Here is a 54,819-nt window from a genome sequence, read left to right on the forward strand (position 1 = left end):
CTGGCAGACGAGGCAGCGGAGCTGCGCGCCAATCGCTTCGGCGCGTTTCTCCTGCACCGGGTCAGACAGCTTTTCGCCGGGGTCGTCCAGGGCAAAAGAGGGCGGCGCCAAAGCAGGAAGAGCGCAGGCAGTAAGGACGATCATCAGGGTGACAAGCGAGCGGGCGCGTATCATCATCGGCCCCCTGCCAAAGGACGGATCTCGCGCTCGAATACCCCTTCATCGAGGGCAGCGGCGCCATGCCAGGCAATATGACCGCCGGGCAGGATAAGAAAGCTCTCGGGCACACCGCTCACGCCCCAGTCAATGGCCGTCATGCCGCTCTGATCGCGCGCCAGACGGCTGTAGGGGGAGCCATCACGCGTCACGAAGCGCTCAGTGTCTTCAGGCCGATCTTTATAGGCAATGCCCCAGATCGGGATCTGGCGCCCGATGACTCTCAGGGCTGCCATTTCGGTCACGCAGGGAATGCACCACGACGCAAAGAAATTGATCAGCACCGGTACGGGACTGGCTTTGAGCGCAGCGGCGTCAAAGCCGGGCTCTCTGTCCGATAGACCCGCGAGCGCGAAATCGGGCACGAGGCGCGCCTGGGAATCAAGCCTGATGGCGCGCGGATCGAACTGGCCCGTCTGCATGGAAGCGAGCATTTTCCAGCATCCTGCGCCCACCAGTCCGGCTCCCGCCACCGGCAGGGCCATCAGGAGGCGACGCCGTGTCGGAACGCTCATGACCCTCTTCCTTCACGCATAGGGGGGGCGCGGCGCGGCTTCATGGGCGCACCGAAACGATGGCGTCGGTCGGAGAGGGAAAGACCGCCCCCGAGAGCCATGATGACGCCGCCGAGCCAGATCCAGGGTGCGAGCGGGTTGTCATGGAGACGCAGCACGTAGCGGGCATCTTGCCCGCTCCCATGGGCCTCGCCCAGAGCGGCGTAGAGGTCGCGCATCAGATTGGTCCGTATGGCGACATCGGTTGTGACCTGATGCTGGCTCACAAAGTCGCGGCGCGAGGGATGAAGCGTGGCGAGCACCTGCCCATGGCGCGAGACCATCAGGTCTGCGACCAGAGCCTTGTAGTTCGGTCCACGCTCCTGCCGAACCGCCAGGAGGGACCAGTCCAGATTTCCCTGATGCAGCGTCTGACCGATGCCGATCTCCACCACGTCATGCCTGGCCTGTGACATGCCGGTCAGGCCGAGAACCGTCACACCGACCCCGATATGGGCGATGGCGCTTCCCCACACGGCGCGGGGCAGGTGTCGGCCGCGCCGGCTCAGGCCGATCAGAGACGCACGCCATCCCGCGTGACGATCGACGCGGGCACCGAGCCGCGTGGCCAGATCGGTCAGACTGGCGAGAATGACCCACAGAGCGGCGGCGGCGCAGAGCGCGGGCAGGATGCCATCGAGCAGCATCAGACCGCCTAGCAGGGCCAGCCCTGCCACGAGGGCGGCCAGCCAAAGTCGGTGCAGCAGGGGCGAAAGACTGCCACGCTTCCAGGGGAGCATGGTGCCGACTGCCATGACGATCAGAAGTGGCAGGGCAAGCGGGATGGTTGTTGCGTCGAAAAACGGCTTGCCGACCGAGAGCGTACGGCCTGTGAGGATCTGCATGAAAGGCGGATACATGGTGCCCGTCACCACTACTGCGCAGAGCGCGCAGAGCAGGATGTTGTTGAGTACCAGGCCGCCCTCGCGCGAGAGGGGCGCGAACATTCCTCCTGCGCTCAGGGAAGGGGCACGCCAGGCGAAAAGCAGGAGCGAACCGCCAATGACAATGCCCAGCAGCGCGAGAATGAACACGCCACGCGCCGGGTCGTTCGCGAAGGCATGGACCGAATTCAGAATGCCTGACCGCACCAGAAAAGTCCCTGAGAGCGAGAAGGAAAAAGAGGCGATGGCGAGCAGAACCGTCCAGATTCGCAGGGCGTCGCGTTTTTCCACCACGATCGCGGAATGAACGAGCGCCGTGCCGGTCAGCCAGGGGATCAGGGACGCATTTTCGACCGGATCCCAGAACCAGTAGCCACCCCAGCCGAGTACGTAATACGACCACCACGATCCCATGGCGATGCCGAGCGTGAGAAAGCACCAGGCGGCTACGGCCCAGGGACGTACCCAGCGCCCCCAGGCGGCATCGACACGCCCCTCGATCAGGGCGGCAACCGCAAAGGCAAACGGGACGGCGAAGCCGACATAGCCGGTGTAAAGAACGGGGGGATGAAAGGCGAGGCCGGGATCCTGCAGGAGCGGGTTCATGCCCTGCCCGTCGGGCGGCGCGGGCCAGACCCTGTCGAAAGGGTCGGAGGTCAGAAGGCAGAAGAGCTGGAATCCGGTTGAAACGCCGCCAAGAACGGCCAGAACGCGCGCCTTGAGCACAAGGGGCAGGCCTCGTCCAAGCAAGGCGACAGCCCCGCCACACAGAGCGAGAATCAGTGCCCAGAGAAGCACCGATCCCTCGTGGTTTCCCCAGACGCCGGTGATCTTGTACCGCAGCGGCTTGCTCAAGGCTGAGTTGGCCGCGACATTCTGCACCGAAAAATCATCCTCGATGGCGCAGACAATCAGGCACAAAAAGGCATAGAGCAGTGCCAGAAACTGGGCGCAGGCCAGGCTGGGGGCCAGATCCAGCAGAAAACGCCGTGCGCGCGCTGCCCCCCAAAGGGGCAGGACAAACTGCGCGAGTGCGAGAACACAGGCGAGAGCGAGCGCATAATGCCCTGACTCGGCACTGAAGAGTTCGATCATGGTGTGGTCGAAGCTCTGGTTGAAGCTCTGGCCGGAGCTCTGGCGGAGGCCGCTCCCGGGATGGGCTGGGGATTTACCGCCTCACTGCGTGTCATGCTGTTCAGGCTCTCGCTAGACGGAGGCTTGCCGAAACGCGGGTCCCATTTGCCGCTGCGCTGCAATGCCTCGGCGACCTCCTTTGGCATATAGGTCTCGTCATGTTTGGCGAGTACTTCGGATGCGGCAAAATCCTTGCCGGGAGCATAGGTGCCAAGGGCCACCACGCTCTGCCCTTCCCGAAAGAGATCCGGCAATATGCCTTCGAAACGTACCTCCAGGGCCGCCTGACCGTCTGTCACCTGAAACAGATTGACCGGGCGCTGGCCATCGAGTGTGCGGCGCAATGACCCGGCCACGACCATGCCGCCCAGCCGGACCATACGATCGCCCGGTGGGGGAGATTTCAGAATCTGCGAAGGCGCCATGAAAAACACGATGCTTGAAGAAAATGCATTCAGCACGAGCGCCGTCGCGACGGCGAAGCAGGCGAGGCAACTCATGACGAGCCAGAGGCGTCTCGTCTTGCGGGTCATGCGGCGTCTGGGCCGGGCAGGGAGTGCGTTCATCAGGGGCGCAATTCCGAGGCCGACCGGGCTTCCAGCAGCGTCAGAACGCGCCGTGCGCGACGCAGGCGCCAGATGAGAGAGAGGCTGAGCGCGGACAGCGCCGTCAGCGTGATGCTGTAGGAGGCCGCGATATAGGGCAGATGGGTCATGCGCCGCGTTCCCTGCGCTGCGTGCGTGTCATCATCTGCTGGGCGCGGGTCTCGAGTACGGAGGCGGTCACGCGTCCCACGACGAGGGCCGCGAAACCCAATGTGAATCCCGTCATGCACAGGGCCAGAGGCAGCAGCATCGAGAGCGCCATGGAAGGGGCGTGAGTCAGGGTAATGCTGTCCGGCTGATGCAGCGTATTCCACCAGCTCACACTGAACTTGATGATCGGCAGGTCGATCACACCGGCCAGGGCAAGCACGGATGCTGCGCGATAGCCGCGTTGCGGGTCGTCAAAGGCCTGAATGAGCGCGATATGGCCCAGATACAGGAAAAACAGCACCAGAACCGAGGTCAGTCTGGCGTCCCATACCCACCATGTACCCCACATGGGCTTGCCCCAGAGCGAGCCGGTGATCAGGCAGAGCGCTGTGACCACGGCACCGATCGGGCCAATCTCGACCGCAGCCAGATCGGCCAGAGGATGCTTCCAGACCAGAGAAAGCACGCCACAGACAGCCAGAGCCGCGTAACCGGAAGAGGCAAGGATGGCCATGGGGACGTGCAGATACATGATCCGCACGGCGTCGCCCTGCTGCCAGTCAGCCGGTGCAACGAACAGCGACCAGGCCAGTCCGATGGCCAGAAACACGACGGCGCCGATAGAGAGAAGGGGCAAGAGCCAGCGTGAGAGGCGCAGAAACCGACCGGGATTGGCAAAGCGATGCAGGAGCGACCCATTCATGTCTCGTCCCGCCATGATCTGTCGCGTGGCTTTCGTCACTCTTGGCCTCTCTCCCCTGGCATCCGGGCATGGTATAGCCCGTGAATGGCTCCATCCGATGAAGGTTTTTTGATCGAAAGCCGTCCTGATACGGCATACCGCTCGGAGAGGGGAAGCGTGAAGGGGCAGTTTGTTCCGATAAGCGCAACAGGCTTGACCGATAACAGAGGGTCGTCGATGCAGTACTGGTTGATTAAATCCGAACCTGAGACCTTTTCGTGGCAGCAGCAGGTTACGAACAAGGTCGAGCCCTGGACCGGTGTGCGTAACTATCAGGCGCGCAATAACCTGTCTGCCATGCGCTGCGGCGATCTTGCGTTCTTCTATCACTCGGTCTCTGAAAAGCAGATCGTCGGTGTGGTTGAGATCGTGCGGGAGGCTTATCCCGACCCGACAGCCGAAGGCGGTAAATGGGTCTGCGTGGACGTGGCGGCGCGGGGTGCTTTCGCCGCGCCGGTTTCGCTTGCAACGATCAAGGCGGATCCCGCTCTGTCTGAAATGGCGCTCCTGCGTCAGTCGCGTCTGTCCGTCGCGCCTGTCACCGCGGCGGAATGGGCACATCTCTGCCATATCGGCCACTGGGATAAGCCCTGAGCATCATTTCAATTATCCATCCGGGCCTGAGGCTGGGCCTGGGCCTGAGTCTGTGCCTGGGTCTGAGCCTATGGCCTGCCTGTCATAACCACCTGAGCGAGGGTGGAGGCAATGCGGGCCGGGTCATCCGGCCGCAGCGTGGCAAAGCCTATGACCAGCCCCTCTGTCGCCGCGTCCAAGCAAAGTGCCGAGAGGCGTCCGACGCGATAGCCCGTCTGGGCGAGCGCGGTCATGCACGCCTCTTCACGCCCTGCTACCAGCAGGCGTAGCCCCAGTTGAACGCCTCCGCGCGGGGGGAGAACCTGCAGGAAAGGAAGTGAAGAAAGCGCCTCATGGAGCGCGAGGCCGCGTTGCTGATACAGCCGCGAGATACGGCGCAGATGCAGGCGGTAATGCCCGGAATTCATAAGCTCCGCCAAGGCCAGCTGCCCATGGAGATTGGCCGCATATCCCAGATTGCGGTGCGCTGCCCGCAGGGGGGCGATGAGCGCCGGTGGCACGACCATCCAGCCGAGCCTGAGTCCCGGCAAGAGCGTCTTGGAGGCAGAGCCCAGATAGACGCATTCCTCCCCCGATCCATGCGCTGCGAGAGACGCGATCTCGCGCCCATGCCACAGGAATTCGCTGTCATAGTCGTCCTCAAGAATGAGGGAGCCTTGCGCGCGGGCCCGCTCCAGCAGGGCGAGCCGCCGCGTCAGATCCATACGTCCCCCAAGCGGATACTGGTTGGACGGCGTGATGTAGATGAGCTTTGCCTCAGGGGGGAGTTGCGCCGGATCGAGCCCCCCGGCATCGACCGGCACGGGGTGGATCATGGCACCGGCCGCCTGGAAGGCCGCCCGTGCCCCGAGATAACCGGGATTTTCCAGCGCCACGCTCATGCCCGGATCAAGCATCGTCTGAGCGATCAGGTTGAGGGAGGCCTGCGTGCCCGGCGTTATCAGGATCTGCTCGGACGAGACCTGAAGCCCCCTGTCGCTGGCCAGTCGCGCACATAGCGCAGCGCGCAGCGCGCGCGCGCCATGATAACCGCCATAACAGGCCTCCTCCCCGTGAGACTGACGGGCATGACGGCGCAAAATCTGGCCCCAGAGATCGGCGGGGAAGCGCCCCTCATCGGGGAGGCCGGGTGACAGCCGTCCTTGCGGGATTGTGTAGCTGCTTGTCCGAGGATCACGCGCGAGAACATGTCCGCGCGTCGAGAGTGCAGGCACAGTGTCGGCGGCCTGTTTCACCTTTCGGGGGGTGGGAAGGCATACGACCGGGCGGCTGCCCGCGCGCATGGTAATGAGCCCTTCCGCACGCAGAAGATCATAGGCCGTCGAGATCGTGCTGCGTGAGAGCCCAAGCCCATCAGCGGCCTGACGTGTGGAGGGCATCATGTCGCCCTCGGCCAGCCGGCCCGCGCGTATTGCGGCGCTGATCGCGGCGAAAACCTGGGCAGGGAGAGAGAGGTCGGCGCCTGGCTCCGGTTGTACGATGGCGGGCAGATAAACTGGCATGAACAAACATCCTGAAACCGGCTCTCGATTCATTCCAGTTCGGAGCGTAGCAGGGGGAACGTCAAGCGAAAACCGTCTGGCTGAGAGGACACGCGACATGGTTCCCGATTTTGCCAAAGCCCGTCAGGGCAAGCGCGCGCATTATGACGAGGAGACGGTTCACGCCATCCTCGATACCGGCCTTGTGGGGCATGTCGGCTTTGTGGCGCAGGAGCGCCCCATGGTCATGCCCATGGCGTATGCACGTGCGGGGAGCATCCTCTACCTTCACGGGGCATCCAAGACACGACTCATGGGTCTGGATGGGCAGAAGATGTGTGTGACCGTTACCCAGTTGACGGGAATCGTGGTCGCCCGTTCGTCTCTCCACCATTCGGTGAATTATCGATGCGCTGTGGTCCATGGCACAGCCCGCAAGGTGACGGATGCAGAGCATCTGCAGGCACTGAACGCGATCACCGATCATTTGCTGCCGGGGCGGAGCACGGAGCTGCGGGCCATGACCGCCAATGAGCTCAAGGCCACGGGGGTGATCGCGCTCGATATTGAGGCGGCCAGCGCGAAGATTCGCACCGGCCCACCGGTCGAGGATGATGCCGATCTGCCGTCTGCGCTTTGGGGCGGCGTCGTGCCGGTGGTTACAGCGCTTGGGACCGGTATTCAGGACGCGCACACGCCAGAGGGTGCCTTGCCCCCGCTCTCGATACGCAAGGCACAGGCACGATTCATTGCCTAATTGCGGAGCCTGATCTCCCAAAGCCCGCCCCGGAGTGGCGACGATGGCTGCCTCCGCTCAGGAGGGTTCTCGCCGGGAACATACCAGGCGCTCAACTTTCTGGCTCGGACGGGCGCGGTTATGTGCCTTTCCGGAGGTTGGGCGGCATGTTCACGGGCGTGATGATCTGTACGGGGCTTGGGCGTGTCAGGAGGCTGGGTGGTCGCAGGCGATTGGCCTCGATCAGGATCTGGCAGGCCTGCAGCATATCTGCTCCCAGATCGTGATGGAGTACGGCGGTGATGGTCCCCTCCGTCAGGAGTGCCTGATTGTCGCGATCCAGGTCATGCGCGATAAAAACCGCTGGCTGTCGGCCGCATCGTTCGAGCGCTTTTGCGATGGCGCGGTTTCCGCCGCCGATGGAATAGATACCTTCGATCTCTGGATGGGTTTTCAGGCAGTGCTCCACCAGATCATAGGTCTGCCAGTCGAGGCCTCGTCCTTCACCCAGGGACAGAACAGAAAGATGGGGCGCACGCTCAGCCAAGGCCCGACGAAATCCCACCTCCCGCTCTTCCTCGCCCAGGAAACGATAGCTTGAAATCACCACGAGAACCGCCTTGCCCGTATGGATCGGGGCATGCATCCATCCCGAGATGAGCCAGGCTGCGGTGGCACCGGCAGCCTGATTATCCATGCCGACATAAGCATGGCGCGGCGTGTCCGGGAGGTCGGTCACAAGCGTCAGGACCGGGATCCTTGCATCGGCGCAGGCCCGTATCTCGGCCCGGATGGCGGGATGGTCGGGCGCTTTGAGGAGGACCCCGTTCGAGCCGCGCCTGCGCAGTCGCGCCAGAATTGAGGCTATTTCCTCTCCTGTAGCCGTTTCGCCCAGATGGGCGCGCACGCGCATGGCGACGGGCATGAGCGCGGCGAGCTGGGATTCGAGCGCGGCATGCACCGCACTGGAAAAACGGTTCGGGGCTTCCATGACGAGATCGATGACCAGGCGGCTGCCGTGAAGCGAAGCTTCGAGCGTCTGGCGGGAGAGCTCTTCGATTGCCTGATGCACTCGGCGTCGCGTGGCTGTTCGCACCCCGGCCCTGTCATGCAGAACCCTATCGACCGTTGCCAGCCCGACGCCGGCTTGCCGGGCGATGTCCTTGAGAGGATGCGCGTAGGACATGAGCCGCTCCTTGAGGTGTTTCTGAGGTATTTTAGCTCTGTTGGATACATGACGAAACGGTAATCTGCGGCTGTCGATCGCGTTAGAGAGTTCGGGCGAGGCGCTGCGAGCCGAAAGCGACGAACAAACCGGAGATGCGAAGGTGAAAGCTGATAATCTCTCAGTATTGCGAGTGAGCCGGAACTGGTATTCACCCGAATGCGCGACACTCGAAGAGTTGAAGATCCTGACCGAGCAGCGTGTGACGTTGCGTGATTACCCGCTGGCGGCCGATATCGGCGGCGGCCAGGTGCCTATCTACGATTGCACGGCCCTGAGGCGTCTCGCCGCGCTGGAGGATGGGCGCCGCATGATCATGGCCGAATGGCTCGAGGTGCTGAAGGATGGGCCGGGGATCGTGGTGCTCAAACAGGCCTTCGATGACAGCGAGGCACTGGATCATGTCTCGGTCCAGTTCGACAAGCTGATTGCCAACCAGAAGCGCAACGGCCAGGAATCCGGCGATCATTTCGCCAAGGCGGGCGCGAATGACCGCATCTGGAATGCGCTCGAAAAACTCTGCCTTTTCGACCCTGAAGGTTTCGCGCGCTATTATGCCAATGACATGATTGCGCTTGTCAGCGAGGCCTGGCTGGGCCCTGCTTATCAGATCACCTCGCAGGTGAACGTGGTCAATCCCGGCGGCGAGGCCCAGATCGTGCATCGTGATTATCATCTGGGGTTTCAATCGGCCGAGCAGGTGAGCCGTTATCCGGCTCATGTACACGGCCTATCCCCTTTTCTGACCCTGCAGGGTGCTGTCGCGCATTGCGATATGCCGGTTGAGAGCGGGCCCACGCTCTACAGGCCTTTCACCCAGAAATACGGCCCCGGTTATCTCGCTACCCAAAGTCCGGAAATCAGGGAGTGGTTTGCGTCCAACCATTTGCAATTGCCGCTGCAGAAAGGGGATGCGGTATTCTTCAGTCCCGCCTTGTTTCACGCAGCGGGGTCGAACCAGTCACGGTCGATCCGGCGCATGGCCAATCTGTTGCAGATTTCCTCGGCTTTTGGGCGCGCCATGGAGGCGATGGATCGGGCACGCATGGCGCGTACCCTTTTCCCGGTGCTCAGCAAAATGAAGGCCATGCACGCCCTGTCCGCCTGCGCCATCGACCGGGTCATTGCGGCGAGCGCTGAGGGCTATGCCTTCCCGACCAACCTGGATCGTGACCCACCGATCGGCGGGCTCGCTCCCCAGAGCCAGCAGGCCCTGTTTCGCGTCGCTCTGGAGGAGGGATGGGACCCGGCGCGCTTCGATGCCGCCCTGAGCGAAAGGGTGCGATGCACTCAGACCTGAATCTGTCGGGATACAGGCTGCGGAAGCGGGCTACTCCTCCACGCGTCCACCGCCTGCCTCACTGCCACGGCGCCAATATCCGGCGGCGCGTATCTGGCTGCGGGGCACGGCCTCCTCATGGATCAGATAGTCGCGAAGCGTACGCACGGTGTCGATCTCCGCAGCAATCCAGACATGAAGATCGCGCACCGGGGGAAGGACAACAAGACGCAGCAGATCCTGCAAGGTTGTGATGGTATCGGGCTGGCAGCGATGGATTTCGGTCCAGGCATGGCTCACCAGCGGATAGCTGCGCTCTGTTTCACGTGTATCGAGCAGGACGACAGCACGCTTGCCCGGGGGGAGTCCTTCTAGCGCACGGGCGATGGCGGGTAGGGCAGTATCGTCACCGATCAGCAGATGATGGGTGCAGCTATCCGGTGCGATGTGCGAGGCCTTCGGGCCCCCCATGCCGAGTTGCTGCCCCGGTTTGGCCGCCGCGGCCCAGCGCGTGGCGGGCCCTTCCTCATGCAGCACGAAATCGATGATCAGCGTGCCGTCTTCGGGGTCGAAGCGCCGGGGCGTGTAGTCGCGTGCGATGATCCTGGTGTCGCGCAGAGCTTCGCGTCCGGCCTCGGGGCGGAAATCCGGCAGGATGGGATAGGTCTCACCGGGTTGGGGAAAGAAGAGTTTGACGTGATCATCGGGGCCAGCCGTGATGAAGTCCTTCAGATCTTCGCCGGTGAAGACGATGCGCTGCATCGAGCTGCTGAGAGGAATGACCTGCGCTACGGTGATGAGGCGCAGGCGCAGGGCATGGCGGATTTTGGTCGGGATATGGCGGGGCTGAGTCATGATTCGGCCTTGCCCATGATTTCCGAGGCAGCGCGCATGAGGATGGCGGCCACGCGGCGGGCTTCGGCAGGGCTGCTGCCGCGCTTCTGGTAGAGCGCCGATTTCAGCATGTGGCGGGCCTTGTGCAGCCCGTCGGCAGCCTCGGGATCGATGTCGTGCAGCCCTGCAAATGCTTCGCGCACCTCGCTCATGCGTGCCCCGATGCGCGCGAGAATCTCGAGGATACGCTCGGCTTCAGCGCGATTAGTGTCCAGCTGCGCCTTGCCGGAGGCGGTGAGCGCATAGAGCTTGCGCGTACCCTCCTGGGTGACATCCGCTTGGCCGATCTCCTCAAGATAGGTCAGGGCCGGATAGACCATGCCGGGGCTCGGTTTGTAGAAGCCATTCGAGCGCTCTTCGAGGCGGCGGATGATTTCGTACCCGTGGGCCGGGCTTTCCTCCAGCAGCGCCATGATGACCAGTTGCAGCTCTTCAGCGCTGAGTTTGCGCCCTCCCGGAATATCCCCACCACGATGGCGACCGAACCGACCACCAAAACGGGAAGAATGCCCTGCACCAAAGCCGTCATGGCGGCTGAAGGCATGGCGAAGCGAATGACGAAAGAACATGATGTATCTCCTGCTATATCTTAAGACTGTACTATCGTAAGATATAACACAAGATTTTTATGCCGTGATCTGATGCATCGTCCGAAGGGAGGTCGAATGATATCGCGCTCGAACTCCGGTCAAGCTACGGGACCCTATGGCCGAAAAGGCGACCCTCCCTCGGGGTGAGGGAGGGGGAGAAGGTCTCAGGCGGCCCAGACGGTCTTGATATTCATGAACTCGTGCAGCCCGAGCTCGGTCAGCTCCCGGCCATAGCCGCTCGCCTTGACGCCACCAATGGGCAGGGCTGGGTCCGAGGCGGTAATGCGATTGATGAACACCCCGCCCGACTCGATACGACGTGCCAGGCTTTGGGCCCGAGTCGCATCCTGCGTCCAGAGGCTCGCACCAAGCCCATAGGCGCTGTCATTGGCCAGAGCGACCGCGTGATCGGCGTCCCTCGCGGTGATGAGACAGGCAACCGGACCGAAGAGCTCTTCGCGGAAGGCGGTCATCTGGGGCGTTACGCCTGTCAGCACCGTCGGGGCATACCAGGCGCCGGGTCGGCTGATCGGTTCGCCGCCCAAGGCGAGCTTCGCCCCCTCTGCCAGGCTGCGCCGGACCTGTTCATGCAGTCCGTCGCGTAGATCGCTGCGGGCCATGGGCCCAATGAAGGCATGTTCCTCCATAGGATCTTCGAGAGCCAGCGCACGTGCCCTGGCCATGAATCTCTCGGTGAAGGCCTCGGCAATCGGGGCTTCGAGAATGATACGCTTCGCCGCGATGCAAACCTGACCGCAATTCGCAAAGCGTGCCGTGATGGCCGAGTCGACTGCCTTGTCGAGATCGGCATCGGCCAGCACGATGAACGGATCGGAGCCGCCGAGTTCGAGCAAGGATTTCTTGCCGTTATGCCCGGCAATCCCGGCGATGATGCGCCCGGCTCGCACGCTTCCGGTGACCGTCACCCCAGTGATGCGCGGATCGGCAATGATCTGTGCTGTCTGCTCACGGGACAGATTGGCGCTCATGAAGACGTCATCGAGGTCGCAGTCACGCGCGATCTCGTTCAGGATCAGCCCGCAGCCCAGCGTACATTCCGCTGGTTTCACGAGAAAGGCGTTGCCACCCACCAAAATCGGCACCGCGGCGCGCATAATCTGCCAGTAGGGGAAATTCCACGGCATAACGGCCAGAACAATGCCGGTCGGATCGTAACTCAGATGAGCCTCCCCAGTCGGCACGGCCATCGGCTTGTCACGCAGCAGAGCGGGGGCGTGTTTGCCGTACCAGTCGATGACTGCGGCGCATTTCTCGATTTCTGCCCTGGCCGAGGTGAGTGTCTTGCCCATTTCCTGCGTGGCAAGACGTGCCAGTTCCTCCTTGCGCTCACGCAACTGCGTGGCGAACCGGTGCAGCAGGTCAAGCCGCGCGCCGAGGGTCTTGCCGCGCCAAGCCGCGAAGCCTTTATCGAGGCGTGCCAGTGCGTCCTCGGCTGCGGCTTCGCTCAGGAAAGGATAATGGGCCAGTGTCTCGCCATTGGCCGGGTTGACAGTCGTAATGCCACCATAAGGATGAGGGCTGGTCATGATCACTACCTCTGGTTGTTATTCCATGAAGCGGTATTGGCCGCATCGGATTGGGCAACGACATCGGTCTGGCCGTTCCCGGGGGACCCGGCATAATTCCTGTAGGCCGAGTTTTCATAGGGTGGCCGAACGGGTGCGTTGAATTTCACGGGCCATCCAAGGAACGAAAAATGCGACGGGGCCTCACTGGGGGCCGCGGTGCTCTGACTGGCTTCCGGCGCGGGCAGACCGAGTGCCGGATGGGTACGCACCGTGTATGAGTAGCCACGCAGGGAAGAGTCGAAATCCTCGGTCACGGTGTAGCCATGGGGCGGGGGCGGCGCACCTCCATCGGGGAGGGCGACCTTCTCCACAGGGGTCAGAGGATGATCCATGGCGCGCATCTGGGCGGCCGGGTCAGCGAAAGCCGGGGCTCCCCAACTGGCAAGGGTGGTGCCAATCAGGGCGAGCACGCCGCGCGAGGGAGGGGATGTAGCGATGGACGTGAAACGGGTCTTGGGCATGGTCATGCTCCTGCTGCGGTCACCGTCATCCTAACCGGGCTGCGTCTGTTTCGTTCTGTCATGTCGTTGTAGGATGTAAAAAAACCGGTACGGGCACAATATTTGGTGACTGCCGGTGTCGTCAGGCGTTGCGCCAGACAGAACAGACCCTTCCCAGGCCTCGAAGCGAGGCCGAACGTTCAGGGAGAACAGAATATCATGGCCCCAGCGAATGGCTCGACGATCCCCGGTATGGGCGAGATCGCTCCTCTCGCGCTCGATGGCGAGTCCCTTGCGCAGCTTCAGTCCGCCCTGGCCAAGGTTGAGCATGGGCGTGGCGTTCTTGTGAGGCTGGCCGACCTCATGGGAGGCGCTGTAGGGCAGGCAACACGCCTTGGCATGCAGGGACTCGGGATGGCTCCGACCATCCAGGCCAAATTGCAGGGCCTGGCCGAGGCTTCGATCGCCCGTGCCTTCGATATCGCCATTCTGGGCATGGCACAGGAGAACACGACCAAGGCGCCAAAATGGCGCGACCCTGCTGCTCAGGCTGCTGTCGCCGTTTCGGGCGCGCTCGGCGGATTCGGCGGGGTTGTCGGACTCATGCCCGATATCGGTTTCACCACGCTCACGATCATGCGCGAGATCGCGCGCATAGCCCGCGAGGAGGGAGAAGATCTCTCCAGCGATGATACGCGGCGCGCTTGCCTGGAAGTCTTCGCCCTGAAAGGGTTCATGGCGGGGGGCAATGCGGAAGAGAGCGAGCTTGGCTTCTTCTCGGCGCGTGCGCTCATGCGTGGCAAGCCGATCGTGCTGCTGATCGCCGAGGTGGCCTCGCATTACGGAATCGGGCTCTCCCGCAAATTCGCGCTTCAGATGGTACCGGTCGCGGGGGCCCTGTGCGGGGCCTCGCTCAACGCTGCGTTCCTCTCGCATTATCGGGCTCTGGCGCGCGCGCAGTTCACCATACGGCGTCTGGAGCGCCAGCACGGGCCTATTGTGCGCGATACCGCCGCCCATATGCGCCAGACCGGCACGGCCGACGCTCAGGCCTGATACCCTGGCCTGAGACACCCTGGCCTGAGACCTTGGCCTCAATCTCCTCCGGCGCGGGAAGAGACCGAGGCGCAGTCACATTGGGCGGAGGGTTGTAAAGTCGCAAATCGTCGGCCATCCAGCTCGGGTCAGTCAGGATTTGAGCCCACGTCTCGCGATCCGTGTGGCATGACCGGGGTTCAACGCTGCCTTGTCAGGGCGAGCCCTGTTATTCGCTTTTCGGGCTGCGCAAAGCTTCCAGCAGCCCGACGGGAATGATCTGGATCGAGAAAATGGCTGTCATGACGAAGGCGAGAACCTGATAATGCGGCGCCACGATGCTCAGCAAAGCGCATAGCGCGATACCGATGACATAGACGAAGGTGAGGGGCATGATGACGGTCCTTGTCCGAGAGGGGCTTCCTGCCCCCAATGCGGTCTGGTCGCGTAACATGACCGGGGGCGCTGCGACCACTCAAAAGCTGTGCGCGGGCCGTGGTTCCAGAGGGGTATGGGATGCGTGATCCTCTGACGTCCGATTTGCTTCTCGAGGCTTATCGTCAGGGTGTCTTTCCGATGGCGGAAGACCGCCATGCGACCGAGATCACGTGGCATCGCCCTCTCGAACGGGGTGTCCTGCCTCTGGACTCTCGTTTCCACCTGTCGCGTCGTCTTGCCCGCACCCTCCTGCAGGGGCGCCAGGAGGTGACGAGCGATCGTTGTTTCGACGAGGTGGTGCAGCTTTGTGCCGAGGTTCCGGGGCGCATTGAAACCTGGATCAGCGGGCGCATTCAGGCGCGTTATGTCCTGCTCCACGAGCAGGGACACGCGCATTCCGTGGAAGTCTGGCAGGACGGGGCGCTTGTAGGCGGCCTCTACGGGGTCAGGATTGGCGGGGCGTTCTTCGGGGAGAGCATGTTTTCCCGGCAACGTGATGCCTCGAAAATTGCCTTGGTCCATCTGGTTGCCGCGCTGCGACTGGCAGGAATCACCCTGCTGGACACGCAGTTTCCAACCGCGCATCTGGAAACATTCGGCTGTCTTACCGTTGCACATGACGCCTATAGAGGGATGCTGGACCAGGCTATCCGGATTGAGGCATCGTGGGAAAAAGATGTCTCGCTGGACAGGCTGCGACCGGAGATCATCCGTCTTCGCGACGGTCTGAACGTCCGCTGAGGCGTATTGGAGGGGATATTATGACGATGGTTCAAGTAAAGGGCGTTGCAGCGCTGTCGCTGGTCGCTGGTATGGTTCTTGGAGCCGGCGCGGCCTCTGCCCAGCAGCACCCGAGATTGTCGCCCGCGCGCGACGTAACGGTCGTTTATTCCGTACAGCCCGAAAAGATGCCCAAGCCCGTACAGGCGATCGTGCAATTCAAGGCAGAGGGCGACAAGCTGCGTATCGACGCACCCGACCATGCCGGATCGACCATCCTTGACCGTCCTGCCCAGCGCGTGACGCTCATCATGAACAAGCAGCGTGTCTATACGAGCTTCTCCCCCAAGCACGGATTGCGGAACCCGTTCATGCTGGACATGACCATGCAATATGCGCCTGACGGCACGGGCTCTGTTGCGGGTATGGCCTGCGATAAATGGACCATCACATCACCCCACGGCAAGGCAACGGCCTGCGTCACCCAGGATGGCGTCATCCTGAGCGAGGAGGGCGTCGATGCGGACGGGCTGCATGGCAAGCTCGAGGCGCAAAGCGTCACCTACGGCCCGCTGGCCGATACGCTGTTCCAGCCTCCTGCCGATTACCAGCAGATCACGGCCCAGATGCCTATCCCGCATGGCGCCGGCCCGCAGAGCTCCGCCAAGCCGTGAGACCCTCTGTCATCGCCCTTATGGGGGCCTCCCTGCTGGCCGTTCTTCCTTTCGCCACCGCCTCTGCGGATGAAGGGGGCAATACGCCCTACGTCACGCCGCGCGTGGATGTCGATGTTACCTATCAGGCGGTCGGACCTGACGGCCAGTCCTACAGCCAGCGCATGCGCTGGAACGCCGCCCATTGGCAGCAGCGTCTGGACATGGAAACGACCGGACTGATCATGCTGACCGATTACCGGGCCCATCGCCTGTCGGTGGTAGATGTCCGAACGAAGAGCTTCACCGTTTCCGGTGCTCCCGATGCGCAATTCTCGCCGCCCGGTACACGGGCAACAGGCCATTGGGCGAAAGGGGCGGGCGACCAGGTGGCGGGCCAGGCCTGTACCCATTGGGTTTCGATCGATACGGACGGGCAGAACGGGGATTTCTGCTACACCGATAACGGCGTGATGATGTCCGCCAGCCATGAGGGCAAACCCGTGATCAGAGCGATCTCCTATGTCGAGACGCCCCAGGGGCCGGAAATCTTCAAAGAGCCCGAAGGCTTCCATGAAATCGAGGCGCTGAAACTCTCCCAGTGATCGACCGTATGGGCAGGGAGGGCCGGATTGAACATTTATGTTACAATCCGGCCTGTTTTCTGTCCTGTTCCGTCCCAAATTCGACACCATATCGAGGTTATAAGAGGTGTATCGGGGGCGGTATCACATTTTCCGCTCCTGATTTGGAGGTTCCATCATGCGTCGTATTCTGAAACTTGCCCTTGCGGCCCTGCCTCTGGCGGGCCTTCTGGGAAATGCTCCGCTGGCGCAGGCACATCCTTACGGTCACGGATGGGGTGGCCCTGGCTGGCATGGTGGTGGTGGCTGGCGTGGTGATCGCGGCTGGCACCGTGGTGGTGGAGGCGCCTTCGTGGGCGGTCTTGTCGGTGGTCTGGTCGGCGGTGCCGTGATTGGTGCTATGGCCCGACCCTATGTCGCACCGCCCCCGCCGCCCGTTGTCTATGCACCGCCCCCGCCGGTAGTGTACCAGCCGCCGCCGCGCGTGGTTTACCCGCCGCCGGTTGCTGTTTATCCGTCCTATCCCGCATATCCTGCTTACTGATCACGAGGCTCGGTTTTCATCATGGTAGCTATTGGCGATAGGGCGCCCGCGTTCTCCCTCCCCATTGCGGGGGGGCAGATCATCGAGAGCGAGGCCCTCAAGGGGCAGCCTTATCTCGTTTATTTCTATCCCAAGGCCGATACTCCGGGCTGCACGACCCAGGCCTGCGATCTGCGTGATCAGAAGCAGACCCTCGGCGGGCTGGGTCTCAAGGTGATCGGAATCAGCCCCGATCCGGTAGAGAAGCTTGAGCGCTTCGCCAAGAAATACGGTCTGGATTTCGTTCTGGCGAGTGATGAGAATCACGAACTGGCGGATCTCTACGGGACCTGGGTCGAAAAGACGAATTACGGCAAGACCTATTTCGGGATGGAGCGCAGTTCGTTCCTCGTCGACGCGGATGGCGTGATCCGGGCCTTGTGGCGCAAGGTCAAGCCCGCAGAACACGTGGCGCTGGTGACTGAAGCCGCTTCAGAACTCTAGCCCGTAGAGTTCTGGTGACGCACGACCTCTTTCATCGTGCGCCCTGGCGGACGCTCCGTCTTGGGGCGCTCATTGCCGGTGTTCCGGTTGCCGTGGCCCTTTTGGGTGGGGCAGGCCTCCTCTGGCGCCTTGCCTCCGGTCCGATGGAGGTGACGGCGCTCGCCGTGCGTTTTTCCCCCATCACCATTCAACCCGGTCCCGATCCGCAGCATCCCGCAGGTCGGCTGGCTTGGTCCCGTCTTTTTCTGAGTTGGCATCCAGGTCTGCGTCACGCATCGCCGGAACTCGTTATCGAGGCGCGTGATCTGAAGGTGCTGAGGCAGGACGGAAGCGCCACGCTCGCCTTGGGGCGGGCACATCTTGTGGTGCGTCTTGCGCCTCTCCTTCATGGTGTGATCGAGCCTCTGCGCGCCGATATCCGCCATGGTCAGGTGGTTCTGCGGCGACAAGATGATGGAAGCGTGGATCTGGACTGGCCCGGTGCGCGTCACACCCACCGCCAGTCGGGTGTCTTTTCCCTAGGCGCCCTGAGCCATGTTCACATCCAGAATGTCACGACCAGCCTGCGGGATTCGCGACGCTTGCGGCAGAGCGAAGAGGCGCACAGTCTCCCAGCCGAACCCTCAGGTGCGGAGGGCGCCTCCTTATTCCTCGCCCAGGCCGTTCTGACCCGCGCGCCGGGTGCAGCGATGCTGGGGTGGGTGGGCGCGGTAAACGGCAGAATTGGGCCTGGCGACTCGCCTACAATCGATTTTCACGCGGCCGGACGGCAGCCTGGTCCCGGCCTTGTGGCCTGGGATCTGGGGATCAGCCCCTTCACCCCCGCAGGCCTTGCCGGATACGTTCCCCATGCCGGCGCGTGGCACCTTCCTGTCCAGATCGAAACCCATGCTGTTCTCGCGGAAGACGGCATCGGAATCAGCGCGCTGGGACCTTTGCGCCAGGCCACTCTCTCCCTCACATTCGGACGCGGCAGCATCGAACAGAAACTCGATGCGCCGCTTCAAATCTCGAGCGGCTCATTGACCGCCCATGTGATTTCTCAGGGCGAGGCGGTTTCCGTCGATCAGGCTTCGGCGTCCGTATCGCTGATCGATGATGTGGGTGGGCTGACGCGCTTCATCGCAGGGGGCAATTTTTCTGTCGATTCCTTCAAGCGCGCCGGTCATATCGACGCACATGTGACTGCCTCTTCCACACCGCTGGATACTGCGCATCTGGCGTCCATCTGGCCCGAGATTCTGATGAAGGGCGCGCGGCGCTGGGTCACACGCAATCTGACGAGCGGAAGGGGAACGGGGCTGCACCTGGATGCCGATCTCCAGAGCAGGACAGGCTGGGGCGGGATAAGGCCCACCAGAACCGAGGCTGCACTGGATGTCACCGGTGCAACCGTGCATTGGCTGCGTCCGATTCCTCCTGCGCAGGACGTTTCCGCCCGTTTCAGCTTTGCTGCTCCGGATGTGCTCAGGATCGATTTTCTGGGAGGGGTTCAACCCAGTGCTGACAGGCGCGGTGCCCCCCGGGTCAAGCTCGATGGCGGGTCCATGCTGATCAGCGATCTGTTCGCCAAGGATCAGTTCGGCACGATCGATCTGGCCTTGTCGGGCGATCTCGCTGCGCATCTGGGCTTGCTGGCCCATCCCCGGTTGCATCTGCTGTCGCGTCATCCCCTGCCTTTCACCCATCCCGCCGGGGCGGTACTCGTGACGGGGCGGCTGACCTTGCCCCTGACCTCGCATGTGGAAAACGACCAGATGCATGTCACTGCCGAGGCGCGCTTTCGTGACGTGTCCCTCGATAATGTCGTGCTCGGCCGCGCCCTGACGGGTGCGCGTGGACGCCTTGAGGCGACGGAACACGGCATGAGCCTGAACGGTCAGGGTGAGCTCGATGGTGTGCCCACCACCGCGACCCTCTCAGAGCGGTTCCAGAGCCGTGAAGGCGGTCTGCGGGAGAAGATTCGCGCCGTTTCGATCTTTGACGAAGCGGCTTTGAAGCGCTCGCATATCGGCAATGAATCGCTGTTTCGCGGGACCGCGGAAATGGTGACCGAATACAGTGCGGGTTTTGATGGGCGTGCAGATGTCGTCCTGTCGCTCGATCTGGAGAAAGCGGGGCTCGATATCCCCGTATGGCGCAAGAGCGCCGGCGTCGCTGCGACGGCCTCGGCCCATATCGGCCTGCGCAATGGGGCCATCGTCTCCCTTGATCGCATCGCCGCCGAGGGGCCGGATCTGCACGTGGAAGGCCGTGGCCTCATCGCCTCGGGCAAGGTGGAAAGCCTCGTCCTCGATCATTTCTCTGTCGGTCGGTCGAATGGGGATGCGGTGATCGCGCTACCGTTGACCGACGGCGCCCCCGTCAATGTTCATATTCGTGCGCAGGATCTGGATGTGGCTCCCCTGATTCACGGGGACGAGGCAAAGGCCGGCATCACAACACCCGTCACCGCCGTTGCGGGCAAGTCATCCTTGCCCGGGAATGGCGATGACAGTCTGACAGCAAGCGCGAAGCCTGGGCGTCCCCCCGACCGTCCTGAAATGCGCTGGAACGTCGATATCGCGACCGAACGCCTCTTTTATGGCCCCAAAGGGTTCTTTGGTGACGTCATTGCGCATCTGGAGCACCGGAATGATCGCCTCGACAAGGCGCTGTTCGAGGCGAAACGCCCCGCGGCCGTGTCGCTTGCGCTGACCCCCAGCCCGGATGGGCGTCAATTGCGCCTCAAGGTCGATGATCTTGGGACGCTTCTGAGGGAGACGGGCATGACGTCCCGCCTCGAGGGCGGGACGGCACGGATCGTCGGGCACGTACCCGATGGCGGAACAGGGCATGTGCCGCCCTTTGACGGGGTCATATCCGTAACACCATTCAGCTTTCGGCAGCCCCCCGCCGCCCTGACGGCTGCAACGCATCTTTCGGTGTTCAACTGGTCACAGGCGAGCAGTGAACGTTTTGAGGTGCAGCACCTCCACCTGCCCGTGCGTGTCGCGCATGACGTGATGACAATTCATGAGGGGCATCTCGGCAATCCGGCACTCGGGGCAACGCTGGAGGGCAAGATCGGGCTTGATCAGGGGGCGCTCGATCTGCGTGGCACGGTCGTTCCCGTGTTCGGCATCAACGCCGCACCCGGGCGTCTGCCCAATGTGGGCAAGCTGTTCTCCCCCGAGAAAGGGGGAGGTCTACTGGCCGCCACTTTTACCGTGACAGGAACTGCAAGCGATCCTGATCTGTCAGTGAACCCCTTTGCCATGCTATTGCCCGGGGTGATGCGCCAGCTCGCAAAGTAGGTGCGCCGCCTGCACTTGCCGGTGTAACGGCCCTGCAAGGGTCATGGCGAAAGGCCCCGTCTTCGACGTGGCGTGAAACAGCGGAGAGATGCCTTGCGCGAAGACGGAAATGCAGATCTGTTCGGTGCCTTTCCTGGACCGAAGCCTTCGCCCGCCTCCGTCTCGCCGCGTAGCTCGGCGCATTCCGCGCCGGCTTCGAGTGAGTCGCTCAGACAAACCCAGCCCCTGGCAGACAGGCTTCGCCCCAGATCCCTGTCCGAGGTGGTGGGACAGGATCATCTGCTCGGGACGGGCGGGATGTTGAGCCAGATGTTGCAACGCAACACGCTGCCAAGCCTCATCCTCTGGGGCGGGCCGGGGTGCGGCAAGACCACGATCGCTCGCCTGCTTGCGCGCGAGGCGAAGCTGCGTTTCGAGCAGATCTCTGCCGTGTTTTCCGGCGTTGCGGATCTGAAGAAAGCCTTCGAGAGCGCGACGCGGTTCCAGCAGGAGACCGGGCGCGGCACGCTGCTCTTCGTCGATGAGATCCATCGCTTCAATCGCGCACAACAGGATGGGTTCCTGCCCTATGTCGAGCGCGGAACCGTCATTCTGATCGGGGCCACGACGGAAAATCCTTCCTTCGCGCTGAACGGCGCTCTGTTGTCACGCTGCCAGGTTCTGGTGCTCAACCGTCTTGATGATGAGGGGCTCGACAGGCTTTTGCAGAGGGCCGAAGCAGATTCCGGTCATCCCCTTCCCCTTACGATCGAGGCGCGGGCCGCGCTCCGGGCCATGGCCGATGGAGACGGGCGCTATCTGCTCAATCTGGTGGAGCAGATCCAGGCTCTTCCTCAGGAGACGCAGCTCGACACGGCTGGGTTGGCCTCGGTCGTCGCACGCCGGGCGGCGCTTTACGACAAGGACCGCGAAGAGCATTACAATCTGATCTCGGCTCTGCACAAATCCTTGCGTGGATCCGATCCCGATGCCGGGCTTTACTGGTTTGCCCGTATGCTCGAAGGGGGCGAGGACCCGCGTTACATCGCGCGTCGTCTGACCCGTTTCGCGGCTGAGGATGTGGGCATGGCCGATCCCTCTGCCCTTCCACTCGCGATCGCCGCCTGGGAAACCTATGAGCGACTTGGGAGCCCCGAGGGTGAACTGGCTTTGGCGCAGCTTGTCGTTCATCTGGCGACGGCGCCGAAATCGAACGCTGTTTATCGGGCCTATAACCAGGCGCGTAAACTTGCTCGGGAAACAGGTAGCCTCGGACCGCCCCATCACATACGCAATGCGCCCACCCGCCTCATGAAGGATATCGGCTACGGCAAGGGCTACGAATACGACCACGACACGGCAGACGGGTTCTCGGGTCAGAATTACTTCCCGGATGAAATGGACCGCGTCGCCCTTTATCAGCCCACAGACCGGGGCAGGGAAAGCGAGATCAGAAAAAATCTGGACAGGCAGGCCGCAATACGGGCAAGCCGTCGCCCATGAGTGTAACGACCCGTATTGTCAGTGAAGATGAGGCCGATATGCGCCTCGACCGCTGGTTTCGCCGCCATTATCCCGACCTCACCCAAGGGGCGCTGCAAAAGCTGTGCCGTACGGGGCAGGTGCGCCTTGATGGCAAGCGCGTGACCGGGGCGAGCCGTCTGGCTCCCGGGCAGAGCCTGCGTATTCCGCCTCTGCCCGCGCCCATGGCCGCCCAACCCGATCGCCCTGCGCCGCTGGACCCGCAGCTGGCCCGCGAGATCGAGCGCATGGTGGTCTATCGCGACGATCATGTGATCGTACTCGACAAGCCCTCGGGCCTGCCCACGCAGGGTGGCCCGGGCATTACCAAGCATATCGACATGATGCTGGACGGTTTGCGTGGCGATTTATCCGACCGGCCGCGCCTCGTGCACCGTATCGACCGCGATACGTCCGGGCTTCTGCTTCTGGCGCGTACCCCCGGCGTTGCGGCCAAGCTGGCGGCCGCGTTCCGCGGGCGCGATGTCGAAAAGACCTATTGGGCCATTGTTGTCGGGCGTCCCATGCCGGGAACCGGCGTCATCGATCAGCCTCTGGCCAAACTCGGTGCCGGTAATGGCGCGCTCATGATCGCCGCCACACGTGACGATGAGGACGCCGTGGTGGCAAAGACCGATTATGAAGTGGTCGATGCTGCGGGCAAGCGCCTGTCCTGGCTGGCGCTGAAGCCGCTGACCGGGCGCACGCATCAGCTGCGCGTTCATTGCGAGACGCTTGGCACACCAATTCTGGGCGACCCTAAATATGGCGGCAAGGCCGCGCATATGGAGGGGTTCACCGATCGTCTGCATCTTCATGCGCGTGCGCTCGACTTCCCTCATCCCGCGGGTGGCCGGCTGCGCGTGGCGGCGCCCCTGCCGCCTCATATGCGCGACACGTTCAAGGATCTCGGTTTCACGGCGGGTGATACGCCCAAACCTGAGCGTATCGGGGGCAAGGGAGGCAGGAAATGAAGCGACTGACTGCGGCGCTGATCGTCATTCTGGTGCTGGCGACAGTTCTGGCTGTTTCGGCCCATATCCTAGTCGACCGCTCCAACCTGAAGCAGGACGTCATCACCGCGGTCAAACGTCAGACTGGCCGTGATCTGACGATGGCGCGCTTTTCGGTCGGGATTCTTCCCTGGCCGAGCATCAGCGCGCATCAGGTCACACTTTCCGATCTGCCTACAGCACAGGGTGGAGGAACGTCGCAGCCTATGATCGAGGCCCGCGATATTCGGGCTTCTGTCGCGCTCATGCCGCTTCTGTGGCGGGAGATCCGTCTCGAGAACCTTACCATGCTCCGTGGTGCGGTCAGGCTTCATCGGAACGAGGCCGGGCTGGCCAATTGGGATTTCAAGCCTGAGCCTGCTCCCGCCTCTGCCGGTTCCGCCGGGACGTCTCATCCGTCCGCCCATTGGGGGGTAAAGCTTGGTTCGGCGCGCCTCGATCAGATGGCGTTTTCTCTGGATGACCGATATGCCCATCATGGCGGGGCGATTGTGGTCGATCATGCCGAGTTCGATGGTCTGGCGTCATCAGCGCCGTATCTCGATCTCCATGGGCGTCGTGGTGATACGCCTTTCCGGATCAATGGCCATGTCGGGCCGCTTACCCTTCTTCAGGGTGCCAACCCGCCTTGGGCGCTGAGCCTTGGGGCGACGCTGGGCAAGGACGGCAAGCAGCAGGATTGGCTCAATTTCGACGGACAGATCACTGATACGCGCCATTTGCGGGGTTTTTCCGGTGTTTTGCGCGGCGAGATGGCGTCTCTCAAGGATGCTGAATCCCTGTTTCCGAACGCGAATCTGCCCGATTTGCAGGGAATAGGCGGCGAGATCGGCCTCTATGACGCTGATCCGCAAAAGCCGGACGCCGGGAAAGCGGATTCCGGACCCGCATTTTCCCTGTCCCGTCTGGGGGTCAACCATCTTCATATCCATCTCGGCGCTGCGCCCCCGTGGCAGGGTGTTTCAGTGTCCGCACTCCACGCTGACGCCGATACCTTGTCTTCGGCTCTGACTGTCAGCGCGACCTTGCAGGGCGCGGCCTCGGGGCTGGCCCTTCAAGGAAGTTTCGGAACGCTGGCCCAGGCAGGTACTGCGTGGCAGACGGGACTACAGACCCCGCTCACGGTCTCTGCAGATCTGCGAGACTCGACGGCGCTCGCCGCTTCGAGCGGTTTGAAGGCCCATGTGACTGGGCAAGTTGGCGCGCCGGAGACCCAGCTTGCACTTCAGGGAGAGGCACGCAGTCTGACGATTCATCAGGCCACGCTACACGACCTGTCCCTAAAGGGTGGGCTGACCCGCGACCGGGAGGGAACGCTCAAGATCGACGCTCTCGCTTTCCAGAGCCACGAAATGACTGGTGAGCTCACCCTGGCCGCTTCCGCACCGCTGTTGACGGCCCTTCAGGGATCGCTGCATTTTGCGCATCTGGATCTCGACTCGCTGGGCGCACTCTGGAAGCCAGCAGAAGTCACGTCGAACAAGACCGCGACCGGTGCTGGAACTGACAGTGCATCCCCCGGCCGACCCTCGGCTACACAATCCTCTACTGCCGCACCTGCACAATCGACGGTCCTGCCCCTGCCGATACTGGGCGCGGGGCAGGGGACCTCTGGTGCTGCGGCACAGGTTTCGGGGCCTTCAGGGAGTGGCAAGCTTCCAGGACTGTCTGGATTCGATTGGCGCGCTTTCCTTCACGGCGGCAGCGGCAATCTGGCGATCAGCGCGGAGACACTGCGTTTCAATCAGGCCGATTATACCGGGATTTCTGCAACCCTCCTGCTCGGGGAGGGGCATCTTACGATTCAGTCAATCCACGGGAGCGGGAATGGCATGACCCTCTCCGGTGAGGCGCGCTACGATATGGCTGTTACGCCCGCGCGGCTCAGCCTGACGCTCTCTCCGCTGCTTTTCCCGGCGACGCTGGCGCAGAACCTGCTCGGCCTGCCCGATCTGTTTCGCGGACCGCTGATGCTCGTCGGTCAGTTGCAGGCCGAGGGGGAAACAAAGGCGGCACTCATGACCAGCCTGGACGGGCATCTCGGGCTCTCCATGGTCGGAGGTTCCATTGCGGCCAGTCATCTCGGGCCATATCTCGGCGATGCGGCGCGCTCCCTCATGACGCATGGAGATCTTGGTGTGCGCTGCCTCGGTCTTCACGCCGCTTTTGCCTCTGGTCGGGCGCAGCTCGACACGATCGGGATGGAGGCAGGCGCGTTGAGCCTCTCTGGTCAGGGGAGCTATGGCCTCGCTGACGGCACGCTCGATCTTCATCTCCTGCCACGCATCGGGTTCGGTGGAACCGGAGCCTCGACGCCAGTGGTCGTGACGGGCACGCTCGATTCCCCCAAGGCCCATCAGGAGGCCAGTGCAGGTGGGCGCTTTGAGATCACCATAGGGGGCAGCCAGCCTGATCACTGCCCGGATCTGCTCACCAAGGCGCGTGAGAATGTCGCAGGAGAACCCGCAGCCGAGCCCAAGAAGCACTCCCAGGCTTCCGAATTGCTGCATGGATTGGGGATCCTCCATTGAGCCAGTCCATCAGACGTTTTTGGAAAGAGGTCAGCGTCGTGCCCGTCGATGTTCCTCAGGGGTATGAGGTCTGCCTCGATGGGCGCAGTTTTCGCCTTCCAGGCGGGAACAGGTTGATTCTCGGGACGCTGGCGCTCGCCGAGGCTGTTGCCGAGGAGTGGCGCAGCATCCCCCCCGGATCGGCCTTCCAGACAACCTCCTTGCCATTGACGCAGATGGCGGGCACCCAGATCGAGCGCGTAGCACCTGACCGCGCGCAGATCATCGGACAGCTCATGGCGTATGGAGAGAGCGATCTGCTCTGTTACAGAGCTACCGGCAGTCTGGGACGTGAGCAGGATGCGCTGTTTGATCCGGTGCTGCAGCGTTTCGCCGCACGTCACGGGATCATGCCTGAGGTCACCCGTAGTCTGCTACCGCTCACAGTGGCGCCGGAATTGCAGGAAGTCTGCCGCAGGGCTCTCGAGCGTTTTGACGACTCAGCTCTTACCTGCGCGGCCATAGGAGCACCCGCCACCGGGAGCCTGATTATGGCGATTGGCTTGGCAGAAGGATGGATGCAAGCCAAGGAGGCCAACGATATGGCGAGCGTGGAAGAGCGCCACCAGATGGCTCAATGGGGTGAGGATGATGCGCTTTTGCAGGAGATCGAGCGTACGGGTATCGACATCGACCATGCCTTACATTTTCTTGCGCTATCGCAAGAAAAGGCGCCAAATGGGGCATGATTTCGCCATGATTGCTGCCTAGATCCAGTCTGGCAAGGTCATCACATTCGGTGACCATTGGTTACTGGAAAATGGATCGAATTCGATCTAGTACTGATTCGGTAATCAGATCAACTGGCGTAAGGATCAGGCATGTCCTCTCGTATTCAGAAGGTTCTGGATGAGAATATCGTTGCTGAAATTCTCACTCGTCGCACTCCCTTCAAGGTCCGTTCTGCGCATTTCGTTGCGAAATGTGTACAGAATGTCTGGCTGGTCCTCGCAGCCACGCCGGTGATTGTCGTGATCTGCGCGATTAAAGGCTGAACAAGCCAGTCATTGCCTTCGAACGTGTGAGCGTATCGCTCCAAGTGCGAGGGGGGGGCAAACTACTTTTCTGGAAACACGCGCTATAACCCGCGTTGCCCAATAAAAAACCCGGCTTTTGGCCGGGCTTTTTTTAGTGGGTCGTGAGCCGGGCTCAGGGCACCAGAACGGTTGCCACGGCTGTTGCCGCGATGCCTTCCTCGCGCCCCGTAAAGCCAAGGCGCTCAGAGGTGGTTGCCTTGACCGAAATACGGTCCACGTCGACCTGGAGCAGCGAGGCAAGGCGTTCACGCATGGCCTGCGCGTGTGGTCCGATCTTGGGGCGCTCACAGATGAGGGTCACGTCGGCGTTGATCAGCATGCCTCCGCGCTGACGGATGCGCTCACCCGCATGGATGAGGAAGCGTGCCGAATCCATGTCCTTCCACTCATTGTCTGTCGGGGGGAAGTGGCGACCGATATCCCCCTCGGCCAAAGCGCCATAGATCGCATCGCAAAGCGTGTGAATGCCTACATCCGCATCGGAGTGACCTGCGAGGCCACGGTCATGGGGAATGGTGATGCCGCACAGGATTAGCGGACGTCCGGTTTCGAAAGCATGCACATCATAGCCCAGGCCGGTGCGCGGGAGTGGGGTCGAGCCGAGCAGACGTTCCAGGCGCACGAGATCCTCCGGTAGGGTGAGTTTGATGTTGTCTTCTGCGCCCTGGACGAGTGCCACGGGGTGGCCAGCGGCTTCCAGCAGCGCCGCATCGTCCGTAACCGGGCCCTTATGGGTGCGATGCAGATCGAGAAGGAGCGGGAAATGGAACCCTTGCGGCGTTTGCGCGCGCCACAGGGAGTCCCGACAGACTGTGGTATCGACCAGACCGTCGCGTCCACGCTTGAGTGTGTCCGCTACCGCCACAGCCGGGATGGCGCCTGGCGTGGTATCAAGAGCCTTGAGTACATTGCGTATGACGTCAGCAGGCACGTAGGGGCGTGCACCATCATGGACCAGCACGAGATCAGGCGGCTCGGGCAGAGCAGCCAGAGCTTCGAGCCCGGCACGCACGCTGTCCTGACGCTCACGGCCGCCCGCTACGGGAGGAAGTGTCTCTATGCCGTCTAGCGCCTGCAACAGCAGAGGGTCGTGACCGACAGGTTGAATGAGGGTGACATGGTCACGCAGGGCTTCGGCCGCATGACGAATGACAGTTTTGCCACCGAGAAGCATGTACTGCTTCGGCAGGGCAGCGAGACCAGAGGCGGGCGCAGCGCTGGCATCAGCGAAGCGGCGACCGGAACCGGCGGCGAGGAGGATGGCAGCAATACGCATGATGCTCAGGGAATGCGGATTTGTCGGATGAACGTCAAGACAAGAAAAAAGGCCCTGCAGTTTCCCGCAGGGCCTTGTCTCCGTTTCCCGTCAGGGAAGGGGCGCCTCAGCGACCGATATCGCGAAGTCGCGTTCCGAGATTGAGCTTGCGCTCGAGGGATTCGAGCGTGACCCCGCGCGTCTCGGGTACGAAAGCCAGGGTCACCAGGATGAAGACCGCATTCAGCGCAGCGTAGAGCCAGAAGGTGTGTGACGCACCGAGGGTGCCAAGAAGCGTCAGGAAGGTCGCGCCCACCGCCATATTGGCAATCCAGTTGGTGAAGGTCGAGCAGGCAATGCCGAAATCACGTCCCTGGAGCGGCTGAACTTCGGCGCACAGGACCCAGATGAGCGGACCTGCCGAGAAGGCGAAGCCGGTTATGAAGAGCAGTAGCACCGCCACGGCAAGGTAATGCATCATGGTGCTGGAATCCTGCCCGAAGGACAGAAGAACCGCCAAAGCGCCCATGCCAACCGCCATAATGGCAAAGCCCGCGACAAGCATTGGGCGACGGCCCCAGCGATCGACAAAACCAATGGCGATGAATGTGGCCAGCATGTTGACGAGACCCACGATTGCGGTGCCCCACATCTGACCGTCCTGGCCAAACCCGGCGACTTCGAAAATACGCGGCGCGTAATACATCACGATATTGATGCCGGTGAGCTGCTGAACGATCTGCAGGCCGATACCCAGCATCACCGAGCGGCGGAAATTCGGATTCTCGAGGAATAGCGAAAAGCCGCGCTGCTTCTCTCTTAAGCTCGCCTGAATGTCACGAATCTCGCTCTCTGCTTCCTCGCGCGTGGCGCGCAGTGTCGACAGGGTTTCAAGGGCGTCATCATGACGTCCGCGCAGCATGAGCCAGCGCGGGCTGTCAGGAAGGAAGAGCGAACCGACAAGGAAGATTGCGCCTGGAACAGCGACGATCCCGAGCATCCAGCGCCAGGCCCCTGCATAAGCAAACAGGGCATCGGAAATGAAGGCCAGCAAGATCCCGATCGTGATCATCAGCTGATACACTGAGATGAGGCTGCCACGATGCTGTTCGTCAGCGACTTCCGAAATATAGAGCGGTGCAACAAAGCTCGCGATGCCGATGGCGAGGCCGAGGATGGCGCGCGCCACGATCAGAAGGCTGACCGAATGGGCGAGAACGCAGCAAATGGCGCCGAGCATGAACAGGGCGGCGCTGAGCACCAGGGCTTTCTTGCGGCCGAGTCCGTAGGAAAGACGGCCAGCAACGAGCGCGCCGAGAGCGGCTCCGAACATCATGGAGGAGACGATCCATTCCTGGGCCGTATCGCTCGCCTGGAATTCCTTGGCAATGAATCCGAGCGCACCGGAGATCACGCCGATATCAAGGCCGAACATCAGGCCGGCAACGGCAGCGAGGATGGCTGCCAACATCATTTTTCCTACCAGCGGAAGCTTTGTCTGCGCTGGCGCGGAAGTGGAAACGTTACTCATAATGAGAAGACCCTAGTCGAGAATGTCCGGGCGAGGTTGCTTGTGAAGAACCGTCTGCGTCACACAAGAAATCCCAGAACGCGTGTTATCTTCGCGCATCTATCACGTTATTTCAAACCAAATTCGCGTTAGCTCATTATGTGGGTCATGCTGCGTCCGTCTTTCTGTTAGATCGGTCTGATTCGCTCAGGGAGGCTGGCGAAACCGGGGTCGATTTGCCTCAGTAAACAGTTAATTTATCATAAAAAAACAACCTTTTGAATCAATATTGATCAGATGATGGGAGAACCGATACGGTCGTGGCTGTATGATTCTAAGTTAAATGTTAATTTTACGATAACAGAGAATAGAATATTTATTTATGTACTATAGAACATTTGTATAGATTATGACTCTGCCACAATAACATTCGATAACGGCGCAAGACAGCGTCGTTTGATTGTTTCATTCATTGGGCAAGCACTCACGCTCGCAATATTGAATGGAACACCCCAATGACCATTTCCGCTTTTGCCGCTCGCGCTCTTTCCGCTTTTGTTCTCATCGGCGCGGTGAATGCCGCTGGCACGATCACACAGGCCTCAGCTGGCCCCGCGCATCAGGTTCGCGCCGCTCAGCCAACGATCTCGCTCACCGGCCCCCGCCCCGACAAGGGTCAGACCGTTGACCCCTGTGGCACTTATGGCAATTGCGTTGCCCACTTTGGCTGAACTTGCGTGTTTTTAACGACCAAACGGGGAAATCATCCTAGGATGTGCAAAGGCGGTTAGCGTCTTTGGCTCGGGGATCGTGCAATTATATTGGTGTTAACAAAAGTTGAAAAAAAAGGTGCCACCGCGGAGAGGGTAGTGGCCACCTTTTTCGATCTAAGACGCCTGTATGGCGCCGTGTTGGCACTCCCGCTCACGATTGGGCGTCTTATCGCCGTAATTCTGGGGGTTATAACGACCTCAGGGATTGGGCACGCAGACGATCTGTCTTTACAAATGCGGCGATTTTCGCAGGAAGATGGGATCGATAGCTCCTACATATTCCGCATGTCTCAGGATCGGCTCGGGTATCTTTACGTATCGACTCGTAGATCAACGTATTTTTATTCTGGCAAACGATTTTATCCAATAAGAGCACTCAATTTTGCCGGTGCCGCGAGTTTAGTCGCGATCGTGCGGCCTATGCCGGACGGGCGAGTGCTGGTGATACAGGGGCAGAATATCTACCTTTCGATCTCTGCCACAAGCGCCCGTATCTCGCCCAATGTGTTGGTATTTCAGCATTTGTTCGTAAAGGGGCTGCAACAGATCAGGAATATATTTGTCGATAATGAGGATATATTTGTTCTGGATAGTTCGGGGTTACATTCATGTGTTTTGAATCCGCGATACAATCTCGGCTGTAATCCCACGCCGCTTTTCGCCCACAGAAGAGAGAATGTCTATCAAAACGGTTACCGGACCTATGTCGCTTTGCACGGCGAGGCGAGTCTTAGGGATCTCTCGGGTCGGATTATCTTTCGCGCACCATTTGGAATGCAGCATCCTCAGCCGTCCCCCGGTCCATCCGATCAAGTGCCGTACTTCACTGATGGGAAGACGCTCATTTCACTTAATGATGTCGGACGGTTCAGCGCGACTCCTTTGAATTGGCCGATTGAGTTTCCCCTGGGTGGGGCCCGTGCCACCTTCGCAGAGGGCTGGGGTGATACAAAGATCTTTTTCGACGGCGACAGTCTACGTTCGTTCAATGGGGCTTTTTGGAGCTATCTCAACCACGACTTGAGCCGAGAGCAGGATATCCTATTCGCCTTTATCGACCGGAACCGGCAGGTTTGGACCGCGCAGGATCTTGTAGAACTCGACAAGCTTGTCGGCTGGGGGGATCTAGAAAATCTTGAGCCTCAGCACATACGCTATGTCTGGTCGGTCTTACCGTTCAGCGGATATCAATTGCTGTTCTCCGGCCAAGGCATGTATCCAGTCGATAAGCACGTTATCGGAAGCGCTCTGAGAGACGGTAACTACTATTTCGCCTTAAAAGACTCAGGACATTCTTTCTGGGCCCCTGTCGATGATCAATTCTTGCTGCATTGCGAGGTGGAGCGGACGTCCTCACACTGCGATCGGCAGATCGCGCTGGACCGTGTTGTTGCGTTGGCTCTCTCCCGTCGCTCTCATCTCTTATGGATTGCGTCCGATGCCGGGATCTACTCGCTGGGAGAGGCTGTGCAGGCCCAGCCAAAGCCCATTCACGGACGTGACGGAAAGACTGTCTCGCAAATGGCGCGCACGCTTGCCTTGCGTGCTGACGATACGCCATGGGCCGTGATCGGTACCTCTCTCTATCGGCGTGACGCCGACGGGGCGTGGGTGTCGGTGCTGACCGAGTGGCCGAATGCAAAAGACTTCATTCCGATGGCCATGACCTTCAGCTCCAGGGATGATCTCTGGATTGGCGGCATTCGGGCCAAGAACGGGCTGATGCATCTGGTACTGGACGGAAACCGGATCAGCCGAATTGAGCAGATCGGGGCAGATCGCGTTGGTTCCGAGCTCATTTTCAGCCTGCTCTGGGATAAGCGGCACCGCCTGTGGGTCGGGACTGAAAACGGGCTCGCGGTTTATAACGGGCTCGAATGGATCAGGATGACCCGTGATGACGGGCTGCTCTCTTCCAATATCAATCAGCAGGGCCTCTCCGAGGATGAGGACGGCTCAATCTGGGTCGCAACGAGCCGAGGCGTTTCGCATCTATTGCATCCTGAACGCCTGTTCGAGCGACAGACGCTCGATCCTGTCTTCATACGCGTGGCGCTTGGCGACCATCTTCTGCCAGAGAAGGCGGTTCCGTTTAGCCGCGATCCGCTCGTGGTCACTCTGGGTACGCTCAATACTGCCCTCGCGAATACAACCTATTTTCGTTACAGGCTGGAAGGTGTCGATCAGAACTGGATCACGACCACTACGGGCGAGATTCGCTATAATTTCGTGCCTCCGGGACATTCGCGCCTCGTTGTCCAGGCATTGAACGATAACCGTAATCTGATCTCCCCCCCGATCACACTCGAAATCCGTATGCAGCGGCCCTGGTGGACCACGTGGCCGCTGATCATGCTCTACACCTTGAGTGTGGTAGCGCTGCCTTATGCTTTTACCCATCTGCGTTTTCGTTATCTCCTCAAGCGTCAGCATCGGCTTGAGGCTCTGGTCGATGAACGTACGATCGAGATGCGTGCGGCCCAGCACGCGCTCGAGCAGCAGGCGCGTCAGGATGGCCTCACGCGCCTCATGAATCGTCGTACCGCTGAGGCGAGCGTGTCGCGTCTTCTAGAGCGACTGTCTCGTCTCGATGTCAGGTCGAGCACACGTTTTGCGACCCTGGCACTGTTGGACGTTGATCATTTCAAATCGATCAACGACACTTTCGGTCACGTGATTGGTGACGAGATTCTCGCGGGTATCGGGGCGCGCCTACTGCGCGCGAAGCATCAGGAGGAGATCATCGGCCGTTATGGCGGAGAGGAGTTCCTGATTGTCATACAGGGAGACTTCGCGGCCGCCAGAGCGCGTATCGCCACCTTGCTGGGCACTCTGAGTGACGTCCCATTCGAAACCAAGATAGGCACCTTGAGCGTCGGGTGCAGCGCTGGCATCGCCAGAATGAGCCCTGAGGAAGCTTGGTCCGATGCACTCGAGCGCGCGGATCAGGCCCTTTACAAAGCCAAGATTGCAGGGCGCGGACGTATCGTCGTCAGTGAACGAGACCTAGACGATGAGGGCTATCCAGACTGAACGGTGGAATGACGACCTCGAAGCGCTCCGATGTCGCGGGTACGATCATGTGGTAAACACCGCGCATGAAGCCGCATGGTGTGGGAAGTGCCGCCCCTGAGGTGTATTCGAAGATCTCGCTGGCAACGAGAATGGGCTGCTCGCCGACCACGCCATCACCATGGATATGATCCGTCTTGCCGCGCCCATCCGTGATTTCCCACGACCGGCTCAGGAGCTGGACCGTCTCGTCTCCGCCATTCTCGATCCGGACATGATAAGCCCAGGCATAGCTGTGTTCTTCTGGCTGGGACTGGTCCTCCAGCCAGAAGCTGCGCACGGAAACGGTGATATCGCGTGTCGTGGCCTCGTAGCGCGGCGCGGTTTCGATGGCCTCGGCGAAGCTTGCATCCGGGTCAGCAACAAGGCGGGGTGGGGCGGGTTTCTGGGACGACATGCCCGCCTTGTAGGCTCAGGGTCGCGCTAAAGGCAATCAGCCATTCAGCGCAGCAAGGCTTCGTTTAAGGTCAGCAATCAGATCTGCACTATCTTCAAGCCCGACCGAAAGGCGGATAGCGCCATCGGTGATCCCGAGGCGCGCGCGTTCCTCTGCGGCGACCTTGGAATGGGTGGTCGTTGCAGGATGGGTCGCCAGTGAGCGGGCATCGCCAAGATTGTTCGAAATGGCGATGAGCCTGAACGCATTCATGAAGCGGAAGGCCGCCTCTTTCCCGCCCTCGACCTCGAACGCCACCAGCGAACCCCCATTACTCATCTGCTTTTCAACAAGTGCGCGTTGCGGGTGCGAGGCGAGCCCTGGATAGGACACGCGCTTGATCCCCGGCTGATTTTCCAGGAAATGCGCGACGGCGCTTGCATTGGACGCCATGGCATTGACGCGGAGCGGCAAGGTCTCGAGCCCTTTGAGAAGTACCCAGGCATTGAACGGGGAAAGTGCATTGCCGGTATTGCGCGTGAAAGGTTGGAGTACCTCTTCGATCCACTGCTTGCGGCCGAGAACCGCCCCGCCCAGCACGCGTCCCTGGCCGTCAATATGCTTGGTGCAGGAGTAGAGCACGACGTCTGCGCCGAGTTCGAGCGGCTTCTGCCCCACTGGGGATGCGAAGACGTTATCGACCATCAAAAGCGCGCCGGCCTTGTGTGCCAGAGTGGCGATGCGCTCGACATCGAGCACGTCCAACATGGGGTTCGAGGGGCTCTCGATCAGGACCGCGCCGGCGGGAGTGGCGAGTGCCTCTTCCCAGCCTGCCCAGTCATCGCCATCGACCAGAACGGTTTCGATGCCATATCGCGGCAGGAGCGTCGTCACGATCCAGTAGCAGGAACCGAAAAGCGCCCGCGAGGCAACGACGCGATCGCCCTGCTTCAGATGTGACAGCAGCGCAGAGGAAACGGCGCCCATCCCGCTTGCAGTGACGATGCAGGCTTCTGCCCCTTCGAGCAGGGCGAGGCGCGCCTGCAAGGCGTCGGTGGTCGGGTTGCCGAAGCGCGAATATTGATAATGGGTTACTTCACCGGTGAAGGTGGCAGCGGCCTGTTCGGCGCTTTCATAGACGAAGCCGGAAGTAAGAAAGATGGACTCGCTGGTTTCACCATGTTCCGTTCGGCTGACATCCTGATGGAGCAGGCGGGTCGAGGGGCCGTAGCTGTGGTCTGTCATGGGGAAGACACTCCAAAATGCACCGGGAGATGAAGGTGCGATTCTGGCCGTGGAAAACCTGGGATGTGATGGATCCCGGGCCTCTTTAGCGCTGTTGTTTAGCCTCGCCGCAATCCGGCCTTTCAAATCGCGAGGGTCAATCGCTCGTCGGAGCGCTTGACGGCTGCGACTATGCGCAAAGCGATGATGCTTCGTCAACAGGGGGAGAGACATTGCAACGCGTACGCGGCTGCGCTAGAAGGGGCGCCGTGCGGGTGTAGTTCAATGGTAGAACGGCAGCTTCCCAAGCTGCATACGAGGGTTCGATTCCCTTCACCCGCTCCAGAAAACCCCTGAAAATTTGTTAGAAAACCCTTGCAGCGCCTTACTTTCTCCAATACGATAAACCAGTAACGTAACTAACATATTGATTTCACACGAAACCTTCGAGGTGTCCTAAATGGGTCCTAACAGCGTCCTACAAGATGATCCTACTGCCCATTCCGAAGTGCCCGCCGGAATGTCGGAAATATTTCGTCAGGCTCAGTGGGAGATGGTCGGAGTCCGCCGCGCTCAGAAGATTTTCATGGAAGATATGGAGCGCGCTACCGCCAGTGGTCGGCTGCACGAGACGGGGCCGGGGAGGAGGTTATTACGAAAGATTGTGACGCCTCTAGCCGAAGAGATCCGGAATGAAACTGACAAGGCTATAGCTGCGGCTGGTGAACGAGGGAGGAAGAGCGTAGTTGGAGATTGCTTCATGGCTTTCACGGACAAGCACCTAGAGGTAGCTATCGTCGCTACAGCCACGGTCCTCGGTAACGTTGGAATGTCCTTCGCACCGCCTGTGACGCGCTTATCAAAGTCTGTGGCGGCCGCCTTACGAAGCCAGCTTTCATACAACCAGATGCAAGAGCAAGCGAAGGCGGAGAAGTCAGAAGGAGATGACACGCTCTCCGTACTCCTCACACGCTTTAAGGAACGCTACAAGAATCCAAATGTGCGCCAATGGAAGGAATGGACACGACGCGCCGGAGTTTTGGTTAAAGCGGAATGGTCTGAAATTCACAGTATAACGGTTGGGGCGTGGCTCATTGAGCGCATATGCGTAGCGTCCGAGGGTGCGATTGTCACGGCTGAGGTTGCGGCGGACCCCACAAAGCCCTGCGCTCGCTGCGTCGTTGCGTCATCTCAGACCGTACAGGATTTACTGGATGATGCCGAGAAAATGAGCCTTTCGGCCCCCCGTCTGATGGCTATGGTCACACCGCCGCTGACTTGGAAATAAACCTCTAACGTGTTGAGATATCTTATGTCGGAATTGTTCTCAGGCGGGTTTTACGTTCACAAGATTCCTCTGGTACGCACAAATCGCCGCAGCTTTAATGATAAAGGGCGCGCCTCGGTAAGTGCGGCTGACCTGGACTCAGTTAACCGGGTCCAAGCCACACCTTGGAGGGTGAATCAGTTCATCCTTGACCTTCAGACCAAAGCCTTTGCGGACCGGACTAGTCTGCCGGGGGTGCCTCTCGAACTCCCCATCACGCCCTTAGGCTCTCCCTCATACGAGGCATGGCGCGACAGTCTCCGAACCGGGCGGCGCCACAGAGCAATGTCAGATACAACGTGGGAAGCGCTGACGGATGAACAGCGCAAAGAGCACAAATCCACTATGGCAGGAATCTACGATCACAACGCAAAGGTTGTCGGGAGGAAGTTCGCTTTCATGGACCTCATTTCTGTGGCTCAAGAGCTGCGCAACGAGAGGGCCGTATATTTCCCGCATAATAGGTGTTTTAGAGGGCGGATTTACCCAGCCATAAATTCGGGTCCGCATCCACAGGCCTCGGATGTAGGTAAGGGAGGAATCCATTTTGCCGAGGGGAAGAAGCTCGGAAGCCTGGGATATTTTTGGCTCCTGGTCCGCCTCGCCAACTGCGCTGGTAAGGACAAGATGACGCTCAACGAGCGTGTGTCCTGGGCGCTGGACCATAAAGATCAGGTAAGAGATTCGGCAGCGCACCCAGAGGAGTGTCTATGGTGGGCGGAAGTTAACGGCGGAGACGAAGCCTGGAGCCTTCTCGCCACCTGCCACGAACTGAACCTGGCTTGGTCCTCAGGTAATCCGGAGGACTTCATAAGTCATCTGCCGGTTCCGATGGACGGTACCTGTAATGGCTTGCAGCATCTGAGCGCCCTGGCGCTTGATCCTATCGGGGCGGCAGCTACCAATCTCTCCGCCCGCAATACCAGACAAGACATATATATAGATGTGGGGCAGAGCGTTCGTGAGCGGGTTCTCAGCGATGCCTCTCAAGGTATTTCCGAGGCCTTGGAATGGGAGCCTCGTATGGGTGACACAGGCTTCTTGCGTAGCCTCGTAAAACGCGCAGTGATGACAACTCCCTACGGAGTTACCGCGCGCGGCATCAGAACCCAGATCCTTAACGACGATGCGATTATGGGAGGGATCAGCGAAGGGAAGGGGAAGGCCGCCGAGTATATTCGGGGACACATTATGGGGGCCTTGGAGGGCACCGCAGGGGCCGCTCAAGGGGTGATGGGTTATCTACGCGAGTGCGCCTCAGAACTGGCGAAAGCCGGGGTGCCCTTCTCGTGGCAAACCCCCTCCGGGTCAGTGATCGAGCAGGCATATAGGGAGCCCGTTCAGCACAGAGTGCCTACGCTGTGTGGGCATCTTGTGGTCTACGATGAATCAGATGCCCAGCCGCTGTCCGTCCGTAAGCAAGCGGCGGGAGCGCCCCCAAACTATGTGCACAGCTTTGACGGCGCGCACCTCTCAATGACGGTTAATAAAGCATTTAACCAAGGCATTAGGTCGTTCGCGATGATACATGACAGCTACGGCACCCATGCCGCAGACACTCAGACGCTTGCGAGGTCACTGCGGGAGAGCTTTGTAGAGATTTACCAGCAGGATCGATTAGCACAGACGGCATCTGAGATAGCTGATTATGCCCCGCATGTTTACCTGCCAGAGCCTCCTAAGAGAGGGGCATTTGATATCAATGAAGTGCTGCGGTCTGAGTTCTTCTTTTCATGATACACCTCTAACGTGACAATTTAACTTACGTAATAGAACAGTAGCCGCTGCCCTTCGGGTGGCGGTTTTGCATATCTGGAGGTTCCCTATGAACTGTGACGACAAAGTTCTCGCCTGGCATTTCGTAGGGGACACCCTTCGGGACGGCCGCAAAGTCCCCGCTGATGGAGAGATTCTGACCCATGTAGGCCCGGTCATCCCGTGCCAGCAGGGCCTACACGCCAGCGAACGCCTGATTGACGCCCTACAGTACGCACCCGGCCACATGCTATGTCGTGTCGAGTGCTGGGGCGACGTTGAGCATGATGCTGACGACAAGCTGGCAGCACGTCATCGACGTATCATTTGGCGACTTGATGCAGAGCAGATCCTGAGAGCGTTTTCGCGCCGGTGTGCGCTCGACGTTATTCATCTTTGGGATGCTCCATTTGTCGTGCGGGAATACCTTGAAACTGGGAATGAGGCGCTAAGGGCCGCCGCAGGGGCCGCCGCAAGGGACGCCGCATGGGACGCCGCAGGGGCCGCCGCAGGGGCCGCCGCAAGGGACGCCGCATGGGCCGCCGCAGGGGCCGCCTCAAGGGACGCCGCATGGGCCGCCGCAGGGGCCGCCGCATGGGCCGCCGCAGGGGCCGCCGCAAGGGACGCCGCATGGGCCGCCGCAGGGGCCGCCGCAAGGGCCGCCGCAAGGGCCGCCGCAAGGGACGCCGCATGGGCCGCCGCAAGGGACGCCCAGAACAATATCCTGATCGAAATGTCTGAGGCTGAGCACAAGCGGGCTATTGGAGAAGGCGCATGACCAACGAACAGAAGCCGGAGAGCGCGGAGTTTCGGACGCGGGAGGCGCAGACCGATGCTTTGGCAAGGGCGATCGGCCCGGAAAAGATTTTCCACCTACTCAACCAATCCTACCGAGAAGAAATAATGGCGAGGGCTTCCTCTCACGTTCTCGAAGCCGAGGCCAGAGGCGCGGCAGAGCAGCGCCGGAAGGATGCGGAGGATGCGGAGGGGGCGGAGCCTGTTGGATGGCAATATCAAAACGCATATGGCGATTGGCATCCCATACTAAAAGGGTCGCCTGAATGGTACATTAGAAACGGTTCTATAGTTCGGCCTATCTACACCCGCCCCGCCAACGTCGCCGCGCTTGAGGTTCGGGTGAAGGAGTTGGAGGGGGAGGTCGATCGCCGGATATCCGAGGCCGTAGCAGCGGAGCGGGAGCGGTGCGCGAAAATGCTTGATGCAAGCGCAATCCGAGCTGATGAACATGGCGCTCATTGGGGTGAACGCTACGCCAAATGTTGGGCCGCAGCCATCCGCGAGGGAGTCTAATACCCGCTCGTCGTGCAGGGGGCAAAGCTAGGCCCTAAAGCACTGCAATTCGTCACGCTGCTGTAGGGCCTGCCCGCAGCGACCGCTGCGGCGCCTAAGCGCATCATATCGGTCCCCATGGCTTGTCTCCTTTGCGCACCTGCAACCAATAAACCTCTAACGTGACAATTTAACTTACGTAATAGAACAGTAGCCGCTGGATCAACATTCAAGGACTGCCCAATGAACTTCCAAGCACCTTCACGTCGCCAGAAGCACATGTCCCCGCTGTGGACCTCACTTCCCCAGCAGATCCTCAAGCGGGAATTTATCAAGACCCACGGCAAGGACGCTGACGGCGCCTTTCGTATCCGTAATCGCCTCGACCGCGCCGCATGAAGAACACCCCAAGGGAGAAGGCAAAGGTCCTCTCAGCGGGCATGAGGGCCGTTTGGCCGGACTTTCAGGGAGACCCTGATCGCTTGGAGGACGTGTTCCTCCGCTTGGTCGAAGCCGTGCAGACGCAGGGCCACCACATCATCCTCGTAACCACGACACCGGCAGCGCCTTGTCATCTGAGTAAGCGTTTGAGCTAGGCGCGCACAATCATCAAACCCCGTTCGGACGGATCGGGACTGAACTCTCAATTCTTATTTCGGACAGATACAGACATGGCGAAAGCCCCTAAGAAAATTCTCACGTCCCCTAAGGGCACCCTGCAATTCCCCTCACTCCGCGTCCCGAACACCAAGTTCAAACCTGAGGGCGCTTTCGAGGCTCCGCTGATCCTGCGGATAGACGATGCAGACACGCAGGCGTTCCTGGCCAAGCTGGAGCCATTCTACAAGCAGGCTGAAGCCTTTGCTCAGGAGCAGTTTGACGCACTTCCCAAGGGAAGCCAGAAGCGTCTAGGCGAGGTCAATATGAACCCGCTCTATTCCGAGGTGTATGACAAGGACACTGAGGAGCCGACCGGCGAGATCAAGTTCAACTTCAAGATGAAGGCCTCGGGCGAACGCAAGGATGGCACGAAGTGGACTTCCAAGCTCCCTGTGTTCGACGCCAAGGGCAAGAAGCTCGACCCGGTTCCTGACGCCTGGGGCGGAACGGTCGCGAAGGTGTCCTTCGAGGTCAAGAAGGACTTCAAGACGGGCCAGTTCGGCTACTTCCTTCCCGGCACGGGTGCAGGCGGTCTGACACTGGCTCTGGAAGCTGTTCAGATCATCGAACTGTCCTCGGGCGGCGCTCGTGATGCCGGTGGATACGGCTTCGGCAAGGAAGAAGGCTACGAGGGCTCAGACGAGGCCGAGGATACGGGCTGGAGCGGCTCTGACGACACAGGCGCTTCGGCGGGGGACAACGACGATTTCTGAGACCCGTCAGGCTGGCATCATCCAGCAGGCCTTTGACTGGATCGCAGAGAACACCTCGCAGACCCACACAGTCACCATTGAAGCTGAACCTCGACCGGAGAGCCTTCGGGCTGCCGTTCGGGGCGGTCGAGCCTATGTCTACAAGGGAAAACTTTACGGGGAATTTCTTCAGGCCTGCATTGAGCAGGTCTCGAAACAGCGCCCTGAAACGCCCCTTAAAGGCGACCTATACGGCCTCATGGAGGTCATCGTCACCAAGCCAAAGGCAACCAAGCGCCGCCGTCCTGGGGGCGACGTGGATAACCTCGTGAAGGGCGTTCAGGATGCCCTCACACAGGCGAAGGTCTACGAAGATGACGACAATCTGGTGAGCATTTCCGCGCACAAACGCTGGGCTCGTTCAGGGGAACCTGCGGGGGTCCGCGTGATCCTCGGCGTTCTGAACTAACCCAACCCCAATCCTAAATTTCATTCAATCAACTGTGCCAGCGGATCGCTGAGCGGAGGCTATAAGTATGCGTATAGAAGATGTGAAAGAGGGTATGAAGGTGCTCGTGAAAGCAAGCACTTACAGCCCCGTAGGACCTACCCGCGCCATGGTAGGTCATGTTGTGGAGGTTCGCGGCATTCCTTCCGATGGTGATAGGGTGATTCTGTGGAACATAGACAAGACGGATTGGTGGAACTTCAATGCCTCCGATATTGAGAGCGCAGAGGCCCCTCAGGTCCCCGCAGTGACCATCAACGGCACTGTCTACGTCCCTGAGGACACCATCAAAACCCCCGAACCGGTCTCTGCGCCGAAGTTCTTCTGGGGCCAGTGGGTGAAGGTTGAGGATGACGACCTTCCGGCGATTGTCATTCGCCCCGAGGTAGACTCAGAGGGGGACATCAGACTCAACTTTATGGGGAAGGACGATTGGACGTACCGCCAAGCGAGCTGGTGCACCCCTATCGGCACCTGAAAATGCCCTTTCTCCTCGCTCTCACACTCCTTTTCATCGGCCTCAAACTGTCCGGCATCGTCGCCTGGGGATGGGCACTTGTCCTGTTCCCCATGCTGGTCATTCCAGGTGCTTGGCTGCTGTTCTTTCTGCTGGTCCTTTTGGGCTGCGCGGGCGGCAGCCGCAGGGCGCGCTTTGAGCCGATGATGAAATGAGTGAATTCCTGTCAGGGCAGCTTCGGCTGCCTTGGCGGGATACTTTCAAGTTTGTTTAGGGTGCCCTTAGAGGGCAGATGTGTGCTGGCCCAGCAGTATCTGGGAATTGGGCTCCGCCGAAGGTCGGTCCACGTCAGGCAGAGCCGCCGAAATTGAAGGTGAGAACAGCTCCCTCACGCACCAAGATGCGTCTCACGCATAGGGGTAACTAAGCAACCGGGCCAGCTATGGCGCGCCTGAATGCCCAAGAGATCGTGCCTTGCGACACGGCAATTTCAAATCAAACACCGATGGATAGGTGAGCGAGACGCTGCCCCCTGCTGGCTACCATACCGGCAGACTGCGCTACATACGTCTCTCATTACGATGCGTCAGTCTCGTCCGCATCTGTCCCCTAGGGGCACCTTCAAGGAGCCCATGACACCTCAAGCAAAACTCGTGCTGGACCACCTTCAGCACCACGGCTCGATCTCTGCCGTCGAGGCCGCAGCGGTCTACCGCATCCGCCATCTTCCGCGCCGTATCCTGGACCTCAAAGAGGCTGGGCATGGCATTCGCAAGGAACCCCGCAAGGACCCTACGGGCCAGCGGTACGTCCGGTATTATCTGGAGAAGCCAAGTGACAGCGATCGAGCGTAACTCAATACCGGGCCAGCCCTCAGACTCTACCATCGTTGATGATAACGAACAGGACAATATCCGAGTGTCCGTCGCCCCTGAGGAGGACGGAATGCCAGCCTGCATCATTGTCGAGCAGGACGACGACTTCCTGAATCTCTCTTACGAACAGGCGAACATTCTTGCCGCCACCCTCACAGCCTTTGCACAGGAGCTTCCGCGTGTCTGACAAGAAACCCGTTGTCTACGTCCCCTCGACGCTCCGCCGTGGGGGTTCGAGCCATTCCGTTCCGAGTACCGCTCAGCGGCCTGCGCCACGATTTGTGGTGTGGTGAGCCTATGAAAACTCAGCGCGACATTCACATGACTGCCGATGTGACCCTTCAGGAGCTTGTCACGGCCCTCAAGCTGCGCTTTCCGGGGAACATTCACATTGAGACCCTACCGGCCAGCGGAAAGGGCGTGACAGTGGCCTCTCAGCGGGGCTTGGGAATCAAGGTCTCATACACTAAGACCGGCGACGTTGTCGGATCGGAGGCACATGACCTCCAAAGCTGAGAGCCATGAAGATATGGCTGAGGCTGAGCGGCGCAAGTCTGATCTTGCTAAGTGGGCTGAGGGCCTAATCCCTGTCCCGGCTGCAATGGTCGGACGGGGGAGCCTCTATGAGACCGCGTGGCTGACGCACCCCGAAGCCGCTTTGATTTCAGCCTGTATTCGCAGGCTTTTATGCCTTCCTGCGGTGCATGGAAGCATCTGACTACCTGAGCAAAGGTCCCTGCTCAGCCTGCGGTTCCCGCGATGCAGCCGCTCTCTACACAGACGGGCACATTCACTGCTTCAGTTGCGGGCACCACACGGGGCCATCAGACCAGACACCAACAAAAAAGCAGGAGGCGCGCACGTCATCGACCGCAGCCTTCATTGAAGGCGATTACCAACCGCTCACAAAGCGCGGCATCACCGCTGAGACCTGCCGCAAGATGGGCTATAGGGTCGGCACAGACAAGCACGGAAGCACCGTGCAGATCGCAGACTACCGAGACGCTGATGGCCATCTGGTCGGGCAGAAGATACGCGGCAAGGATAAAGCGTTCTCAGCTATCGGGATGAAGGATGCTCCCCTGTTTGCCCAGCACGTCTGGCCGAGTAAGGGAAAGCGGGTGGTGGTCACTGAGGGCGAGATTGATGCCCTTTCAGTGGCCCAGGTAACGGGCCTTTCATGGCCTGTAGTGTCCCTTCCAAACGGCGCTCAGGGTGCCTCAAAGGCCCTTTCAGCGCAGATAGCGTGGCTTGAAGGGTACGAAGAAGTCGTCCTCATGTTCGACATGGACGAGCCGGGGCGGAAGGCGGCTGCGGAGTGTGCTCAGTTGTTCACTCCTGGGCGATGCAAGATTGCTGAGCTGCCCCGCAAAGACGCCAATGAGATGCTCACCCACGGCGACGTGAAGGCGCTTACCACGGCAATCTACAATGCCCGGACCTACCGACCAGACGGTATTGTAACGCTTGCGGATGTGAGGGACAAAATCCTTGCTCCAGTGGAGGTGGGTATCCCCTACCTATTCCCAAGTGTCACAGCAGCCACCTATGGGCGGCGGAAGGGCCAGCTTATTGGTATCGGAGCTGGATCAGGCGTTGGTAAGACCGACTTAATAACGCAGATGGTCGAGACTGACATAACGCAGCTTGGTCTGAAGGTCGGTATCCTATTCCTTGAGCAGCCTATCGAGCAGACTGGAAAGCGGCTGGCGGGTAAGTTTGCGGGGAAGCGGTTTCATATTCCAGACGGAAGCTGGACGCAGGATGAGCTTGCAGCTTCTCTTGATGAGGTTGCTCAGGAAGACCGCCTCTATCTCTATGACAGCTTCGGCGCGACTACGTGGGACGTTATCCGGGGCCGTATCAAGTATATGGTGCAGCACCTTGGCTGTGAGAGCATCTACCTTGATCACCTCACGGCCCTCACGGCCCATATGGATGACGAGCGCCGGGAACTTGAGGCGGTGCTTGAGGAAATGGCCACAATGGCCAAGACCCTCAATTTCGTTTTCCACTTTATCTCCCATCTCGCTACGCCAAAGGACGGCCCGCCGCATGAGGAAGGCGGGCGCGTTAAAGGTCAGCACTTCAAGGGCGCGCGCGCCATTATGTTCTGGGCGCACATGCTCTGGGGCCTTGAGCGAAACACGCAGGCGGATGATCCAGAGGAGCGCCGCCAGAGCACCCTAAGGTGCCTTAAGGACCGTGAAACCGGGCGCGCCAACGGAATGACATTCCCTCTCACGTTCGATGATGCAACAGGCAGGCTGATCGAAGGGGAGCGCACAGAGCCCGTGCAGGCGTTCCAAGAGGACGATGACGCGCCGTTCTAAGAGGGACCCCCTAAAGTCCCTTAAAGACACCCTTCGCCGCTACGGCCTGACCATCCCCGACTATCACCAGAAGCTCAAAGCCCAACACTATGGCTGCGCCATTTGCGGCCAGTCTGACTTTGGAGGGCTGCGGCTCAGTATAGATCATGACCACCAAACAGGGGCCGTAAGAGGGCTCCTCTGCTCCCGGTGCAACGTTGGTCTTGGGCACTTCTCGGACAATCCCGAGGTGCTGATCAAGGCCGCCGACTATCTCATTCAACACGAAATTTAGGAGACTCCTTTGGAGCCCCATCATCATGTCCACATCAGCACGGGCTTTCTGTTCGTCCTGATGCTGGCGCTTGTCGCGCTGATCGTGGCAGTCGGCTTTGCTATCTACTTGGCTCGCAAGCCCAAGGTTATCGAACGTGTCGAGCGCGTTTCGCAGACGCGGTTCATCGAGCCCGAGGCAGATGACCGTCCCTATGTCCGCTCAGTGTCGAGCGTGGGAGCGTATCGTGCGCCGCCCCGACAGGTTGACTCGACTGTGGCCCCTCCGGTGCGCGCCTATAGCCGAACTGCGGTTCCTGAGCCTCGGCAGCACTACACGGCGCCTTACACGCCTCCCTACACCCCGCCAGTCCAGAGTGACCGCCTTTTCGAGGGTATCCTGCTGGGGGAACTCATGGGCAGCTCTCATGGGTCAACCACGGTGATCGAAAGCGCGCCCTCCTATCCATTATCTTCAGACAGCTTCTCCTCAGGCTCAGACAGCAGCGGCTTCAGCTACGACAGCGGATCTTCGTCGTCTGATAGCGGCGGGTTTAGCTGCGACTGGTGAGGTGATTTTCAACGACAGATGAACGGGACGCTAAGGGCGTCCTTAGGAGACGCTCTTTGACAATTGAATACGAGTTCAGCATCTCCACCTCTTCCGAGGGGCTGGACACAGCTTCCTATTTAGCGTCGTCCACCACAAGCCGCGCCGGTGCGAGCTGTCGGCTTGCCCGTCAACTGGTTTCAGAGGGTGCGGCAGACGGGACGCTACACCTGCTTCGGGACGGTAAGCGGGTGTTGAGCTACAAGTCCCTTCACTCACACGCTCAGAGAACTTTCAGGGAGAACGACAAGGGCATTCGCTTCATCAAGTGGCGCCCGTCCCCCTTCGCGGGAGACGCTAATGCCTGAAGAGGTTCTCATATGGGACTGCGAGGCTAACGGCCTCCTCGACACCGCCACCAAACTTCACTCACTCCAGATCGGCACAGTCAAAGGCGCCGATAGCACCATCTACTGCGATGCCTTGCCGGGATATCCTTCAATCGCTGAAGGCCTTCAACGACTTTCAGAAGCCCCTAAACTTATCGGGCACAACGTCCTGAAATACGACTTTCCGCTGATCGAGAAGCTCTACCCCGGAACGCTCCGACTGGAGCAGATGGTGGACACGCTTGTTATGGCGCGGCTTTTCGCGCCGGAAGAAAGGGCACACAGCCTGGACGAATGGGGTCAGCGTTTAGGGGTTTTGAAGGGGATCTTCAACGGCCCTTGGGACACCTGCACTCCGGCCATGATGGAGTATGCGGCGCAGGACGTTGTCGTGACCCGCGCTCTCTACAATCACGTCAAGGAAGTCGAGGATTGGGGATGTCTCGACACTGAGCTGAAGTTCGCCTGGATCATGTTCCTACAGGAGCAGAATGGCTTCACGCTGGATATCAAGGCGGCTCAGGAACTCGAGGCAGAACTTCGCGGCGAGCTGGCAGACCTCCTTACCGAGGCGCAGTCAGCATTTCCCCCGCGATGGGTCCCTAACGGGAAGAATGCACAGGCCGCGATGTTCACCCCTAAGGGGGACAACAAGCGCCACGGCTATACTGCTGGGTGCCCCATGACCAAGGTGATCCTTCAGGACTTCAACCCCGGCTCCCGTAAGCAGGTTGGGGAGCGGCTTATCCAACTTGGCTGGAAGCCCAAGGCCTACGGCAATGATGGAAACCCGACCATTGACGATGAAATCCTGTCCCGCCTGCCGTTCCCGCAGGCAAAGAAGCTAGTCCGATACTTCGCTGTCTCCAAGCAGCTTGGGCAGTTGTCCGATGGAAAATACGGATGGCTCCAGGTGGTCGGAAGCGACGGACGTATTCATGGCCGAGTCAACTCGGTCGGGTGTGCTCCAGGTCGATGCAGCCACAGCGGTCCTAATCTAGCGCAAGTCTCAAAAAAGGACTTGCGTATGCGCTCCGTGTGGACCGCTAGACGAGATTGGAAACTTATCGGCTGTGATGGCGCGTCGATACAGGCCCGCGCCCTGGCTCACTACCTTGCTCACTATGACGACGGACTTGCGATCAATCGCGAAATCAACGGGGACAAGGCGCTGGGTACTGATACGCACAGCGCCAACCGCAAGGCTCTTGAGCTATGCGGAATGCGTGTCCCTCCTGGGTACAGCGGCGATCCTGGTAAGCTACTCGGGAGGCTCCGTGAAGGTGCAAAGCGTGCCCTATACTGCGTTTTATTCGGCGGGGGAGACCCCAAGCTGGGGAAAACGATCAAGGAAGAGTGCCGCGAAGCTGGTGTTCCCGTCCCGCGAGTTCCCGATAGCGAACTAGGCAAGTTGGCTCGCAGGCAGTTGTTCAAGTCCATTGTTGGCTTTGATCGGTTGCAGGCTGCTATTCAGGCCGCTGCACGCAGCCCCAAAAAGGGCGGTAGAGGGTATTTGAAGGCCCTCGGCGGGATGCACGTCAAGTGCCGCTCAGAGCATAGCGCGCTGGTGTTTCTTATGCAGTCCTTCGAGGCATCTGTAATGAAGCTCGCAGCAGTGATCTTCTATTTCGAGAAGTGCGCTGAGAACGGTTGGGAACACGGCAAGGACTTCGCTTTCTGCGCTAACGTCCATGACGAGGCCCAGATGGAGGCCCGCCCGGAGATTGCTAAGGCAGTCGGGCAGGCGTTTGCAGATTCAATCAAAGAGGCCGGTGAGCGGCTTGGTTCAAGGTGCCCAATGGCTGGTGAGTATTCCATTGGGGTGAATTGGCGCGAAACGCATTAGTGCAATCGAGAGAAGGAATGAAAGAAATGGATCAAATCAAAGCGGGAACAGTAGTGGCGTTCGCGCGCCGCAGCTGGGATATATCGGCTGATAAACCCTACACAGTCCAGGAAGACCCCGCCTGCGGGCTATTCATCGAAGATGATGGAGGAGACGCCCGCTACGCCTGCGTTCAGGATCCCGACAATTATCAGTCCAAGGGGGGATACATTGTGCAGCACCCGGCTGATCCTGCCTCCGACACCCGCACGGCCCTTATAGAGGCCCTGAAGGCGCGGTTGGAGGCCGTCAAGGACGCCCCGCTGCACACACTTGAAAACAGCGAGCAGTTCTGGATCGGCCAGGCGCTGGATAAGGCTTATGGCATTCGGGCTACGTTTAGCCCCGGCCCTTCAACAGTCACCTTCACGGAGCTTGCCAATAACCCCTGAAACGGCCTTTAAGGTCCCGTTCCTGCCGGAACACTACAAGGCTGCCCTCAAGGTAGTCCGCACCGTTTACCCCACAGCGGTCCTTGCAGGGGGCGCTTTGCGTGACCTTTGCTGGGACTTTCAGGTCAAGGACCTGGATATCTTCGTAGACGCCGCTGATGGTCCTCTGGAAGCGCGCCTGCCGGACCTTCACAAAGTCCTCGGCCACCACTTCTCAATCTGCGGTCTCGACTACATTCCCGGCACAGCCTCTGAAGCAGGCGCTTCTGCCGTGTTCGTAGACCACGCGCTTGGCGCGCTTCCGATCAACGTCATCGAAATCCAGCGCCCTCATGGGGTGAACGACTTCGAGGCATTCGTTCGCCGCCGCATGGACTTCGCCGCCTGCCAGATCAGCTTTGATGATAACCTCGTCAGGATGACTGGAGAGGCTCACGCCGACCTGAGAGACGGGGTTATGCGGCTGATGCGAAAGGAGACTCCAGAGGGCGTTGAGAGGTCCCTGCGGAGGGCTGAGAGGTTCAAGCAGCGGATGCCAGGTATCAGGTTTGATCTGGGTGCGGAGGCGTCCCTCTGATGCGTACACTCTGCAATGAATGGGATAAGAATGCCGCCGCATGGCTTCGCGAACTCAGTGCTCAAGGGCACATACAAAATACGGAGGTAGATGAACGCTCAATTACCGGGCTCACAGCCCACGATCTGCGAGACTTCGACCAGTGCCATTTCTTCGCCGGCATCGGCGGCTGGCCGCTCGCCCTGCGCTGGGCAGGACTTGAAGGAACGCCCGGTGTCTGGACCGGATCACCGCCCTGCCAGCCATTCTCCGTCGCTGGAAAAGGGCTTGGACAAGCTGATGAGCGGCACCTTGCCCCAGTCTGGCTGGACCTCATCCGCGAGTGCAAGCCTGGCCTCATTTTTGGGGAGCAGGTTGAAGCGGCAATTCGGGTCGGATGGATCGATGATCTATTCGATGCGCTGGAAGAATGCGGCTACACCTGCGGGGCGGCAGTATTGCCAGCTTGTAGCGTCGGCGCGCCGCACATCCGCAAGCGACTGTTCTTCGGAGCGGTCAGGGTGGCCGACGCCAACGCAAACCTATTCAGCGCGCGGCGAGAAATACGATCCGCTCGCCCCGAACATGACGTTGAACATGGCGGCGCAACGTGCTGGGTGGCCAACACCGACAACGCGCGATCACAAGGACGGACAGGAATGTCTGAACGTTCCGACGAACAGCCTACTGGGCCGGGAAGTGTGGAAGGCAGACCAGCCGATCCGCATCACGCCTTCTGGTCAGGTGCTGACTGGCTCGGATGCAGGGACGGCAAGTTCCGGTCAGTTGAACCCGGCTCACAGCCGTTGGCTGCAAGGCTACCCGCCCGTGTGGTGCGACTGCGCGGTTACGGCAATGCAATCGTGCCCCAAGTCGCGGCGCAATTCATCACGGAATTTCTCGGCGCAATCGGAGACCTGAATAAGCCTAGCCTTAATTGACGGCGACATTTGCGCCTTCAGGGCCGCAGCAGCGGTTCAAAAGACTTTCGACTTCGGCGCTCCTGAGCCGACCATTCACGCAGACGAAGAAGAAGCCCAAAGGGCCTGTATCGAGACCATTGAAGCATGGGCCAGCCTAGCCCGTTGCAGGGACGTTAGGGTGCTGTTCACAGGCCCGCACAACTTCCGCAAGAAGATCCTTCCGACCTACAAAGGGAACCGCAAAGGCGGCAAGCCTCTGGCCTATTGGGCCACTGTGCGGGCCGTGAAAGAGCGGTTCCGTTGTGACGAGGTAGACGGCCTTGAGGCTGACGACCTCATGGGCATTCTAGCGACCTCTAAGGGCCATGAAGAAAGCATTGTCGTGACCCTCGATAAGGACCTGAGAACGGTCCCAGGACGGCACTTCAATCCCGTCAAGGACTCCAAGCCCTGCATCGTCACTCCTGCTCAGGCGAACCTGAAATGGTTCACGCAGACTCTGACCGGCGACACCACAGACAATTACGCAGGCTGCCCAGGCATCGGGCCAAAGCGCGCTGAGACGATCCTGAGCGGGTGGGACGGGTGCTCTCTGACTGCGGGCTGGAAGCTGGTGGTCGAGGCTTACAAGGGCAAGAAGCTGACCGAGGCGGATGCTTTGGTGCAGGCAAGAGTGGCTAAGATCCTGACACGGGATGATTATGACCGGGACAGTAAAGAGGTGATTTTATGGGACCTTAAGGGTCCTCAGCGGCTGAAACTCGAAGATGTTGTGAAATAGGAAGGAAAGAGAATGAGCAAATTTAAGGTAGGGGACCGCGTAAAGGCAGTGAAAAGTGACCTTCTATACGAGATCCACGTTGGGAAAGAGGGCGTCGTCTATCAGATAGACGCTGACGGAGACACGCATGTCAGGTTCTCCTGCGGGGATTCCGACTCCGGATATGCGTCTGACTTTGAGCTTCTCCATCCGGCTGAGAACGCAGGGGCACTCAAGGAATCCCTTCAGAACCTCCACAAGCAATTCCTGACAGCCGGAGATAGCATCCCTGCGTTTGCTCTAAAGGAGGTCATCTCAGAGCACTTCGGCGTGGCCTGGCAGGAGCCCCAAGAGGGCCGCTGGGTGGAGAAGGAGAACGCGGCTTGAGTAAGCTGGCATCAGTGGACGACTGGTGGGATTTGTCAGATGAAGAAAAGGAGGCTTTTGTGAGTGCTCATGAGCGGCGTCCTCAGGTTGTTTCAGGGGCCACTGTGCGATCTCTTGAAGTGCGCCCAGAGGACCTTCAGGGGGAAACTGTGTGTGTGCCGGACGAGCCCGCTTCAGACGCCGTGTTCCGACCCTCGCACTACGCCCGCTGGAACATCGAACCCATCACCTTCATCTCCGCCAATAACCTCGACTTCCTGACCGGCAACGTGATCAAATATGTCATGCGTCACGATGCGAAGAACGGTCTGGAGGACCTGCGGAAGGCTGCCCGGTATCTTGAGATACTGATCGGGCACGTTGAGCGGGAGAAGGCAGGGGCGCCGATCAAGGTGCAGGCCGTCTAACGTCCAGCTTCCATGCAAACAGCTTCGAAAGAGACGATGGAGCCGAGCGGGATAAACTCGTAAGTGACTAAGGCTGTAATACCCTTGCCTCTAGGTCTATCATCCCGCGTGATCATCACACCAATATCAGATATCAGTACACGTTCATTTCTCTTCGATGCTGTAATCTTACGCCCATCTGAAAGCTGAAGAGCAAGTTTGTCGCTGTCATTAGTCGCGAGACTGTTCCAGAAATCCTCAATTCGATCATGTAATGCCACGGCTATTTCCTGCAAAATTAAAAGTTAAAGTAAAAACAGTTACCCAAAGGGACCCTTTAAAGGGCCTCTGAGGGTAACTGTTTTTTCAACTTGCGGACAAGAACAGATTTCGCTCCTTGGCGCGCCTCAGGGACAAGCCCCGGCTCACCTTGCCCTTGATCAGGTTCCACTTCGGGAACTCGTCAGCGGCCCCGTTAAGGTCCCCTGCATTGAGCTTCTTCAGCATTGTTGAGCGGCTGAATGCCGTCTCCCCGATGTTGTAGACCAGGCTCAGCACAGCAGCCCCTTGGCGGTCCGTCAGAGGCACTTTCACAAGGCGCTCGGTAGTGTCCCAAAAGGATACCAGAACGTTCCTCAGCAAGGCTGCTGCCGTAGCCTCTGACATGGTTGGCGTTGAGGCTGTGACGGGCTTGCCGTTGAGCAGGTAGGTAGACCCATAGCCGATTGTCCAGACGCCCCCCTGGTCCTGATAGGGGCGCGCTCTGAAGCCCTCGAAAGAGGCCACCAGAGAGACGGCCTCCTCAGGGAAGCCCATTAAGGGGCCTTAGGGGTCTGGAAGGTACTGGCGGCCTTGAGAACGGCGGTCAGAACGGCCATTGCAAAGGTCGTGATGGTGGCCGTGCTCCAGTCCGTGGAAAGGGCCGCACCGGCTGCGGTAGCGATGGTTGCAACGGCAGCCGCGAGGGCAGCGCCCTCAGTCTTGGTGATCTTCATTATTTCGTCCAGAAGGATGTGAGGAGGTGGTCGCCTAGCCAGCCGAGACCGACTGAGACGGCGGCCCAGATGCCGAGGACCTTGGCCCGGTCGTTCTCCAGTGCGGAGATGCGGTCCTCATGGTCCTCGATCTTCTTGTCCTGCTCCTTGTCACGGGTGAGCAGCATGTCCAGCTTGCCGTCCATGCGCCCGACCAAAAGGATCAGGGTGTCAGTGTTGTCCGCTGACTTCTCAGCCGGATTCACGTCTTGATCTGAGCCCCCTGAAGGTCCGCATGAGCGCGTTCTGCAAGGGCCACTAGCTGAGCCCATTCATCCTCAGTCGGCTCCCGCTTAGCCTCGAAGATGCCCTCAAGAAGCTGGATAAGCTCCTGGATAATGGGAATGTCAGAGGCGACCGCAGAGAGGATCGAGGCGATAAGGGGAAGTGCCGCCAGCATTACTTGACGCCTCCGATGTTGTGGGTGGCGAGGTAGCTGTAGAAGGCAGACACTGCCGCCTGAGCTTCCGTAGCCTCAAGAGAGGTCACAGAGGCCCCAGCCTGAGCATCGAGCACAAGCGGATGCAAGGCGTTGTATGCCTTCTGATCGGCCACCTTGATTTCACTGACAGTTGCAGCATTGGGAGGGCCGAAGGAGCCCTCAACGTACTGCTTGGCGACCGTTTCAGAGGCCGTGAGGGTGGCCTGAGAGGCGTAAAGGGTCTGGTAGACGGACCCCTGAAGGGAACCCGCACAGGCTGTTAGAAGGCTTGTGAGGGCAAGTGCAAAGGCCCACTTAGGGCATTTTAGTGTGTATATTTCTGGTTCCTATCATGAGGTGATCCTGCTGTGCTGGTCAGGCGGACGGCGCAGTGTAGCTGCTACCGATCGGGTGCTGGCCTTCGTGGTCGGGGATAGCTGCCGTCCCGTCTGGGGGGGACCAGTCGGATCTGCCGTCCCAGAGCACCCGGTCGATAACGTATCCGATCGGGTGTTCAACCGTAGCTGCGGTAAGATATACCGAGTAGGCGTCAGGCTGCGTCATGTTTGTACTCCTCAGGCGCTAAATTCATCGATGATGCCGACGCCGTTGGCTCCTGCGCCTCCCGCATTTTGGGCTGCTTGCTGGTTCGCATGAGCGCCGCCGCCGCCGCCCCAGCCGCCTGCGTTCCCGCCGGGCTGCGATGTGCCGCCATTATAGACAGTGATACCGGCCCCACCCGCACCCATAGGGCTATTGCTGCCAGGGGGAGCTGCGGCTGTTCCCAGCACAGCGATACCGGGCAAACCGCCCGCCGCTGCAACCGCGTAAACAATGTTCGGGCCGCTCGGCAGTCCATTGCCAGGGCATCCCGGAATTGACGACGCAGCGCTGGAGGATGTTTGTGTTCCGGCATAGCCGCCAAGCCCACCGGGGCATGAGAGCGCAGCAAACGAGCCAAACGGGCCGAATGTGCTGGCGCCTCCGGTTCCGCCCGCCTTGCCAGTCACGCCAACGCCACCGACGCCGATGCTGATCGGGATCTGCTGACCAGGAGTGGCGGGGAAGATCGCCTCTACATAGGCACCCGCGCCACCGCTTGAAGCGCAGGACGAGCCGCCCCCACTGGTGTTATCGGCGCTTCCCCCCGCCGCACCGCCCGCCGCCTGGAGGCGAACACGAATTTTATAGACGCCAGCCGGGACAGTGTAAGTCTGGGACGATGTAATGACGGTCGTATTGAGGTTGCGACCGGAATTCAGCCGGGCGGCAAATTCGGTCGTAGCGAAAGACTTGTCGCTCGTTCCGAGAGGCGCGGTCGTTCCAGTCGGATTCTGCATAAAGGAGACCGGCCCTGCCACGCTCTGCTGGCCCGTGTCGGCAGTTTCAAGGTAGTTACCGGCTGCCTGATAGTTACCGGCTGGCTGATAGTTACCGGCTGCCTGATAGTTCCCGGCTGGTTGCACTACGTGCCAATTTCCCGTGCCGTCCTGAAAGGCCGGATTGCCAGTCGGGGTGTCTATGCTTGCCTTGACGATACCCCCCAGATCACCGCCAGCATTAGCCACAAGCCCAGCGAACAGATCGCCCCACGAAGCGCCGGACGCACCGGGGACAGACACATTCCCCGCTACCGTCGAGACCCAGAATTTTCCTGGGGTGCTGCCATCGGGGACAACTGCATTCAGCCCGTACCCGCCCACCGAGGACGCCAAAGAGCTGTTGAAAGGGAGCAGCGCCCGGAGAGAGAGTGCGTCAAGAGAAACTCCCCCCACTGTCCCTGCATCAAGG

Annotated in this window: 62 protein-coding genes, 1 tRNA gene and 1 riboswitch (1 of these 64 running past the window's edge); of the genes, 38 read left to right on the plus strand and 25 right to left on the minus strand. The window is 60.2% G+C overall.

The features are described from left to right. The 6 genes in view from C0V97_RS11920 to C0V97_RS11945 are tightly spaced (at most 32 nt apart) and all read right to left on the minus strand, a layout consistent with a single transcriptional unit that may run on beyond the window. Positions 1-144, minus strand: the beginning of a protein-coding gene (locus tag C0V97_RS11920; RefSeq protein ID WP_233582139.1) for a cytochrome c-type biogenesis protein. The gene continues 327 nt to the left of window position 1, outside the view; the window shows 144 of its 471 coding nt (coding positions 1-144); its start codon is at positions 142-144; the stop codon falls past the left edge of the window. A 29-nt stretch (positions 145-173) separates the two neighbouring features. After that, positions 174-731, minus strand: coding sequence for a redoxin domain-containing protein (locus tag C0V97_RS11925; RefSeq protein ID WP_127102805.1), 558 nt, complete (start codon positions 729-731; stop codon positions 174-176). Continuing rightward, complete coding sequence (locus tag C0V97_RS11930) at positions 728-2,749, minus strand: heme lyase CcmF/NrfE family subunit (RefSeq protein ID WP_127102806.1); 2,022 nt, start codon at positions 2,747-2,749, stop codon at positions 728-730. Before C0V97_RS11930 ends, C0V97_RS11925 begins: the two co-directional genes overlap by 4 nt. Continuing rightward, positions 2,746-3,321, minus strand: a complete 576-nt coding sequence (gene ccmE / locus C0V97_RS11935; RefSeq protein WP_127102912.1) for a cytochrome c maturation protein CcmE — start codon at positions 3,319-3,321, stop codon at positions 2,746-2,748. The genes C0V97_RS11930 and ccmE overlap by 4 nt, the downstream gene beginning before the upstream one ends. Before the next feature lie 32 nt (positions 3,322-3,353). Next, positions 3,354-3,503, minus strand: coding sequence for a heme exporter protein CcmD (locus tag C0V97_RS11940; RefSeq protein WP_127102807.1), 150 nt, complete (start codon positions 3,501-3,503; stop codon positions 3,354-3,356). Continuing rightward, complete coding sequence (locus C0V97_RS11945; protein WP_127102913.1) at positions 3,500-4,261, minus strand: heme ABC transporter permease; 762 nt, start codon at positions 4,259-4,261, stop codon at positions 3,500-3,502. Before C0V97_RS11945 ends, C0V97_RS11940 begins: the two co-directional genes overlap by 4 nt. A 201-nt stretch (positions 4,262-4,462) precedes the next feature. On the opposite strand from C0V97_RS11945, the gene C0V97_RS11950 reads away from it, so the two are divergent. Next, the gene (locus tag C0V97_RS11950; RefSeq protein ID WP_127102808.1) at positions 4,463-4,879 is read left to right on the plus strand and encodes an EVE domain-containing protein; all 417 of its coding nucleotides are present in this window, start codon (positions 4,463-4,465) and stop codon (positions 4,877-4,879) included. 68 nt (positions 4,880-4,947) lie between these two features. On the opposite strand, the gene C0V97_RS11955 is transcribed toward C0V97_RS11950, so the two are convergent. Further along, a complete protein-coding gene (locus C0V97_RS11955; protein ID WP_158625408.1) occupies positions 4,948-6,381 on the minus strand; it encodes a PLP-dependent aminotransferase family protein in 1,434 nt (477 codons plus the stop codon). Between the two features lie 97 nt (positions 6,382-6,478). Between C0V97_RS11955 and C0V97_RS11960 the strand changes: the two genes are divergently transcribed. Continuing rightward, positions 6,479-7,117: a pyridoxamine 5'-phosphate oxidase family protein gene (locus C0V97_RS11960; protein WP_127102810.1), complete on the plus strand. Its 639-nt coding sequence runs from the start codon at positions 6,479-6,481 to the stop codon at positions 7,115-7,117. Between the two features lie 118 nt (positions 7,118-7,235). Here the strand turns inward: C0V97_RS11960 and C0V97_RS11965 are convergent, their stop codons facing one another. After that, positions 7,236-8,282: a LacI family DNA-binding transcriptional regulator gene (locus C0V97_RS11965; protein ID WP_127102811.1), complete on the minus strand. Its 1,047-nt coding sequence runs from the start codon at positions 8,280-8,282 to the stop codon at positions 7,236-7,238. Between the two features lie 142 nt (positions 8,283-8,424). Here C0V97_RS11965 and C0V97_RS11970 point away from each other — a divergent pair, with 142 nt between their 5' ends. Further along, positions 8,425-9,621, plus strand: coding sequence for a phytanoyl-CoA dioxygenase family protein (locus C0V97_RS11970; protein ID WP_127102812.1), 1,197 nt, complete (start codon positions 8,425-8,427; stop codon positions 9,619-9,621). 30 nt (positions 9,622-9,651) lie between these two features. Here C0V97_RS11970 and C0V97_RS11975 read toward each other — a convergent pair whose 3' ends face one another. The 4 genes from C0V97_RS11975 to C0V97_RS11990 form a co-directional block, all read right to left on the minus strand. Continuing rightward, positions 9,652-10,455, minus strand: coding sequence for a siderophore-interacting protein (locus tag C0V97_RS11975; RefSeq protein WP_233582127.1), 804 nt, complete (start codon positions 10,453-10,455; stop codon positions 9,652-9,654). Then, positions 10,452-11,063 (minus strand): PadR family transcriptional regulator, encoded by a 612-nt coding sequence (locus C0V97_RS11980; RefSeq protein WP_127102813.1) that lies wholly within the window; start codon positions 11,061-11,063, stop codon positions 10,452-10,454. The genes C0V97_RS11975 and C0V97_RS11980 overlap by 4 nt, the downstream gene beginning before the upstream one ends. A 185-nt stretch (positions 11,064-11,248) precedes the next feature. Then, positions 11,249-12,631, minus strand: coding sequence for an NAD-dependent succinate-semialdehyde dehydrogenase (locus C0V97_RS11985; protein WP_127102814.1), 1,383 nt, complete (start codon positions 12,629-12,631; stop codon positions 11,249-11,251). Positions 12,632-12,636: 5 nt separating this feature from the next. After that, entirely contained in the window at positions 12,637-13,134 is a 498-nt protein-coding gene (locus C0V97_RS11990; RefSeq protein WP_127102815.1) for a hypothetical protein, read from the minus strand. Positions 13,135-13,332: 198 nt separating this feature from the next. Here C0V97_RS11990 and C0V97_RS11995 point away from each other — a divergent pair, with 198 nt between their 5' ends. Further along, entirely contained in the window at positions 13,333-14,169 is an 837-nt protein-coding gene (locus C0V97_RS11995; RefSeq protein ID WP_127102816.1) for an EcsC family protein, read from the plus strand. A gap of 208 nt (positions 14,170-14,377) precedes the next feature. On the opposite strand, the gene C0V97_RS18370 is transcribed toward C0V97_RS11995, so the two are convergent. After that, positions 14,378-14,542: a hypothetical protein gene (locus C0V97_RS18370; protein WP_158625409.1), complete on the minus strand. Its 165-nt coding sequence runs from the start codon at positions 14,540-14,542 to the stop codon at positions 14,378-14,380. Between the two features lie 122 nt (positions 14,543-14,664). On the opposite strand from C0V97_RS18370, the gene aat reads away from it, so the two are divergent. The 11 genes from aat to C0V97_RS18375 all read left to right on the plus strand — a co-directional run bounded on the left by aat (position 14,665) and on the right by C0V97_RS18375 (position 26,944). Continuing rightward, the gene (gene aat, locus C0V97_RS12000; protein WP_127102817.1) at positions 14,665-15,327 is read left to right on the plus strand and encodes a leucyl/phenylalanyl-tRNA--protein transferase; all 663 of its coding nucleotides are present in this window, start codon (positions 14,665-14,667) and stop codon (positions 15,325-15,327) included. A gap of 20 nt (positions 15,328-15,347) precedes the next feature. Continuing rightward, a complete protein-coding gene (locus tag C0V97_RS12005) occupies positions 15,348-15,980 on the plus strand; it encodes a hypothetical protein (protein ID WP_127102818.1) in 633 nt (210 codons plus the stop codon). After that, positions 15,977-16,564 carry a hypothetical protein gene (locus C0V97_RS12010; protein WP_127102819.1) on the plus strand — a complete coding sequence of 196 codons (588 nt, stop codon included), beginning with the start codon at positions 15,977-15,979 and terminating at the stop codon, positions 16,562-16,564. The genes C0V97_RS12005 and C0V97_RS12010 overlap by 4 nt, the downstream gene beginning before the upstream one ends. A gap of 157 nt (positions 16,565-16,721) precedes the next feature. Then, positions 16,722-17,087 (plus strand): hypothetical protein, encoded by a 366-nt coding sequence (locus tag C0V97_RS12015; protein WP_127102820.1) that lies wholly within the window; start codon positions 16,722-16,724, stop codon positions 17,085-17,087. A gap of 21 nt (positions 17,088-17,108) precedes the next feature. Beyond that, positions 17,109-17,570, plus strand: a complete 462-nt coding sequence (bcp, locus tag C0V97_RS12020) for a thioredoxin-dependent thiol peroxidase (RefSeq protein WP_127102821.1) — start codon at positions 17,109-17,111, stop codon at positions 17,568-17,570. A 14-nt stretch (positions 17,571-17,584) separates the two neighbouring features. Beyond that, complete coding sequence (locus C0V97_RS12025; protein WP_127102822.1) at positions 17,585-20,866, plus strand: AsmA-like C-terminal region-containing protein; 3,282 nt, start codon at positions 17,585-17,587, stop codon at positions 20,864-20,866. A 72-nt stretch (positions 20,867-20,938) separates the two neighbouring features. Then, positions 20,939-22,348: a replication-associated recombination protein A gene (locus tag C0V97_RS12030; protein WP_127102823.1), complete on the plus strand. Its 1,410-nt coding sequence runs from the start codon at positions 20,939-20,941 to the stop codon at positions 22,346-22,348. Further along, positions 22,345-23,340: an RluA family pseudouridine synthase gene (locus C0V97_RS12035; RefSeq protein ID WP_127102824.1), complete on the plus strand. Its 996-nt coding sequence runs from the start codon at positions 22,345-22,347 to the stop codon at positions 23,338-23,340. The genes C0V97_RS12030 and C0V97_RS12035 overlap by 4 nt, the downstream gene beginning before the upstream one ends. After that, positions 23,337-25,910, plus strand: a complete 2,574-nt coding sequence (locus tag C0V97_RS12040) for an AsmA family protein (RefSeq protein ID WP_127102825.1) — start codon at positions 23,337-23,339, stop codon at positions 25,908-25,910. Before C0V97_RS12035 ends, C0V97_RS12040 begins: the two co-directional genes overlap by 4 nt. Beyond that, on the plus strand, positions 25,907-26,638 hold the full coding sequence (locus tag C0V97_RS12045; RefSeq protein ID WP_255424180.1) for an ATP12 family chaperone protein: 732 nt from the start codon (positions 25,907-25,909) through the stop codon (positions 26,636-26,638). Before C0V97_RS12040 ends, C0V97_RS12045 begins: the two co-directional genes overlap by 4 nt. 132 nt (positions 26,639-26,770) lie before the next feature. Beyond that, on the plus strand, positions 26,771-26,944 hold the full coding sequence (locus C0V97_RS18375) for a hypothetical protein (RefSeq protein ID WP_158625411.1): 174 nt from the start codon (positions 26,771-26,773) through the stop codon (positions 26,942-26,944). Between the two features lie 154 nt (positions 26,945-27,098). Here the strand turns inward: C0V97_RS18375 and ispF are convergent, their stop codons facing one another. Together ispF and C0V97_RS12055 are read right to left on the minus strand one after the other, a co-directional pair. Then, complete coding sequence (gene ispF, locus C0V97_RS12050; protein ID WP_127102827.1) at positions 27,099-28,262, minus strand: 2-C-methyl-D-erythritol 2,4-cyclodiphosphate synthase; 1,164 nt, start codon at positions 28,260-28,262, stop codon at positions 27,099-27,101. Between the two features lie 106 nt (positions 28,263-28,368). Next, entirely contained in the window at positions 28,369-29,772 is a 1,404-nt protein-coding gene (locus tag C0V97_RS12055; protein WP_127102828.1) for a sugar porter family MFS transporter, read from the minus strand. Positions 29,773-30,266: 494 nt separating this feature from the next. Here C0V97_RS12055 and C0V97_RS12060 point away from each other — a divergent pair, with 494 nt between their 5' ends. Beyond that, the gene (locus tag C0V97_RS12060) at positions 30,267-30,482 is read left to right on the plus strand and encodes a hypothetical protein (RefSeq protein ID WP_127102829.1); all 216 of its coding nucleotides are present in this window, start codon (positions 30,267-30,269) and stop codon (positions 30,480-30,482) included. 1,437 nt (positions 30,483-31,919) lie between these two features. After that, entirely contained in the window at positions 31,920-33,557 is a 1,638-nt protein-coding gene (locus C0V97_RS18380) for a ligand-binding sensor domain-containing diguanylate cyclase (protein ID WP_158625412.1), read from the plus strand. Here the strand turns inward: C0V97_RS18380 and apaG are convergent. Together apaG and metZ are read right to left on the minus strand one after the other, a co-directional pair. Then, positions 33,517-33,993, minus strand: a complete 477-nt coding sequence (apaG, locus tag C0V97_RS12070) for a Co2+/Mg2+ efflux protein ApaG (protein WP_127102831.1) — start codon at positions 33,991-33,993, stop codon at positions 33,517-33,519. The genes C0V97_RS18380 and apaG overlap by 41 nt on opposite strands. A 36-nt stretch (positions 33,994-34,029) precedes the next feature. Then, positions 34,030-35,217, minus strand: coding sequence for an O-succinylhomoserine sulfhydrylase (gene metZ / locus C0V97_RS12075; protein ID WP_127102832.1), 1,188 nt, complete (start codon positions 35,215-35,217; stop codon positions 34,030-34,032). A 64-nt stretch (positions 35,218-35,281) separates the two neighbouring features. Further along, a riboswitch (SAM riboswitch) is annotated at positions 35,282-35,361 on the minus strand. Positions 35,362-35,467: 106 nt separating this feature from the next. Here metZ and C0V97_RS12080 point away from each other — a divergent pair. From C0V97_RS12080 to C0V97_RS12090, 3 genes are all read left to right on the plus strand, one after another. Continuing rightward, positions 35,468-35,541, plus strand: a tRNA-Gly gene (locus tag C0V97_RS12080). Positions 35,542-35,956: 415 nt separating this feature from the next. Next, positions 35,957-36,484 (plus strand): hypothetical protein, encoded by a 528-nt coding sequence (locus C0V97_RS12085; RefSeq protein WP_127102833.1) that lies wholly within the window; start codon positions 35,957-35,959, stop codon positions 36,482-36,484. Positions 36,485-36,808: 324 nt separating this feature from the next. After that, complete coding sequence (locus C0V97_RS12090; protein WP_158625413.1) at positions 36,809-38,260, plus strand: DNA-directed RNA polymerase; 1,452 nt, start codon at positions 36,809-36,811, stop codon at positions 38,258-38,260. Between the two features lie 268 nt (positions 38,261-38,528). On the opposite strand, the gene C0V97_RS18585 is transcribed toward C0V97_RS12090, so the two are convergent. Next, on the minus strand, positions 38,529-38,672 hold the full coding sequence (locus C0V97_RS18585; protein ID WP_199751856.1) for a hypothetical protein: 144 nt from the start codon (positions 38,670-38,672) through the stop codon (positions 38,529-38,531). A 380-nt stretch (positions 38,673-39,052) separates the two neighbouring features. Between C0V97_RS18585 and C0V97_RS12100 the strand changes: the two genes are divergently transcribed. From C0V97_RS12100 to C0V97_RS18590, 18 genes are all read left to right on the plus strand, one after another. Continuing rightward, positions 39,053-39,589: a hypothetical protein gene (locus C0V97_RS12100; RefSeq protein ID WP_127102835.1), complete on the plus strand. Its 537-nt coding sequence runs from the start codon at positions 39,053-39,055 to the stop codon at positions 39,587-39,589. Between the two features lie 222 nt (positions 39,590-39,811). Further along, positions 39,812-39,967: a hypothetical protein gene (locus tag C0V97_RS18385; RefSeq protein ID WP_158625414.1), complete on the plus strand. Its 156-nt coding sequence runs from the start codon at positions 39,812-39,814 to the stop codon at positions 39,965-39,967. Between the two features lie 272 nt (positions 39,968-40,239). After that, positions 40,240-40,941 carry a hypothetical protein gene (locus tag C0V97_RS18705; protein ID WP_233582129.1) on the plus strand — a complete coding sequence of 234 codons (702 nt, stop codon included), beginning with the start codon at positions 40,240-40,242 and terminating at the stop codon, positions 40,939-40,941. Beyond that, entirely contained in the window at positions 40,826-41,389 is a 564-nt protein-coding gene (locus C0V97_RS12105; RefSeq protein ID WP_233582140.1) for a RusA family crossover junction endodeoxyribonuclease, read from the plus strand. Before C0V97_RS18705 ends, C0V97_RS12105 begins: the two co-directional genes overlap by 116 nt. Positions 41,390-41,456: 67 nt before the next feature. Further along, a complete protein-coding gene (locus tag C0V97_RS12110; protein ID WP_127102837.1) occupies positions 41,457-41,906 on the plus strand; it encodes a hypothetical protein in 450 nt (149 codons plus the stop codon). 2 nt (positions 41,907-41,908) lie between these two features. Next, positions 41,909-42,100 (plus strand): transmembrane Fragile-X-F protein, encoded by a 192-nt coding sequence (locus tag C0V97_RS12115; protein WP_127102838.1) that lies wholly within the window; start codon positions 41,909-41,911, stop codon positions 42,098-42,100. 417 nt (positions 42,101-42,517) lie between these two features. Further along, positions 42,518-42,739, plus strand: coding sequence for a helix-turn-helix domain-containing protein (locus C0V97_RS18390; protein WP_158625415.1), 222 nt, complete (start codon positions 42,518-42,520; stop codon positions 42,737-42,739). Further along, positions 42,720-42,947: a hypothetical protein gene (locus C0V97_RS18225; RefSeq protein ID WP_148114937.1), complete on the plus strand. Its 228-nt coding sequence runs from the start codon at positions 42,720-42,722 to the stop codon at positions 42,945-42,947. The genes C0V97_RS18390 and C0V97_RS18225 overlap by 20 nt, the downstream gene beginning before the upstream one ends. Before the next feature lie 517 nt (positions 42,948-43,464). Further along, a complete protein-coding gene (locus C0V97_RS12125) occupies positions 43,465-45,093 on the plus strand; it encodes a toprim domain-containing protein (RefSeq protein ID WP_127102840.1) in 1,629 nt (542 codons plus the stop codon). Continuing rightward, positions 45,077-45,367, plus strand: coding sequence for an endonuclease VII domain-containing protein (locus C0V97_RS18950; protein ID WP_127102841.1), 291 nt, complete (start codon positions 45,077-45,079; stop codon positions 45,365-45,367). Before C0V97_RS12125 ends, C0V97_RS18950 begins: the two co-directional genes overlap by 17 nt. Before the next feature lie 9 nt (positions 45,368-45,376). Next, a complete protein-coding gene (locus C0V97_RS12135) occupies positions 45,377-45,916 on the plus strand; it encodes a hypothetical protein (RefSeq protein ID WP_127102842.1) in 540 nt (179 codons plus the stop codon). Positions 45,917-46,255: 339 nt separating this feature from the next. Next, positions 46,256-48,130, plus strand: a complete 1,875-nt coding sequence (locus C0V97_RS12140) for a DNA polymerase (protein WP_127102843.1) — start codon at positions 46,256-46,258, stop codon at positions 48,128-48,130. 26 nt (positions 48,131-48,156) lie between these two features. Continuing rightward, positions 48,157-48,561, plus strand: a complete 405-nt coding sequence (locus C0V97_RS12145) for a hypothetical protein (RefSeq protein ID WP_127102844.1) — start codon at positions 48,157-48,159, stop codon at positions 48,559-48,561. Then, positions 48,545-49,138 carry a hypothetical protein gene (locus C0V97_RS12150; RefSeq protein WP_127102845.1) on the plus strand — a complete coding sequence of 198 codons (594 nt, stop codon included), beginning with the start codon at positions 48,545-48,547 and terminating at the stop codon, positions 49,136-49,138. The genes C0V97_RS12145 and C0V97_RS12150 overlap by 17 nt, the downstream gene beginning before the upstream one ends. After that, positions 49,138-50,058, plus strand: coding sequence for a DNA cytosine methyltransferase (locus C0V97_RS12155; RefSeq protein WP_127102846.1), 921 nt, complete (start codon positions 49,138-49,140; stop codon positions 50,056-50,058). The genes C0V97_RS12150 and C0V97_RS12155 overlap by 1 nt, the downstream gene beginning before the upstream one ends. Before the next feature lie 7 nt (positions 50,059-50,065). Continuing rightward, positions 50,066-50,821: a hypothetical protein gene (locus tag C0V97_RS12160; protein ID WP_233582141.1), complete on the plus strand. Its 756-nt coding sequence runs from the start codon at positions 50,066-50,068 to the stop codon at positions 50,819-50,821. A gap of 12 nt (positions 50,822-50,833) precedes the next feature. Then, positions 50,834-51,187, plus strand: a complete 354-nt coding sequence (locus C0V97_RS12165) for a hypothetical protein (RefSeq protein WP_127102848.1) — start codon at positions 50,834-50,836, stop codon at positions 51,185-51,187. Next, the gene (locus C0V97_RS18590; protein ID WP_199751859.1) at positions 51,184-51,594 is read left to right on the plus strand and encodes a DUF3310 domain-containing protein; all 411 of its coding nucleotides are present in this window, start codon (positions 51,184-51,186) and stop codon (positions 51,592-51,594) included. The genes C0V97_RS12165 and C0V97_RS18590 overlap by 4 nt, the downstream gene beginning before the upstream one ends. Here the strand turns inward: C0V97_RS18590 and C0V97_RS12175 are convergent. The 7 genes from C0V97_RS12175 to C0V97_RS12200 form a co-directional block, all read right to left on the minus strand. After that, entirely contained in the window at positions 51,591-51,854 is a 264-nt protein-coding gene (locus C0V97_RS12175; RefSeq protein ID WP_127102849.1) for a hypothetical protein, read from the minus strand. The genes C0V97_RS18590 and C0V97_RS12175 overlap by 4 nt on opposite strands. Before the next feature lie 85 nt (positions 51,855-51,939). Then, entirely contained in the window at positions 51,940-52,359 is a 420-nt protein-coding gene (locus C0V97_RS12180; RefSeq protein ID WP_233582130.1) for a lysozyme, read from the minus strand. Positions 52,360-52,388: 29 nt separating this feature from the next. Continuing rightward, positions 52,389-52,568 (minus strand): hypothetical protein, encoded by a 180-nt coding sequence (locus C0V97_RS12185; RefSeq protein WP_127102851.1) that lies wholly within the window; start codon positions 52,566-52,568, stop codon positions 52,389-52,391. Further along, the gene (locus C0V97_RS12190; protein ID WP_127102852.1) at positions 52,568-52,813 is read right to left on the minus strand and encodes a hypothetical protein; all 246 of its coding nucleotides are present in this window, start codon (positions 52,811-52,813) and stop codon (positions 52,568-52,570) included. The genes C0V97_RS12185 and C0V97_RS12190 overlap by 1 nt, the downstream gene beginning before the upstream one ends. Further along, entirely contained in the window at positions 52,810-53,007 is a 198-nt protein-coding gene (locus C0V97_RS12195) for a hypothetical protein (RefSeq protein ID WP_127102853.1), read from the minus strand. The genes C0V97_RS12190 and C0V97_RS12195 overlap by 4 nt, the downstream gene beginning before the upstream one ends. Next, positions 53,007-53,162, minus strand: coding sequence for a hypothetical protein (locus C0V97_RS18395; RefSeq protein WP_158625417.1), 156 nt, complete (start codon positions 53,160-53,162; stop codon positions 53,007-53,009). The genes C0V97_RS12195 and C0V97_RS18395 overlap by 1 nt, the downstream gene beginning before the upstream one ends. Positions 53,163-53,603: 441 nt before the next feature. Next, positions 53,604-54,803 (minus strand): hypothetical protein, encoded by a 1,200-nt coding sequence (locus tag C0V97_RS12200; protein ID WP_127102854.1) that lies wholly within the window; start codon positions 54,801-54,803, stop codon positions 53,604-53,606. Positions 54,804-54,819: the final 16 nt, after the last annotated feature.

This window comes from Asaia sp. W19, assembly GCF_003994335.1.
GTDB lineage: Bacteria > Pseudomonadota > Alphaproteobacteria > Acetobacterales > Acetobacteraceae > Asaia.

What these genes read in the sequence shown, in the direction of transcription:
- C0V97_RS12005 (WP_127102818.1), top strand. Translation starts at nt 15,348, where the DNA reads ATGACGATGGTTCAAGTAAAGGGCGTTGCAGCGCTGTCGCTGGTCGCT.
- C0V97_RS12145 (WP_127102844.1), top strand. Translation starts at nt 48,157, where the DNA reads ATGGATCAAATCAAAGCGGGAACAGTAGTGGCGTTCGCGCGCCGCAGC.
- C0V97_RS11950 (WP_127102808.1), top strand. Translation starts at nt 4,463, where the DNA reads ATGCAGTACTGGTTGATTAAATCCGAACCTGAGACCTTTTCGTGGCAG.
- C0V97_RS11930 (WP_127102806.1), bottom strand. Translation starts at nt 2,749, where the DNA reads ATGATCGAACTCTTCAGTGCCGAGTCAGGGCATTATGCGCTCGCTCTC.
- C0V97_RS12055 (WP_127102828.1), bottom strand. Translation starts at nt 29,772, where the DNA reads ATGAGTAACGTTTCCACTTCCGCGCCAGCGCAGACAAAGCTTCCGCTG.
- ccmE (WP_127102912.1), bottom strand. Translation starts at nt 3,321, where the DNA reads ATGACCCGCAAGACGAGACGCCTCTGGCTCGTCATGAGTTGCCTCGCC.
- C0V97_RS18950 (WP_127102841.1), top strand. Translation starts at nt 45,077, where the DNA reads ATGACGCGCCGTTCTAAGAGGGACCCCCTAAAGTCCCTTAAAGACACC.
- C0V97_RS12100 (WP_127102835.1), top strand. Translation starts at nt 39,053, where the DNA reads ATGACCAACGAACAGAAGCCGGAGAGCGCGGAGTTTCGGACGCGGGAG.
- C0V97_RS12125 (WP_127102840.1), top strand. Translation starts at nt 43,465, where the DNA reads ATGGAAGCATCTGACTACCTGAGCAAAGGTCCCTGCTCAGCCTGCGGT.
- C0V97_RS18585 (WP_199751856.1), bottom strand. Translation starts at nt 38,672, where the DNA reads ATGAATAACGTCGAGCGCACACCGGCGCGAAAACGCTCTCAGGATCTG.
- C0V97_RS18390 (WP_158625415.1), top strand. Translation starts at nt 42,518, where the DNA reads ATGACACCTCAAGCAAAACTCGTGCTGGACCACCTTCAGCACCACGGC.
- C0V97_RS11990 (WP_127102815.1), bottom strand. Translation starts at nt 13,134, where the DNA reads ATGCCCAAGACCCGTTTCACGTCCATCGCTACATCCCCTCCCTCGCGC.
- C0V97_RS12115 (WP_127102838.1), top strand. Translation starts at nt 41,909, where the DNA reads ATGCCCTTTCTCCTCGCTCTCACACTCCTTTTCATCGGCCTCAAACTG.
- ispF (WP_127102827.1), bottom strand. Translation starts at nt 28,262, where the DNA reads ATGCGTATTGCTGCCATCCTCCTCGCCGCCGGTTCCGGTCGCCGCTTC.
- C0V97_RS11965 (WP_127102811.1), bottom strand. Translation starts at nt 8,282, where the DNA reads ATGTCCTACGCGCATCCTCTCAAGGACATCGCCCGGCAAGCCGGCGTC.
- C0V97_RS12185 (WP_127102851.1), bottom strand. Translation starts at nt 52,568, where the DNA reads ATGAAGATCACCAAGACTGAGGGCGCTGCCCTCGCGGCTGCCGTTGCA.
- C0V97_RS18385 (WP_158625414.1), top strand. Translation starts at nt 39,812, where the DNA reads ATGAACTTCCAAGCACCTTCACGTCGCCAGAAGCACATGTCCCCGCTG.
- metZ (WP_127102832.1), bottom strand. Translation starts at nt 35,217, where the DNA reads ATGACAGACCACAGCTACGGCCCCTCGACCCGCCTGCTCCATCAGGAT.
- C0V97_RS11960 (WP_127102810.1), top strand. Translation starts at nt 6,479, where the DNA reads ATGGTTCCCGATTTTGCCAAAGCCCGTCAGGGCAAGCGCGCGCATTAT.
- C0V97_RS12040 (WP_127102825.1), top strand. Translation starts at nt 23,337, where the DNA reads ATGAAGCGACTGACTGCGGCGCTGATCGTCATTCTGGTGCTGGCGACA.
- C0V97_RS12140 (WP_127102843.1), top strand. Translation starts at nt 46,256, where the DNA reads ATGCCTGAAGAGGTTCTCATATGGGACTGCGAGGCTAACGGCCTCCTC.
- C0V97_RS11940 (WP_127102807.1), bottom strand. Translation starts at nt 3,503, where the DNA reads ATGACCCATCTGCCCTATATCGCGGCCTCCTACAGCATCACGCTGACG.
- C0V97_RS12060 (WP_127102829.1), top strand. Translation starts at nt 30,267, where the DNA reads ATGACCATTTCCGCTTTTGCCGCTCGCGCTCTTTCCGCTTTTGTTCTC.
- C0V97_RS11955 (WP_158625408.1), bottom strand. Translation starts at nt 6,381, where the DNA reads ATGCCAGTTTATCTGCCCGCCATCGTACAACCGGAGCCAGGCGCCGAC.
- C0V97_RS12085 (WP_127102833.1), top strand. Translation starts at nt 35,957, where the DNA reads ATGGCTTTCACGGACAAGCACCTAGAGGTAGCTATCGTCGCTACAGCC.
- C0V97_RS11980 (WP_127102813.1), bottom strand. Translation starts at nt 11,063, where the DNA reads ATGTTCTTTCGTCATTCGCTTCGCCATGCCTTCAGCCGCCATGACGGC.
- apaG (WP_127102831.1), bottom strand. Translation starts at nt 33,993, where the DNA reads ATGTCGTCCCAGAAACCCGCCCCACCCCGCCTTGTTGCTGACCCGGAT.
- C0V97_RS11945 (WP_127102913.1), bottom strand. Translation starts at nt 4,261, where the DNA reads ATGGCGGGACGAGACATGAATGGGTCGCTCCTGCATCGCTTTGCCAAT.
- C0V97_RS12090 (WP_158625413.1), top strand. Translation starts at nt 36,809, where the DNA reads ATGTCAGATACAACGTGGGAAGCGCTGACGGATGAACAGCGCAAAGAG.
- C0V97_RS12110 (WP_127102837.1), top strand. Translation starts at nt 41,457, where the DNA reads ATGCGTATAGAAGATGTGAAAGAGGGTATGAAGGTGCTCGTGAAAGCA.
- C0V97_RS12035 (WP_127102824.1), top strand. Translation starts at nt 22,345, where the DNA reads ATGAGTGTAACGACCCGTATTGTCAGTGAAGATGAGGCCGATATGCGC.
- C0V97_RS12165 (WP_127102848.1), top strand. Translation starts at nt 50,834, where the DNA reads ATGAGCAAATTTAAGGTAGGGGACCGCGTAAAGGCAGTGAAAAGTGAC.
- C0V97_RS18375 (WP_158625411.1), top strand. Translation starts at nt 26,771, where the DNA reads ATGTCCTCTCGTATTCAGAAGGTTCTGGATGAGAATATCGTTGCTGAA.
- C0V97_RS12015 (WP_127102820.1), top strand. Translation starts at nt 16,722, where the DNA reads ATGCGTCGTATTCTGAAACTTGCCCTTGCGGCCCTGCCTCTGGCGGGC.
- aat (WP_127102817.1), top strand. Translation starts at nt 14,665, where the DNA reads ATGCGTGATCCTCTGACGTCCGATTTGCTTCTCGAGGCTTATCGTCAG.
- C0V97_RS18370 (WP_158625409.1), bottom strand. Translation starts at nt 14,542, where the DNA reads ATGCCCCTCACCTTCGTCTATGTCATCGGTATCGCGCTATGCGCTTTG.
- C0V97_RS11925 (WP_127102805.1), bottom strand. Translation starts at nt 731, where the DNA reads ATGAGCGTTCCGACACGGCGTCGCCTCCTGATGGCCCTGCCGGTGGCG.
- C0V97_RS11985 (WP_127102814.1), bottom strand. Translation starts at nt 12,631, where the DNA reads ATGACCAGCCCTCATCCTTATGGTGGCATTACGACTGTCAACCCGGCC.
- C0V97_RS11975 (WP_233582127.1), bottom strand. Translation starts at nt 10,455, where the DNA reads ATGACTCAGCCCCGCCATATCCCGACCAAAATCCGCCATGCCCTGCGC.
- C0V97_RS18705 (WP_233582129.1), top strand. Translation starts at nt 40,240, where the DNA reads ATGGCGAAAGCCCCTAAGAAAATTCTCACGTCCCCTAAGGGCACCCTG.
- C0V97_RS12155 (WP_127102846.1), top strand. Translation starts at nt 49,138, where the DNA reads ATGCGTACACTCTGCAATGAATGGGATAAGAATGCCGCCGCATGGCTT.
- bcp (WP_127102821.1), top strand. Translation starts at nt 17,109, where the DNA reads ATGGTAGCTATTGGCGATAGGGCGCCCGCGTTCTCCCTCCCCATTGCG.
- C0V97_RS12195 (WP_127102853.1), bottom strand. Translation starts at nt 53,007, where the DNA reads ATGCTGGCGGCACTTCCCCTTATCGCCTCGATCCTCTCTGCGGTCGCC.
- C0V97_RS11995 (WP_127102816.1), top strand. Translation starts at nt 13,333, where the DNA reads ATGGCCCCAGCGAATGGCTCGACGATCCCCGGTATGGGCGAGATCGCT.